At 66.2% G+C, this 45,866-nt stretch carries 48 protein-coding genes; 33 read left to right on the top strand and 15 right to left on the bottom strand.

Going from position 1 to position 45,866, the window contains the following annotated elements:
• Nucleotides 1-359: 359 nt before the first annotated feature.
• Nucleotides 360-950, top strand: a complete 591-nt coding sequence (locus GPA27_RS19800; protein WP_246261279.1) for a tetratricopeptide repeat protein — start codon at nt 360-362, stop codon at nt 948-950.
• Between the two features lie 22 nt (nt 951-972).
• Here the strand turns inward: GPA27_RS19800 and GPA27_RS19795 are convergent, their stop codons facing one another.
• Complete coding sequence (locus GPA27_RS19795; RefSeq protein WP_246261278.1) at nt 973-2,463, bottom strand: aminotransferase-like domain-containing protein; 1,491 nt, start codon at nt 2,461-2,463, stop codon at nt 973-975.
• Nucleotides 2,464-2,672: 209 nt separating this feature from the next.
• Here GPA27_RS19795 and GPA27_RS19790 point away from each other — a divergent pair, with 209 nt between their 5' ends.
• The 5 genes from GPA27_RS19790 (at nt 2,673) to GPA27_RS19770 (ending at nt 5,628) form a co-directional block, all read left to right on the top strand.
• Nucleotides 2,673-2,999: a DUF2917 domain-containing protein gene (locus GPA27_RS19790; RefSeq protein ID WP_169142204.1), complete on the top strand. Its 327-nt coding sequence runs from the start codon at nt 2,673-2,675 to the stop codon at nt 2,997-2,999.
• Between the two features lie 178 nt (nt 3,000-3,177).
• Nucleotides 3,178-3,609 carry a GNAT family N-acetyltransferase gene (locus GPA27_RS19785; protein WP_211165120.1) on the top strand — a complete coding sequence of 144 codons (432 nt, stop codon included), beginning with the start codon at nt 3,178-3,180 and terminating at the stop codon, nt 3,607-3,609.
• Nucleotides 3,610-3,678: 69 nt separating this feature from the next.
• Nucleotides 3,679-4,137 carry a hypothetical protein gene (locus GPA27_RS19780; RefSeq protein WP_169142203.1) on the top strand — a complete coding sequence of 153 codons (459 nt, stop codon included), beginning with the start codon at nt 3,679-3,681 and terminating at the stop codon, nt 4,135-4,137.
• Nucleotides 4,121-4,708, top strand: coding sequence for an ankyrin repeat domain-containing protein (locus tag GPA27_RS19775; protein WP_169142202.1), 588 nt, complete (start codon nt 4,121-4,123; stop codon nt 4,706-4,708). The genes GPA27_RS19780 and GPA27_RS19775 overlap by 17 nt, the downstream gene beginning before the upstream one ends.
• An 11-nt stretch (nt 4,709-4,719) precedes the next feature.
• Nucleotides 4,720-5,628, top strand: coding sequence for a LysR family transcriptional regulator (locus tag GPA27_RS19770; protein WP_169142201.1), 909 nt, complete (start codon nt 4,720-4,722; stop codon nt 5,626-5,628).
• A 17-nt stretch (nt 5,629-5,645) separates the two neighbouring features.
• Here GPA27_RS19770 and GPA27_RS19765 read toward each other — a convergent pair whose 3' ends face one another.
• Complete coding sequence (locus tag GPA27_RS19765; RefSeq protein ID WP_169142200.1) at nt 5,646-6,566, bottom strand: general secretion pathway protein GspB; 921 nt, start codon at nt 6,564-6,566, stop codon at nt 5,646-5,648.
• 1 nt (nt 6,567) lies between these two features.
• Nucleotides 6,568-8,250, bottom strand: a complete 1,683-nt coding sequence (locus GPA27_RS19760) for an ExeA family protein (protein ID WP_169142199.1) — start codon at nt 8,248-8,250, stop codon at nt 6,568-6,570.
• Between the two features lie 251 nt (nt 8,251-8,501).
• Here GPA27_RS19760 and GPA27_RS19755 point away from each other — a divergent pair, with 251 nt between their 5' ends.
• The 11 genes from GPA27_RS19755 (at nt 8,502) to GPA27_RS19705 (ending at nt 18,504) form a co-directional block, all read left to right on the top strand.
• Entirely contained in the window at nt 8,502-8,993 is a 492-nt protein-coding gene (locus GPA27_RS19755; RefSeq protein ID WP_169142198.1) for a hypothetical protein, read from the top strand.
• A gap of 77 nt (nt 8,994-9,070) precedes the next feature.
• Entirely contained in the window at nt 9,071-9,460 is a 390-nt protein-coding gene (locus GPA27_RS19750; protein ID WP_169142197.1) for a VOC family protein, read from the top strand.
• A 32-nt stretch (nt 9,461-9,492) separates the two neighbouring features.
• Nucleotides 9,493-9,957, top strand: coding sequence for an SRPBCC family protein (locus GPA27_RS19745; protein ID WP_169142196.1), 465 nt, complete (start codon nt 9,493-9,495; stop codon nt 9,955-9,957).
• A 112-nt stretch (nt 9,958-10,069) separates the two neighbouring features.
• Nucleotides 10,070-10,447 carry a hypothetical protein gene (locus GPA27_RS19740; protein WP_211165119.1) on the top strand — a complete coding sequence of 126 codons (378 nt, stop codon included), beginning with the start codon at nt 10,070-10,072 and terminating at the stop codon, nt 10,445-10,447.
• Nucleotides 10,448-10,576: 129 nt separating this feature from the next.
• A complete protein-coding gene (locus tag GPA27_RS19735) occupies nt 10,577-12,127 on the top strand; it encodes an SIR2 family NAD-dependent protein deacylase (protein WP_246261277.1) in 1,551 nt (516 codons plus the stop codon).
• Nucleotides 12,124-15,648, top strand: coding sequence for a WD40 repeat domain-containing protein (locus GPA27_RS19730; RefSeq protein ID WP_169142195.1), 3,525 nt, complete (start codon nt 12,124-12,126; stop codon nt 15,646-15,648). The genes GPA27_RS19735 and GPA27_RS19730 overlap by 4 nt, the downstream gene beginning before the upstream one ends.
• A gap of 57 nt (nt 15,649-15,705) precedes the next feature.
• The gene (locus GPA27_RS19725) at nt 15,706-16,188 is read left to right on the top strand and encodes a GNAT family N-acetyltransferase (protein WP_169142194.1); all 483 of its coding nucleotides are present in this window, start codon (nt 15,706-15,708) and stop codon (nt 16,186-16,188) included.
• Nucleotides 16,189-16,388: 200 nt separating this feature from the next.
• Complete coding sequence (locus GPA27_RS19720) at nt 16,389-16,952, top strand: hemerythrin domain-containing protein (protein ID WP_169142193.1); 564 nt, start codon at nt 16,389-16,391, stop codon at nt 16,950-16,952.
• A 67-nt stretch (nt 16,953-17,019) separates the two neighbouring features.
• Nucleotides 17,020-17,658 carry a glutathione S-transferase gene (locus GPA27_RS19715; protein WP_169142192.1) on the top strand — a complete coding sequence of 213 codons (639 nt, stop codon included), beginning with the start codon at nt 17,020-17,022 and terminating at the stop codon, nt 17,656-17,658.
• A 21-nt stretch (nt 17,659-17,679) separates the two neighbouring features.
• Nucleotides 17,680-18,117 (top strand): DUF3592 domain-containing protein, encoded by a 438-nt coding sequence (locus GPA27_RS19710; protein ID WP_169142191.1) that lies wholly within the window; start codon nt 17,680-17,682, stop codon nt 18,115-18,117.
• Between the two features lie 39 nt (nt 18,118-18,156).
• Nucleotides 18,157-18,504, top strand: coding sequence for a GFA family protein (locus GPA27_RS19705; protein WP_169142190.1), 348 nt, complete (start codon nt 18,157-18,159; stop codon nt 18,502-18,504).
• A 42-nt stretch (nt 18,505-18,546) separates the two neighbouring features.
• Here the strand turns inward: GPA27_RS19705 and GPA27_RS19700 are convergent, their stop codons facing one another.
• Nucleotides 18,547-19,893, bottom strand: a complete 1,347-nt coding sequence (locus GPA27_RS19700) for a sigma-54 interaction domain-containing protein (protein ID WP_169142189.1) — start codon at nt 19,891-19,893, stop codon at nt 18,547-18,549.
• Nucleotides 19,894-20,088: 195 nt separating this feature from the next.
• Here GPA27_RS19700 and GPA27_RS19695 point away from each other — a divergent pair, with 195 nt between their 5' ends.
• Genes GPA27_RS19695 through GPA27_RS19680 form a run of 4 tightly spaced genes read left to right on the top strand, consistent with a single transcriptional unit; the run spans nt 20,089 to nt 23,351 of the window.
• On the top strand, nt 20,089-20,619 hold the full coding sequence (locus GPA27_RS19695; RefSeq protein ID WP_169142188.1) for a cupredoxin domain-containing protein: 531 nt from the start codon (nt 20,089-20,091) through the stop codon (nt 20,617-20,619).
• A gap of 8 nt (nt 20,620-20,627) precedes the next feature.
• A complete protein-coding gene (locus tag GPA27_RS19690; RefSeq protein ID WP_169142187.1) occupies nt 20,628-22,121 on the top strand; it encodes a cbb3-type cytochrome c oxidase subunit I in 1,494 nt (497 codons plus the stop codon).
• 10 nt (nt 22,122-22,131) lie between these two features.
• On the top strand, nt 22,132-22,746 hold the full coding sequence (locus GPA27_RS19685) for an SCO family protein (protein WP_169142186.1): 615 nt from the start codon (nt 22,132-22,134) through the stop codon (nt 22,744-22,746).
• Nucleotides 22,743-23,351 carry a hypothetical protein gene (locus tag GPA27_RS19680; protein ID WP_256223044.1) on the top strand — a complete coding sequence of 203 codons (609 nt, stop codon included), beginning with the start codon at nt 22,743-22,745 and terminating at the stop codon, nt 23,349-23,351. The genes GPA27_RS19685 and GPA27_RS19680 overlap by 4 nt, the downstream gene beginning before the upstream one ends.
• 49 nt (nt 23,352-23,400) lie before the next feature.
• Here the strand turns inward: GPA27_RS19680 and GPA27_RS19675 are convergent, their stop codons facing one another.
• The 3 genes from GPA27_RS19675 to GPA27_RS19665 all read right to left on the bottom strand — a co-directional run bounded on the left by GPA27_RS19675 (nt 23,401) and on the right by GPA27_RS19665 (nt 26,418).
• Nucleotides 23,401-23,934 carry an ureidoglycolate lyase gene (locus tag GPA27_RS19675; RefSeq protein ID WP_169142185.1) on the bottom strand — a complete coding sequence of 178 codons (534 nt, stop codon included), beginning with the start codon at nt 23,932-23,934 and terminating at the stop codon, nt 23,401-23,403.
• Nucleotides 23,931-24,965 (bottom strand): allantoicase, encoded by a 1,035-nt coding sequence (gene alc / locus GPA27_RS19670; protein ID WP_169142184.1) that lies wholly within the window; start codon nt 24,963-24,965, stop codon nt 23,931-23,933. Before alc (GPA27_RS19670) ends, GPA27_RS19675 begins: the two co-directional genes overlap by 4 nt.
• Nucleotides 24,966-25,044: 79 nt before the next feature.
• Nucleotides 25,045-26,418, bottom strand: a complete 1,374-nt coding sequence (locus GPA27_RS19665; protein ID WP_169142183.1) for a C4-dicarboxylate transporter DctA — start codon at nt 26,416-26,418, stop codon at nt 25,045-25,047.
• A gap of 288 nt (nt 26,419-26,706) precedes the next feature.
• Between GPA27_RS19665 and GPA27_RS19660 the strand changes: the two genes are divergently transcribed.
• Nucleotides 26,707-27,369 (top strand): GntR family transcriptional regulator, encoded by a 663-nt coding sequence (locus GPA27_RS19660; protein WP_211165118.1) that lies wholly within the window; start codon nt 26,707-26,709, stop codon nt 27,367-27,369.
• 12 nt (nt 27,370-27,381) lie between these two features.
• Here GPA27_RS19660 and GPA27_RS19655 read toward each other — a convergent pair whose 3' ends face one another.
• From GPA27_RS19655 to GPA27_RS19620, 8 genes are all read right to left on the bottom strand, one after another.
• Nucleotides 27,382-28,116, bottom strand: a complete 735-nt coding sequence (locus GPA27_RS19655; protein ID WP_169142182.1) for an amino acid ABC transporter ATP-binding protein — start codon at nt 28,114-28,116, stop codon at nt 27,382-27,384.
• Nucleotides 28,103-28,756, bottom strand: coding sequence for an amino acid ABC transporter permease (locus tag GPA27_RS19650; RefSeq protein ID WP_169142181.1), 654 nt, complete (start codon nt 28,754-28,756; stop codon nt 28,103-28,105). Before GPA27_RS19650 ends, GPA27_RS19655 begins: the two co-directional genes overlap by 14 nt.
• Complete coding sequence (locus tag GPA27_RS19645) at nt 28,756-29,424, bottom strand: amino acid ABC transporter permease (protein WP_169142180.1); 669 nt, start codon at nt 29,422-29,424, stop codon at nt 28,756-28,758. The genes GPA27_RS19650 and GPA27_RS19645 overlap by 1 nt, the downstream gene beginning before the upstream one ends.
• A gap of 24 nt (nt 29,425-29,448) precedes the next feature.
• The gene (locus GPA27_RS19640) at nt 29,449-30,267 is read right to left on the bottom strand and encodes a transporter substrate-binding domain-containing protein (RefSeq protein ID WP_211165117.1); all 819 of its coding nucleotides are present in this window, start codon (nt 30,265-30,267) and stop codon (nt 29,449-29,451) included.
• A gap of 23 nt (nt 30,268-30,290) precedes the next feature.
• On the bottom strand, nt 30,291-30,968 hold the full coding sequence (locus GPA27_RS19635; protein ID WP_169142179.1) for a FadR/GntR family transcriptional regulator: 678 nt from the start codon (nt 30,966-30,968) through the stop codon (nt 30,291-30,293).
• Between the two features lie 594 nt (nt 30,969-31,562).
• Nucleotides 31,563-32,066 carry an ureidoglycolate lyase gene (locus tag GPA27_RS19630; protein WP_169142178.1) on the bottom strand — a complete coding sequence of 168 codons (504 nt, stop codon included), beginning with the start codon at nt 32,064-32,066 and terminating at the stop codon, nt 31,563-31,565.
• Nucleotides 32,063-33,097 carry an allantoicase gene (alc, locus tag GPA27_RS19625; protein ID WP_169142177.1) on the bottom strand — a complete coding sequence of 345 codons (1,035 nt, stop codon included), beginning with the start codon at nt 33,095-33,097 and terminating at the stop codon, nt 32,063-32,065. The genes GPA27_RS19630 and alc (GPA27_RS19625) overlap by 4 nt, the downstream gene beginning before the upstream one ends.
• Nucleotides 33,098-33,163: 66 nt before the next feature.
• Nucleotides 33,164-34,648 (bottom strand): NCS1 family nucleobase:cation symporter-1, encoded by a 1,485-nt coding sequence (locus GPA27_RS19620; protein ID WP_169142176.1) that lies wholly within the window; start codon nt 34,646-34,648, stop codon nt 33,164-33,166.
• A 343-nt stretch (nt 34,649-34,991) separates the two neighbouring features.
• Between GPA27_RS19620 and GPA27_RS19615 the strand changes: the two genes are divergently transcribed.
• The 11 genes from GPA27_RS19615 to GPA27_RS19565 all read left to right on the top strand — a co-directional run bounded on the left by GPA27_RS19615 (nt 34,992) and on the right by GPA27_RS19565 (nt 45,766).
• Nucleotides 34,992-35,744: a GntR family transcriptional regulator gene (locus tag GPA27_RS19615; RefSeq protein WP_169142175.1), complete on the top strand. Its 753-nt coding sequence runs from the start codon at nt 34,992-34,994 to the stop codon at nt 35,742-35,744.
• A gap of 35 nt (nt 35,745-35,779) precedes the next feature.
• A complete protein-coding gene (locus GPA27_RS19610; protein WP_169142174.1) occupies nt 35,780-36,511 on the top strand; it encodes an aspartate/glutamate racemase family protein in 732 nt (243 codons plus the stop codon).
• 66 nt (nt 36,512-36,577) lie between these two features.
• A complete protein-coding gene (locus GPA27_RS19605) occupies nt 36,578-37,966 on the top strand; it encodes an NCS1 family transporter (RefSeq protein WP_169142173.1) in 1,389 nt (462 codons plus the stop codon).
• 14 nt (nt 37,967-37,980) lie between these two features.
• A complete protein-coding gene (puuE, locus tag GPA27_RS19600; protein WP_169142172.1) occupies nt 37,981-38,916 on the top strand; it encodes an allantoinase PuuE in 936 nt (311 codons plus the stop codon).
• Nucleotides 38,917-39,051: 135 nt separating this feature from the next.
• A complete protein-coding gene (locus tag GPA27_RS19595; protein WP_169142171.1) occupies nt 39,052-39,693 on the top strand; it encodes a 2OG-Fe(II) oxygenase family protein in 642 nt (213 codons plus the stop codon).
• Nucleotides 39,694-40,016: 323 nt separating this feature from the next.
• A complete protein-coding gene (locus tag GPA27_RS19590) occupies nt 40,017-40,922 on the top strand; it encodes a glutamate/aspartate ABC transporter substrate-binding protein (RefSeq protein WP_269469657.1) in 906 nt (301 codons plus the stop codon).
• 70 nt (nt 40,923-40,992) lie between these two features.
• A complete protein-coding gene (locus GPA27_RS19585; protein WP_169142170.1) occupies nt 40,993-42,078 on the top strand; it encodes a type II asparaginase in 1,086 nt (361 codons plus the stop codon).
• Between the two features lie 151 nt (nt 42,079-42,229).
• Complete coding sequence (locus tag GPA27_RS19580; RefSeq protein ID WP_169142169.1) at nt 42,230-42,967, top strand: amino acid ABC transporter permease; 738 nt, start codon at nt 42,230-42,232, stop codon at nt 42,965-42,967.
• Nucleotide 42,968: 1 nt separating this feature from the next.
• Nucleotides 42,969-43,658: a glutamate/aspartate ABC transporter permease GltK gene (gltK, locus tag GPA27_RS19575; protein ID WP_169142168.1), complete on the top strand. Its 690-nt coding sequence runs from the start codon at nt 42,969-42,971 to the stop codon at nt 43,656-43,658.
• 50 nt (nt 43,659-43,708) lie between these two features.
• Nucleotides 43,709-44,437, top strand: coding sequence for an amino acid ABC transporter ATP-binding protein (locus tag GPA27_RS19570; protein WP_169142167.1), 729 nt, complete (start codon nt 43,709-43,711; stop codon nt 44,435-44,437).
• Nucleotides 44,438-44,482: 45 nt separating this feature from the next.
• The gene (locus GPA27_RS19565; RefSeq protein ID WP_169142166.1) at nt 44,483-45,766 is read left to right on the top strand and encodes a Glu/Leu/Phe/Val family dehydrogenase; all 1,284 of its coding nucleotides are present in this window, start codon (nt 44,483-44,485) and stop codon (nt 45,764-45,766) included.
• Nucleotides 45,767-45,866 lie beyond the last annotated feature (100 nt).

Below are 45,866 nucleotides of genomic sequence, written 5' to 3'. Positions count from 1 at the left end.
GCCAGGGACTGATGTCCCTGGCCGCCCCTTGTTTCGTCCGGCGACCAATTGCCGCAACGTGCCGATCATTCATGGGCGGGACAGCGCATAATCTGGCTGGACGAATCGATGACCGGTCAGACGGACCGCCCGAACTTGCATACTGAGCTTGCGAAGCCAGGATGACACTTCACGCAAACGTCACATGCCCCGCTTGCATGAGCCAGGACTGTCGCAAGTCCGGTTGGCGGTCGGACGTCGAGAGGCAGACGAATCCTGGGCTTCGGCCGTATCGTTGCCGCGCCTGTCACCACCGTTTTTGGGCGCCCCGCGAGTCGTCGGGCCGACGCTTCGGGTTTTCGGCGGGGGCGCTGCCCCTGTTGATCATCGCTATCGGCGTGTTTTGGGCGTTCGGCGAGCCGCGAGTGGACGGAGACGCGGCACATGAGCCCGTCCCGGCGGCAACTGCGATCGATCCCCATACGCTGAGGGCGGCGCAGGAGGGGGATGCCGAGGCCCAGGTCCGTATTGCGAAGGTCCTGCTGTTCGGCGGTGTGCAGGCCGGCGAGCAAGCGACCGAAGCGGTGCGGTGGCTGCAATCGGCGGCGGAGAAGGACCATCCCGCGGCGATGGTGATGCTCGGAAAACTCTACCGTAGCGGCTTCGGTGTGCTGCAGGACTACGGCCAGGCGGTGAAATGGATCCGGACGGCAGCCGAACGGGGCGACCCCGACGGGATGCTCGAGCTGGGTCGGCTGTACCGTGACGGCCTCGGTATTCCGCGGGATCCGGTGCTCGCCTATGTGTGGTTCAATCGTGCGGCCGCGGCGCTGCAGGTCGATGCGGTACGACATCGCGCGGACGTTGCACGCGGCCTGACTCCGGAGCAGTTGAAGGCTGCGCAGGCACAGTCATCGGCATTTGAAGCCAGTCAACGCGACGCCGCGCTGGCGAAGGACAACCGCGAATGACCGCGCCTCGGCTCGGCCAGGGTCATGCGGCGGTGCAGTTGGCAACTTCGGCCTTAGGGGCGTCCGCCCTGCGATCCGCGGCGAACTGAGCCGCCGCGAACGCCCCGAGGCGCCGGATCGCGTCCTCGATGCGCGGCGACCACGGGTTGCCGCAATTCAGGCGCAGGCAGTTGCGGAAGTGGGCGGCGGCGGAGAAGAGTTCTCCGGGCACGATCGCGATGCCGGCCTGCGCCGCGTCCTCGAACAGCGCCATGCCGTCGCCGCCGGCCGGTAGCTCGACCCACAGCACGAAGCCGCCCTGCGGCTGCGAGATGCGCGTTCCCGCCGGAAAGTAACGCAACACCGCCTCCGACATCTGCATGACCTGTTTGTGGAAGGCGCGGCGCAGGAAGCGCAGGTGGCGGTCCGAGGCCGTCGATTCGAGATAGCGTGCGGCAACCGCCTGCGTCACGGGGTTCGTCGCGCCCGAGGTCAGCGTCTTCTGCAACAGCACTTCGGCGTGGTAACGCCCGGCCGCGACGTAGCCGAGACGCAGCGACGGGATCAGCGTCTTCGACATCGACGAGCACAGCATCACGTTGCCGGTGGTATCGAAGGACTTGAGCGGCCACGGGCGCTGCGGGCCGAAGTAGAGTTCGCCGAAGATGTCGTCCTCGATCACCGGGATGCCGCGCTCGGCGGTCAGCGCGGCGAGGCGGCGCTTTTCCTCGTCGGGCATCAGGCTGCACAGGGGATTGTTGAAGTTGGTCACGAGCAGGCACGCGGCGATGCGCCGCTCGCGGCTGGCGATCTCGAGCGCATCGACCGACAGGCCGAGCCGCGGGTGGGTCGGGATCTCCAGCGCCTTCAGTCCCAGCTGCTCCAGCAACTGCAACATCAGGTAGTAGGACGGTGATTCGACCGCGACCGTATCGCCCGGCTTCGTGACCGCGCGCAGGCACAACAGCAGGGCCTCGGTGCAGGAATTGGTGACAACGATCTCGTCGGCCGCGAGCGCCTGGCCCCAGGTCAACGAATGTCGCACGAGTTGGCGCACTAGCTCGGGGTGGTTGAGCATGGAGTGGCTCGCCGCATCGAGGAGGTGCTCGGCACGCCGCCCGATCTGCCCGTACAGCCGCTGCAGCGGCGCGATCGGCAGCAGTTCGGGGGCGGGGAGGGCGGCGCCGAGCGGCACCATGTCGGGGCGGCTGTTCAGTGTGACTACGCGCATCAGCCGGCTGCTGATGGCGACCGCCACCGGGCGGCTGCGGCGCGGCCGCGCTTGCGGTTCGAGCTGGGTGTTGTGGCAGGCGGCGGGCGGCCGCACGAAGAAGCCGGACTGCGGCCGCGCCTCGATCTGGCCGCGCTCCTCCAGCTGCCGCAGCGCCTGCACGACGGTCGAAATCGACAGCTTCTTCTCCCGCGCCATCGTGCGCACGGAGGGCAGCCGATCGCCCGGGCGCAGGATGCGCTCCGCGATCATGCCGGCCAGCTCGTCGGCGAGCTGTTCATAGCGCAGCGTGCGTTGGTCCATGTCCATCCCGTCCCGGCAAACCGTCGCTTTGCATTGTCTCGCCGGCCGTCCGCGACCGAAAGGCACAGTTGCCCCCATTTCCGACCAGTACACTTCAAAAAAACTGCTGACTGTATCGATGTCAATTTCGTTTCCGTGTGTCTGTACTGAATTGGTCGCGATTCCTAGACTGGCATTGCGCGATCAATGACGATTTCAGGAGAGCGATCATGCGGATGTTATCGAGCAGCGGAACGATCCAACTGGACGAATGGAGTCCGCTCGCCTTGCGCGACGCGAGCGGGCTGCGTGTCGAATGCACCCACGGCCGGATCTGGGTGACGGTCGAAGGGCAGGCGGGCGATTTCTTCCTCGTCGCGGGCGAGGGGATGCGCGTCTTCAGCAAGGGCTTGGTGCTGATCGAGGGGGTGCCGCGTGGCAACGTGCGCCTCGTCGCTGATGCGCCGTGGCCGATTCGCTGGGCGGGCCGCCTGCTGCGCCGTCTGTACCGTCCGCGTGCGCTACGCGGTACGGGCGCCGCCGGGGCAGCGATCTGACCGAGGGGGCGGACGCGGGCGTAGAATTTCCCGCCTGAAGCTGACCATCGAACCCCTCACGCCGGAACGCTGGTCCGACTTCGAGACCGTGTTCAATGCCAGGGGCTGTTCCGTCGCCCGCGGCTGCTGGTGCATGTACTACCGCCTCAGCGGTCCGCGCGGTCCCGAAGTGGATGGCATGAAGAGGGCGCAGGCCTGGCATGCCCGCTTCCGGGCGGTGGTGGCCGAGGGGCCGCCGCCGGGCCTGATCGCGTATCGCGACGGGGCGCCCGTCGGCTGGGTGTCGCTCGGCCCGCGCGAGGACTTCGCGCGGCTCGGGCGTTCGCCGGTGATGAAGGCCGTCGATGAGCAGCCCGTGTGGTCGATCGTGTGCTTCGTCGTGCCGTCGCAATACCGCGGCCAGGGCGTGGCGCGTGGGCTGCTGGAGGGGGCGATCGCCTACGCTGCGCAGTGCGGCGCACGCGTGCTGGAGGCCTATCCGGTGGATCAGTCGGAGCGGTCCCGCGACGATGCGATGTGGTTCGGCGCCAAGTCGATGTATGACGCCGCCGGGTTCGAGGAAGTGGCCCGCCGCAAGCCGCACCGGCCCGTTGTCCGCCGCATCCTGTAGAGTGGCTGACATAGCAGGCGCGGTGGGGAATGCACACCGCGTCGCACCCAACCCACATACTCCGTCCCGATGCCCGAATACCTCTGGACTGACCGCCACTTCGACGAGATGTCATGGCATGACTGCAATGTCCATGGGCTGCGTGTCGTCGAGGGGGAATACGGCGCCGGCGAACTGATCCTCGACCTGGACTACATCGTCGAGTGGCTCTGCGAGGCGCAGGGGTGCAGCTTTCGTATCGTTCCCGCCACGTTGCGCTTTCTTGAAGTCACGAACCTGCGGCTGGCGCTCGACTACGCAAGCCCGGGCGCGGCGATGGGGCCGTTTTCGATCCATGCCATCGAGCGCCGCGACGAGCCGCGGGAGCGCTATGTGGCGCAGGTGTGGAACATCGCGATCAACTGGCCCAAGGGCGAGATCGCATTCGAGGCGAAGGGCTTCGAGCAGCGTGCGACAGGGGCGCCGGTGGTGAGCGCGGCCCAATGCCTGCGCCCGGACGAGCGGGGGAACCATGGCCAGGCAGGATGACGAGCGCTGCGCCGAATACCGGCAGTTCGCAAAGATCGACGCGGCCTTCCGCTGCGGCGATCTCGCCGCCCTGCGGGCCGCGGTCGATGACCCGGCGGATGTGCCGAACGGACCGATGCCGCTCACGGTCGGCTCCTGCCTAGAGTACGCGATCTACCACAGCCCGCTGGTGTTCATCCGTGCGCTGCTGGAGATCGGCGCGGATCCGAATGCGCCGGACGATGGCGGCTTTCCGTCGCTGATCGCGGCGCTGTCGTGCACGAATCCGCATCCCGGCGTGCCCGGACGCAAGGACGTGGCGGAGATCGTCGAGCTGCTGCTCGCCTTCGGCGCGGATCCCGACCAGCGCGGCATCAACGACTACACCGCGCTGCACATGGCGGTGGGCGAACGCAATTTCGCTGTGCTGGAACGTCTGCTCGAGGCGGGGGCGGACCCGACGCTGCGCACGCGCATCGACGACTACGAGACCCCGCGCGAGATGGCCGAGCATGCCGGGCTCGTACAATTCGCCGAACGGCTCGCTGAGCACGAGCGGCGGCGCCGGTTCCCGAACCGTTCGCACGACTGACCGGACCCCCGATGGACCGCTACACCGAAATCCGCAGCTTCGTCCTCGTCGCCGAAAAGGGCAGCTTCGCCGCCGCCGCGCTGGTCGAAGGCGTGACGCCGGTCGTCATGGGCCGCCGCCTCGACGGCCTCGAGAAGCGTCTCGGGGTGCGCCTGATGCACCGCTCGACGCGCGGCCTCACGCTCACCGACCTCGGCGAGCAGTTCCTCGAGCAGTGCCGCCACCTGATCCACGAGTTCGACGAGGCCGAGACCAGCGTCAGCGCCGGGCGCGACACCGTGCGCGGACACCTCGTCGTGTCCGCCCCCGCGGCCTTCGGCCGCCGCCACGTCGCCGCCCATGCGCCGGCCTTCAAGGCGCGCTATCCCGAGCTCAAGCTGTCGTTCAACCTCACCGACAGCGTCGTCGATCTGGTGCGCGAGGGCTACGACATGGGCATCCGCATCGGCGAGGTCACCGATCCGAACTATGTCGCCGTCCGCCTCTTCCCCAACCGGCGCGTCGTCTGCGGCACGCCGGACTATTTTGCGCGGCACGGCGAGCCGCGTGTGCTGGAGGATCTGGCGCACCACAATTGCCTCGCGTTCAACCTGCAAGGCGGGCAACAGCGCGGCTGGAGCTTCGTGCGCGACGGCAAACTGGTCGCGGTGCGCGTCGATGGCGACCTCGACTGCAACGACGGCGAGCTCCTGTATAGCTGGGTCAGGCAGGGGCTCGGAATCGGCTGGCGTTCGACCTGGGAGATCCAGGCCGAGCTCAAGCGCGGCGAACTCGTGACCGTGCTCGACGAGTTCGCTGCGCCCACCTACGACATCCAGGCCGTGTATCCGCAGCAGCGCTACCTGCCGGCCAAGGTGCGGCACTTCATTGAATACCTGAAGGGCATCTACAACACGGCGGGCTACTGGGAGCGCGGCTAGCTCTAGGCCATCCGCGCCTATTGCTGGGCGCGGAAGCGGTAGCCCTGGAAGTCGAGCACCACGCCGTCCTTCTCGGCGCTGGTGAGCGTCACGCCCGGCACGACTTCCTCGCCTTCCTGCACCAGCCGGTCGTTGATCACGACCATGCGCTTGCCCGAGTCCGGCGCTGCCGCGAAGCCGGAAATGTCGAGGCGCGGCAGGCTGCCGCGTACCGCGGGCGGCAGTTCGTGGATGCTCAGGATGCGTCCGTCCGATCGTTTGCGGTTGGCTGCCGGTGCAGGTGCTGCAGGACTTGCGGTGGCGATGCGTGTGGCGGCGGGAGCGGGAGACGGTGAGGGGGGCGCAGACTCGGCCGACCTCCGCGAACCGGACTCGCTGCGGCGGACCGGTGCGACGTCGGCGGCCAGCGTTTGGATTTCGGGTTCCGGCGGTTCGCGGCGTGCTCTGGATACGGGTGCAGCGGTTTTCGTCGCTTCGGGGGCCGCCGCCGATGGGCGCACAGGGGCGAGGGGCGCGAGTGTCGGTTGTGAGGCGGGTGCGGCAGCGGCAAGCGGAGCAGGCTGCGGCGCCACCGCCTGCGGCGCTGCAGGTTCAGCGAGGGCGGTGGGGGCGGTGGCGGACTGGCTCGGGCCCGCCGGCACCTCCTGTATTGCCTGCGGCGGGGGGGGCGGTTGCGGTATGGGTTGTGCCCCCACGGTCTGCTGCGGCGTTTCCGCAGCCTTTGCGACGGGCGCCGGCGCTGCCTGCCACGGGCGCCACCAGCCGAGAATGGCCGCCGCGAGTGCGAGCGCGAAACCTGCTGCGAGGTAGGGCGGGCGGGGCGTGGCCGTGTGAGCCGTCGCGCTCGGCGTGGTCTCGGGAAGGGTGTTGAGGTCCGGCACCTTGCCGCGATGGCGCGCGTGCTCGGATTTCTGCAGGGCTTCGAGGATGTAGGACATGCTATGGGGCCTGCTTCGTCAGGACGGGCGTGCCGGGGTCGGCCAGGGCCGCGAGGCGCACGATGGTCAGCGGGCCGACCACCCCGTCTTCGGGCAGCCCGGTGCTGCGCTGGAAGGCGCGCATGCGCTCCTCGATCCGGGCGGTGTAGGTGCCGGCCGGCGCTTCGGGCTCCGCGAGGCCCTCCCAGCGCCCGAGCTGGCGCACCACCCACGCCACGTCGGCGCCGCGCATGCCGGTGCCGACGGTGCGGTGCCATCCGGACGGCATCCGCCACAGCAGCGTGTAGTGGCCGTGCCATTGCTGCCGCAGGCTGTCGAGCGCTACCTCGCGCGTGTCGCCGGCGAACGAGATGCGGGCGCGTTCGCCGTCGATCGCAAGCAGCGTCGCGAGGAAGTTCGGGCCGTCGGGTTGGCGCAGTTCGACGATGGCCGGCGCGTTCATTGCCCGCAGCTCGTCCAGCCCGCCGTCGCGCCGCAGGCAGCCGAAATCGCGGTGCGCGGCAAGGCGGCAGGCGTCGTCGATGCCCACCAGCCGTGCGTCCAGCCCCCACAGCGCGAACAGGCTATGTACGGCCATCACCTCGTGCAGCCAGTGTTCCTCGGGCCTGGGCCAGGCGATCGGCGCCGGGGGCGGTTCCGCCGCAGTGGCGACAGGCGGCGCGCCAGCCTCGGTGCTCGCGGCGTCGTCCGCCTTGCGGTCCGGAGCAGGGGGCGCAGCAGGTTCCGCGGACGTCGCGGGGGCCGCTGCGACGGGTGTTGCCGTTCCGATTGAGGGATCCGAAAGGCCGTAATGCCAGGCCGCGGCCGCGCCGCCCGCGAGGGCGATGCCGAGAACCGAGGCCAGCGCGATCCGCCGTGCCGCGAATGCCTGCGGCACGGAGCCCAGCACTTCGCCCGCCGCCTTGTCGAGCGTGCTGCGCCCGACGCTCGTCTTGCCTTCGACGTAGGCGCCGAGCAGCGCTCGGTCGCAGATCACGTTGATGAGCCGCGGCGTGCCGCCGCTCAGGCGGAACAGGCGGTCGATCACCGCGTCCGGAAACAGCCGCTGCTGCCCACCGGCGACCGCCAGGCGGTGATTCACGTACGCGCCTACTTCCTGTCGCGACAGCGGTTCCAGGTGATAGCGCGCGACGATGCGTTGCGCGAGCTGCCGCAGTTCCGGCTGCGCGAGACGTTCGCGCAGCTCCGGCTGGCCCAGCAGGATGATCTGCAGCAGCTTGCGCTCGTGGGTCTCGAGGTTGGTGAGCAGGCGCAGCTGTTCCAGGACCTCGTTCGACAGGTTCTGCGCCTCGTCGACGATCAGCACCGTCTTGCGCCCGCGCGCGTTGGCGTCGAGCAGATGGCGGTTGATGCGATCCACCAGCACCTTGATCGAGCGCTCGCCCGCGGCGACCGGCACATGCAGCTCGTCGCACAGCGTCGCGAGCAACTCCACGGTGTCGAGCTTGGGGTTCAGGATGAAGGCGATGTCGCAGCCGTCCGGCACCTGCTCGAGCAGGCAGCGGCAGATCGTCGTCTTGCCCGTGCCGACCTCGCCGGTCAGCAGCACGAAGCCGCCATCGACGCGCAGCCCGTACAACAGGTGCGCGAGCGCTTCGCGATGACGTTCACTCATGAAGAGGTAGCGCGGATCGGGCGCGATCGAGAAGGGCGCCGCGGAAAACCCGAAATACTCGTTGTACATGCGTGCGTCTCGTCTCCGCCGGAGCCGCCGGGCGTCGTTACAGGGAATCCGGAGTGCGCGTCGTGGGGCGCTGCGCTAGTGTCACACTATCAGGGCTCCGGGCGCAAACGATCGGCCCGTGTCCGTGCTTGCTCGCGTGCAGTGTTTAACGGCGAAAGGCGCCTGTCATGTCTGCCGGAACACAAGCTGCGACCGATTGGGCGCGTCAGTGGTCAAACAAACGTGATTCCCTTGTCTGCAAGGAGACGACAATGGGCAAGATCTGGTTTGTGCCGGGACTGGCGCTGATCGCTGTCCTAGGCGGATGCGCGGGTACGGAAGGGGGGCGGGAAACGAAGGGGGCGGCCGCGGAGATCCTGCAAGTGCCGCTGACCGCAACGCGGTACAACACGGGACGCGTCGGGAACGCGATGCTCGTCTCGCGCGGCGGCGAGACGACGGTCACGCTGCAGCTGAGTAACGTGCCAAGCTACGCTTCCCGCCCGATCCATCTCTACACATACATCCACGGGGGGCGCTGCGAGGCCATGAGCGAGCGTCCCGCCTACGAGCTGAATGATCACGTGCTTGCGAGTCCTCTCGGGCGGCCGGGTGCGATTGCCGCCTATCGCGGACCGGTCACGCTCACCAACGTCGCCCCGGTATCGCTGCAGAAACTGCGCGACACCCCTCACGCGATCAATGTCCTCACGGCCCCGGCGGACGGTAACCGGAGCATCTCTTGCGGGAACATTGCGGGCTGAGTGCCGTCGCATATCGGACGGACGTGCGGCGCGGGGTCCGTCCCGATTGAGGCATCTCATGGAGGCGGAAGCGTAGGATGACGATACGACTCGATCACTTCATCGTGCCGTGCCGCAACAAGGCGGCATCGGCCAGACTGTTGGGAGATCTGCTCGGGGTGCCTTGGGCGGAAGCGGGTATCGGGCCGTTCGCGCCGGTGTACCTGAACGACGGCTTGACCCTGGATTTCTTCGAGACGGACGAGACCTTTCCCGTGCACCACTACTGTTTCCGTGTGAGCGAGGAGGAGTTCGGTGCCATCCTCGGACGGATCCGGGCTGCGGGAATCGCTTTCCGCAGTACGGTGCGCGGTCCCGTGGATTGGCAGGTGGGCGCGGACTACGGCAATGTCTATTGGAACGAGCCGGATGGGCATCAGTGGGAGATGCTGACGGTGAGTTACGCCCGTCCGTCATTGTCTGCATAGGGATCGGTCGTGGCGACGACAGGAGGACGAGCATGAGCGAAGAACCCGCACGCACTACCGAATCCACGGCCGACCGCGCGTTCGTGCATTCGCGCCTGATCGACGCGCCGCGCGAGCGCGTCTTCCGGGCCTTCAGCGATCCTGCGCACCTCGCGCGCTGGTGGGGGCCGAAAGGCTTCAGCAATACTTTCGAGGAATTTGATTTCCGGTCCGGCGGCAGGTGGCGCTTCATCATGCACGGACCGGATGGCAGAAACTACCCGAACGAAAGCGTGTTCATCGACGTCGTCGCGCCGGAGCGGATCGTGGTCGAGCATGTCGTCGGTCATCATTTCGAGCTGACGATCACGCTGACGGCGCAGGGCGAACGGACGCTGGTCGGCTGGCGCCAGGTATTCGATACGGCGGCGGAGAAGCAGCGCATTGCCAACTTCGTGACCGAGGCGAACGAACAGAACCTCGATCGCCTCGCCGCCGAAATGCTGAACGTCGTTTGAGTCGTGTATCGGGCATGCCGAATGAGCGCGGCTTGATGCAAAATTGCTGCCGCGCTGCGGTGGACGGTTCCGCCCGTCGTGCGCGACTATCGTTCAACTCACCGCGAGTCTTATGGCCATCACCCGCATTCACCTTGCCGCGGCGACCGCCGTGGCCTTCTCCGCCATCGTGCTTGGCGGTACCGTGATCCGTATCGCCCTGTCGGGCGACGCCTTCATGCTGCGCTTCAGCTTCTCGCAGCCCCTGACGTGGATCATGGGGCTGATCGGCATCCTGGTCGCATGGGGGCTGCTGAAACACTATCGCTGGGCGTGGTGGCTCGGCATGGGGGCGGCCGCCTACCAGCTCTACCGCGTCGGGAGCGTGCTCGTCGAGCACTTCAGCTTCTCGCGCCCGCCGGCCTTCTGGCCGCTGCTGGTCGCCGTGCTGATGCTGACCTTCCTCGTGCTGGCCTTCCCGTCGCACGTGCGGGCGTCCTGCAGCCGCTGACCTGCGGTCGTGCTTCGCCACGGCAACTCCAACGGCATCGTGACAGGAGAATGTGCTGCGCCGGCAAACCTGATGGTATGAGCTATATTTCCCGGGATAGTACAAACGTATTTCGGGGAGGGCGCGCACATGCTGCATCTCCGTTTTTTCCTGTCCTCACCGGGAGATGTCGCCGACGAGCGCACCTTCGCGCAGCAGGTCATCGAGCAGGAACTGCCGAAAGACCCGCTGCTGCGCGGCCAGATCACATGCGAGGCGATGCGCTGGGACGATCCGGCTGCGCCCGTGTCGATGCCCGCCACCCTCAGCCCGCAGGATGCGGTCAATCGCGGCCTGGCGAAGCCATCGGAATGCGACGCCGTCATCGTCATCCTGTGGTCGCGGCTCGGCACGCGGCTGCCGGATACCTGCACCCGGCCCGACGGCAGCCCGTATCTTTCCGGCACCGAATGGGAGTACGAGGATGCGCTGGCGGCCAAACCGCCGCCTTTCATCCTCGTCTATCACCGCAAGGGCAAGCCCGATTTCGGTGATCCGAACGATCCCGATTTCGACGAGCGGGTGCAGCAGTTCCGCCGGGTAAAGACGTTCTTCGACCGGTTCCGCAACCCGGATGGATCGTTGAAGGGGGGCTACGCCGAATACGACACCCCGCAGGAATTTCGCGATCGCCTGCGACTCGACCTGCGGGCGTTCATCGAACATCAACTCGCCGCAGGGAAAACGGATGCGCGGGCGCCCCGGATCAAGGCGCCGCCGCCGTACGGGCGCATCGTCAAGGCGCTGAATTCGGGCATGGTCGTGCCGATCATCGGCAACGGCATCAGCCACTCCGGGCGTCCGCCCGATGTCCGCTGGAATCCGCAGGAGCTCAGGTTCCTGCCCAGCGGTGCGGAGCTTTCGCTCTTTCTCGCGGACGATACCGAGTTCCCGTCGGAGAAGGAGCGCGATCAACTCGCCGAAGTCGCGTCGTACTACGAGGCCTTCCACACGCGCGACGCGCTGCATGAGCGCCTGCGCCAGATCCTTGCGCCGCAGGCAGTCGCCGGGGTCGCCATTCCTTCGCTGTACGGATTCCTGGCGGAAGTGTCGCGGCCGCTGCTGATCATCACGAGCAACTACGACACCCAGATCGAGCAGGCTTTCCGCGCCGCCCAGCGGCCCTATGACCTGGTCGTCTATTCCGAATTGAAGGATCTCGGCAATGCCGTCCTGTGGTGGCCGCATGGGGCCGCGCAGCCGCAGACGCCGGCGCCCAACGAGCTCTATATCGATCTCGACACGACCACCGTGATCTTCAAGATGCACGGGTCGATCCTGCCCGAGACGTCCGAATGGGACAGCTTCGTGATCACCGAATCGGACTACGTGGAGTTGCTGTCGCGCATCGCCAGCAAGTCCGCGATTCCGGCACTGTTCGCCACGCATTGCCGCGACCGCAACCTGCTGTTTCTCGGTTACAGCCTGCGTGACTGGAGCTTCCGCACGATCCTGCAGAGCCTCAATCGTTTCTTCGCCAAGCGGGCGGCCGCGGCAGGGGACGACGAGATCCAGTCCTGGGCCATCGACGACCAGTTCTCGGAACTCGAGCTCAAGTTCTGGCAGAAGCGCGGGGTGTACCCCTATGAGGTGACGATAGACGAGTTTGTCCGCACCCTGCGTTCGAGGATGACGCCGTGAGTGCGGACAGCGACGAACGGGTGCGCTGCCCCTACGTGGGCTTGCAGCCGTTCGAGGAGCGCGACCACGAATTCTTTTTCGGACGCGAGCGCGACCAGCACATCATCATCTCCAACCTGCTGTCCTCGCCGCTGACGATCCTTTACGGCGCCAGCGGCGTCGGCAAGAGTTCGGTGTTGTTGGCGGGGGTGATTCCGCAGTTGCGTCGCGAACGGCCGAAAACCCCCGTGGTCGTGTTCCGCAACTGGGTGGACCGCGACTTCCAGCTTGCTCTGACGCGTGCGTGCATCGACGCCGTGTGGGCGCAGCATGCGGACCAGCCGAAGCCGGCGGAGTCGCTGCCCTTCGACGAAGTCCTGCGGGCCTGCGGCGAGGCGGCCCACGGCCCCGTCCTGGTGCTCTTCGACCAGTTCGAGGAGTACTTCCTCTACCACCCCAAGTCCACCGACCCGAACTCCTTCGAAGCGCAGTTCGCCCGTGCGGTGAATCGCGATGACGTCGATGTCGGCTTTCTCATCGCCTTGCGCGACGACAGCCTCTCCAAGCTCGACCGCTTCCAGGAACGCATTCACAACCTGATGAGCAACCGCCTGCGGCTGAATCATCTCGACACTGCCGGGGCCGCCGTCGCCATCCGCAAGCCGCTCGAGGTGTGGAACGCCAGGCAGGCGCCGGGGCAGCCGCGCGTCGACATCGAGGACGGGTTGATCGACGAGCTGCTGCGCCAGGTGCGCATCGGCGAGGTGTCGGCGGGTCGCCACGGCGGCAGCGGCGGTAGGCAGGCGGACGATGGCTACATCGAGGCGCCTTTCCTCCAGCTCGTGATGGTCCGGCTGTGGGAGGAGGAGCGCGAAGCGCATTCGTACACCCTGCGGCGAGCCACGCTGGACCGCCTGAAAGGCGCGAACGAGATCGTCCGCACGCACCTGGACAATGCGATGGCCCGACTGGACGAGACCAGTCAGGCGGTGTGCGCCACCTTCTTCGATCGCCTCGTCACCCCGACCGGCAGCAAGGTCGCCTGCAGCGCGGCCGACCTCACCAGCTGGGCGGGCGAGCTGGCACCCAAGGTGCCCGAGGTCCTGGGGTCGCTCTCCGATGCGCGAAACCGCATCCTGCGCACCGTTGCCGTGCCCGACCGTCCGGACGCGACGCGCTACGAGGTGTTCCACGACGTGCTTGCGCCGGCGATTCTCGACTGGCGCCGGCGCTACGTTGCCGACCAGGGGCGAGCCGCCGAGGTCAGGCAGGCGCGCGAGCAGGCCGCGAAGCGCGCGCTGCGCCAATGGCTGTTCGCGTTGGGCGTGATGGCCGGCGCTGCAGTCACCGGCTGGATCTACGCGTCGTGGGAGGAGCGGCGCTCCGGGGCGAACCAGAAGGCGGCCGAATCGATCTCCATCGCGCCCTTCGATGCGGGGCGCGCACTCGATCTCGCCCTCGAAGCGGTCGAAGCGACGGCACCATTCGGCCTGTCGCCGACCTTCGCGGCGCGGATCGGGCTGGCGCCGACGGCTGTGGCCGAGGATGCCTTGCGTCAGGCGATCCAGGCCTCCCGCCTGGTGTGGACCTTGCCGGTGAGCAAGAAATGGGTGTCGGACCTGGCGTTCAGCCCCGACGGGCGCCGGCTGGCCACGGCGGACCAGGACAAGACGGTCAAGCTGTGGAACATTGCCGAAGGGCGCCCGCGAGAACCCCTGACGTCGTTCGCTCACGACAAGTGGGTCCGCAATGTCGCCTTCCTGCCCGCGGGCGACCGGCTCGTGACCTCGGCCGAGGACAAGGCCTACCTCTGGGCGGTCGATGCGCCGCAGACACCGCTCCGCACATTCGAGCACGGAAGCCCGATCTACAGCGCCTTCGCCGTCAGCCAGGATGGCAGGCGCCTTGCGACGGGCGGTGCCGGTGACAAGGAACACAAGGGGCGTGTGATCAAGGTGTGGGAGCTTGATGACTCCGCGACCGAAACGGTGCCGCTCACCACCCTCGATGTCGGTGGCGCGTGGGTCATGGGGCTCGCCTTCAGCCCGGACGGCTGTTGCCTGGCGACGGCTTGCGTGGAGCGGGGCGAGGGGGACCGAACCGCCGCCGGCATGTGGAGCCTGACAACCGGCGCCGAGATCCTGCGGCTGCCGCTCACCGAGGCGAGCGATGCCGTGGCGTTCACGCACGGCGGAAAATCCCTGGTCACCGCCAGCCGCGACGCGTGGGTGCGCGTGTGGCAGCCTGCCGGCGAGACGCTCGACGAGCTGCTCGCCCGGGTGGGCGAATCGAACCCGCCGCCCGGTGCCGAACTTTCACTGCATCCGGACTGGAGCATGCGCATCCTTGCCGGTCACGGCGACCGGGTACGGGATGTGGCCGCGAGCCCGGAGGGCAGGTACCTCGCAAGTTCCGCGGGCGACTCCACGGCCAGGATCTGGGACAGCGAAACCGGCGAAAACCTGCTGACGCTGGTCGGCCATACGTCCTTTGTCGAGGCGGTCAAGTTCACTCCGGACGGCCGCCATGTGGCCACTGCGAGTCGCGACGGAACGGTAAAGTTCTGGAACATCGAGGGCCACTTCAAGACCGTCACCAGCCTCGCATTCAGCGCCGATGGACGCCAGCTCGTCACGGGCAGCGGCGACCGCACGGCAAGGATCTGGGATCTGTCCGGCGGTTCGCCGGTCCTGCGCCACATGCTGCGTGGGCATACCGGTCAGGTGTTCCGTGTCGCTTTTGCTCCAGGAGGCGCGCAGGTCGCGACCGCCGGGCTGGACAACACGGTCAGGCTTTGGGACGTGGCGAGTGGCGCCCAGACGGCCATCCTGCAAAAGCACAAGGATCAGTTGCGGGGGCTGGCGTTCAGCCCCGACGGCAAGCGGCTCGCGAGTTCGGGCGCCGATGGCTACGCGTGGCTGTACGAACTCGATGACAGCGGTTATCGCGCCGTATCGGTATCGCATGGCGGCAAGAGCATCATCCAGGCCTCGTCCGTCGCTTTCCATCCGGGCAAGGAACAGTGGGCGACCAGTGGCTTCGATGGCAAGCTCCAGTTGTGGGACTTCGCTGCGCGGAATGTCGGCACGATCGAGCTTCCGGAGGCGGCGCGCAAGCTCGGGACGCGCTTCGCCGAGTTCGCCTTCAGCCCCGATGGCGCCCATGTCGCCGCGCTCGTGCAGCGCCGTGTGTACCTGTGGCCGGTCAGCGCCTTCGGGCAGCCAAATGCCGAGCCCGTCGCCACCTTCACCATCGACGGCGTTCGTTACTGTGCCGCAATCGCATACAGCCATGACGGCAGGCAGCTTGCCGTCGCGTGCAACGATGCCGGGGTGAGGGTCTTCGACATGGACAAGCTCGAACTCGTGAAGACCATCACCGTGCACAAGAACGACGTGCGCGACCTCGCCTTCAGCCCGGACGGGACCCGACTGGCGACGGCGAGCAGCGACAGGACCTTCAACGTGTCGCCCCTTGCCTTCGAGGAATTGTACGCAGCGGCGCAGCGTCTCCAGCGCGAGACCCGGGGTGGCGAGGACTAGCCACGCGAATCCGCTCCGGACAGGGTTGTCCGGAGGTCATGCATGAGAGGAAAAGGAATGATCGAGATTGCCCCTTACTCGCCGGCGCATGCCGACGGTGTCGTCGATGTGATCCTGCCCATCCAGCAATCCGAATTCGGTATCCCGATCACGCTGGAAGGGCAACCCGATCTGCGCAACATCCCCGGCTTCTATCAACAGGGGCGCGGCAATTTCTGGGTTGCGCTGGACGACGGCCTGCCCGTCGGGACCATCGGCTTGCTCGATATCGGCGCGAACCAGGCGGCATTGCGCAAGATGTTCGTGAAGGCCTCGCACCGCGGCGGGGGGCATGGCGTCGCGCGGCACCTGCTTGAAACCCTGCTGGAGTGGTGCCGGACATGCGATGTGCATGACGTGTTTCTCGGCACGACGGCGAAGTTTCTTGCAGCGCATCGCTTCTACGAGAAAAGTGGCTTCCGCGAAATCGCCCGAGCTGACCTGCCGGCGAGTTTTCCCGTGATGGCGGTCGATTCGAAGTTCTATTGCCGGGCGCCCTGATCGCAAGGCAGCCGCACTCGCGGCGCGGGCGTGGAAGCCTATTCCCATGTTTCCTTCATGGTAGAACCTGCCATGAAGGCCGTGTATGCTTTTTGGATCGATCGGCGGCTCGAATCCCTTATCCGTAGAAGGACTGGTCCAGCCCCAGGAATCCGGCCGCGCTCGAGTTGGCGAATGACCGTTGTTTCACTGAGGGAAACATGTTCCTACTCGACAAGCTGTTCGGCAGGATCAAGGGGGCGGCGCCGGCCGCGGTGGCAGCGGGCGACTCATCCGGATTAGCGCCGGTCCGTGCGCCCGCCGCTCCGGCGACGGGAGCCGCAGCGCCGGGTACGCAGATCCGGCACGATCAGGCCCTGATCGCCACACTCATGCAGGATCACGTGGCTTTGTTGGATATTCATTCGGCCATTACTGCGGCCCTCGACGGCGGGCGGCTCGATGTCGTGCAGAGGCGGCTGGAGGAGTTCAGAATCGCGCTCATGGATCACCTGCTCAAGGAAAACGTCCGGCTCTACGTCTATCTGGAGCATTTCCTGCGGCCGGACGCGGTCAGTCACCAGCTGATGCGCGAGTTTCGACATGAAATGGACGGAATCGGACGCGTCGTCGTCGATTTCCTGGACAAGTACAAGGAGCTGGGCCGTCACTCGGAACTCGCCGGGGCATTCCGGAAGGATCTCGCTGCGATCGGGCAGGCCCTGGTGAGCCGGATCCGGCGGGAGGAAGATATCCTCTATCCAATGTACCTTCCCGCGGCGTGAGGCGGGCCCGGAGCGTCGTCGGTCCCTCGCATCCGCCTGATTCGATTCGTACACTCGAGGAGTGACAATGAAGCTGATCGGCATGCTCGACTCGCCCTACGTCCGCCGCGTGGCGGTTTCCATGCAGCTTCTCGGGCTGCGCTTCGAACACCAGTCGCTGTCGGTGTTCCGCAATTTCCCCGAATTCCAGACGATCAATCCCGTCGTGAAGGCGCCGACCTTCATCTGCGACGACGGCGAGGTGCTGATGGACTCGACGCTGATCCTGGAATATGCCGAAGCGCTCGCCCGGCCGGGTCGCAGCCTGATGCCCACGTCCGTGGCGGAGCTTCAGCGCGCGCTGCGCGTGATCGGGCTGGCGCTGGCGGCGTGCGAGAAGAGCGTGCAGATCATCTACGAGCGTGGACAGCGTCCGCCCGAGAAAAGGCACGAACCGTGGGTCGAGCGCGTGACGGGACAGCTGCTTGCCGCCTTTGGCGCATTGGAGCAGGAGGTGAAGCGGCGACCTCTGGCGGCGACGAGCGAAACGATCGACCAGGCGGGCGTGACGACGGCGATCGCGTGGCACTTCGCGCAGCAGACGCTTCCCGAGGTGGTCCCGGCAGCGAACCATCCGAACCTGATGGCGCTTTCGGCCAAGGCCGAAGCCCTACCGGAATTTCTCGCCGCGCAGTACGGGGCGGGTACCTATCGGCACACAGGCTAAGGGCGGGGGTGGAGGCCGACCGTGTCCGACGAGTTCTTCCTCGGTGTCGTCTTGCCGGTGATCTTCCTGCTCGCGGGGACGGGGCTGCTGACCATTGCCGCACGCCAGGGGGCTCGTACGCGGGCGTTTCTGGAAACGGCCAGGGAGGCCCCCGGGGAGGTTGTCGCGCTGGAGGAGGAGCCCGCGATGGAAGCGGGAGATCCGCGCACGTATCGGCCGGTCGTTTCCTTCACGGCGGGTAGCGGGGCGCAGATGCGCTTCAGCGCGCTGGCCCATTCGAATCCGCCTGCGTACGCACTTGGCGCGTCGGTCCGTGTCCTTTACGATCCCGGGCGGCCCCATGAGGCGCGAATCAGATCCTTCCGCGAACTGTGGATGGCGCCGCTGCTCCTGGGTGCCCTGGGCGGTGTTTTCTCCGTGCTGGGGGCGGCCATATTGCTGGGCTACATTCCCTTATGAGTTTCCGTCGGAGCCGATTCCGATGAAAGGAGCAAGGTGATGATCTACAAGGGGAGCTGCCATTGCGGACAGGTGGCCTTCGAGGTCGAAGGCGAACTTACCCAGGTGATGGACTGCAACTGCTCGATATGCACGCGCAAGGGGGCGTTGATGTGGTTCGTTCCCCGCGACAAGCTGCGCCTGCTGACGCCGGAGGACAAGCTCAGCACCTACACCTTCAACACGCACACGATCAAGCATCGCTTCTGCCCGACCTGTGGCATCCACCCGTTCGGCGAAGGGACGGATCCGCAGGGCAACCGCATGGCGGCGATCAACGTGCGTTGCCTGGAGGGCGTGAAGCTCGCGTCCTTGCCTGTGAAGCACTTCGACGGGCGTTCGCGATAGGCGCTCCTGCCTGCCGGGCCAGGGCGCCCGTTGCCGATCGGCTCAGGCGCGGTTGAGCCGCTTCCACAAGGTCGTACGCGACATACCGAGGCGACGGGCGGCCTCGGCCTTGTTTCCGCCGCACGCGTCGAGCATGCGATTGATCTGCGCGTGCTCCTCGTCCGGCGTCAGTGGTGTCGCATAGTAGCGCGTCAGCGGCAAGGGCGGGTGCGCGGCAGGGGGCGATCCGGCCCGCGCCGCCACGTCGGGCAACAGGTGCCGCGGCAGGATCGTCGCGCCATCCGAGTTTACGACCGCATATTCCAGCGCGTTGAAGAGTTGCCGTACATTCCCGGGCCAGGCGTAGGCCTCCATCGCCACGATTGCCTCCGGCGACAGTCGCAGCTCGGGCCGGTGGTAGCGTCCGCTCAGCTCGCCGAGCAACTGGCTCGCGAGCAGTGCGATGTCCTCCCGGCGCTCTCGTAACGCCGGCACGTGCAGCGGCAGGACGTGCAGACGGTAATAAAGATCCTCACGAAACTCGCCGCGGGCGACCATCGCAGCCAGATCGCGGTGCGTCGCCGCGATGACGCGTACATCCACCTTGCGCGGATGATTTTCCCCCACACGCACGATCTCCCGTTCCTGCAGCACGCGCAGCAGCCGGGTCTGCGTCGCGGGAGAAATCTCGCCGATTTCGTCGAGCAGCAGCGTGCCGCCGTTGGCCGCTTCGAAACGGCCGATGCGCGCGCCGGTGGCGCCGGAAAACGAACCTTTCGCGTGACCGAAGAGTTCGGATTCCTGCAGGTTCTCCGGCAGCGAAGCGCAATGCACGGCCACGTACGGGCCTTTTGCGCGCGGCGAATTGTCGTGCAGCGCGCGGGCGACCAGTTCCTTGCCGACGCCGCTTTCGCCGGTGATCAACACGTTCGCTTCGCTTGCCGCGACGCGTAGCGCCTTCTGGTAGAAGTCCTGCATCGCACGGCTGCGGCCGGTGAGCCCGCCGAGCTGCCAGCGGTCGCGCACCTCGGCTTCCAGTTCCAGCTCGCGCGAGCGGTCGCGCAGGATGATCGCGCAGTACAGCCCGGATTCGTTCGGCGGCAACAGCATCGCCCACATGCGCAGCGGGATGTCGATGCCTGCCGGCGAGCGGATCACGATGTCCTGGATTTTGTCGTCCTCGCCCTTCGCCGGGGTCAGCGAACATTGTCCGCGTGCTTCGCAGGCGCGGGCGCACTCCGTTCCCGGGAACAAGGTCGGGCACAGTGCATCGACCACGCGCGGATTGTCGCGCCCGATCATCCGCGCGGCGGCGCTATTTATCTCGAGCACGCGGCGCGTGGCATCCAGAAACAGCACGCCTTCTTCGAGGCTGTCGAGAAACACCCTCAAGGTCGCCAGACTCGGCATCGAAATCCTCCTTCCGTTCAGTCTGAACGTTCAACGTGAACGTTCAGTTGTGCTGGCGACCACATTTCAACAGCGATCGCGGCCACGAAAAATGATTGGGATCAATCGTTTGCAGAAGGTGGCACGGTGCTGGCTAAGTGAATGCACGGGGGACGTTCCGTCCCGAAAACGATCGCATGACAGGGAGAATTCACCGTGCAACCAATCGCTTGGCAAATATCGCTAGTGCTGATGACGCTCGTCGCCTTCGGCTTTGCCTTTGTCGCCATCAATTCCGGCCGGCGCCAGGAAGACTACGCACCGCTGCAGAAGAGCGCCTATCGCCTGCGTACGCGGCTGTTCTGGGGGCTGGTGCTGGTATTCGGACCGGCCATGATCTACACGCTGCTGGATCTGCCGTACGACGCGGCACGCGCACGCACCGGTTCGGGGGCGGTGCAGGTCGTCGACGCGACCGGTTACCAGTGGCGCTGGGAACTGAGCCGGGATCACGTCGCCGCGGGCCAGCCGGTCGAGTTTCGCGTGACCAGCGCGGACGTCAATCACGGTTTCGGCATCTACGACGCCAATCTGCATCTGGTCGCGCAGACGCAGGCGATGCCGGGCTACACGAACACGCTGCGCCACACCTTCACCGAGGCCGGAACCTACAAGGTCCTGTGCATGGAGTACTGCGGCGTCGCCCACCACAACATGATGACCGAGATCAGGGTCGTCGCTCAGTAACGGAGGACATGAACGTGGCGACCTACACCTACGAACACACCCCGGACCACGGGGCAAAGGCCGGCGTGCTGGCCTATCTCGCGACCTCCGCCGCAGTGCTGCTGCTGATGATGGTCTTCGGCCTGCTGATGCGGCTGGAGCAGGCGCAGTGGATCTCGATCGGCGCGGACCGCTTCTACGAACTGATGACGCTGCACGGCGCCGGCATGGTCGGCATCGCCGCGATCGCCGGCGCGTCGGTGATGTGGCACTTCCTGCGCCAGTACGTCGACCTGTCGTCGCGCATCTTCATCGCCAACCTCGTGCTGTTCCTTGCCGGCGTCGTGATGATCCTCGGCAGCGTGCTGATCGGACACTTCCATGGCGCGTGGACCTTCCTGTTCCCGCTGCCGGGCAAGTCGATGGGCATGTGGAGCCCGGGCGCCGCGGCACTCTTCATGGGCGGGCTGCTCGTCATCGGCGTGGGATTCCTGCTGCTGCATCTGGACATCGCCCGCGCGATCGTCGCGCGCTACGGCAACTTCGCCCGCGCGCTCGGCTGGCCGCAGCTTTTCGGCCACGACGACGGCAAGGCGCCGCCGCCGACGGTCGTCGCCAGCGCGATGGTCACGATCGTCAATGTCATCGGTCTGGTCGTCGGCGCGAGCATCCTGACGATGATGCTGGTGAACCTCTACGTGCCGGGATTCGACATCGATCCGCTGCTGGCGAAGGGCATGATCTACTTCTTCGGCCACATCTTCATCAACGCGACGATCTACATGGCGGTGATTGCGGTCTACGAAATCCTCCCGCGCTACACGCAGCGGCCGTGGAAGTCGAACAAGGTGTTCCTCGCGTCGTGGACCGCCTCGACGCTGATGGTGATGTTCATCTTTCCGCACCACCTGCTGATGGATTTCGCGTTTCCAAAATGGATGCTCGTCATGGGCCACGTGATCGGCTACCTCAACACCGTGCCTATCCTGGTCGTCACCGGCTACGGGGCGCTGATGATCGTGTATCGCTCGGGCATCCGCTGGGACATGGCGTCGAAGCTGCTTTTCCTGTCTCTGTTCGGCTGGGCCGCGGGCGCGATGCCGGCCTTCATCGACGGCACCATCACCGTGAACTATGTGATGCACAATACGCTGTGGGTGCCGGGCCATTTTCACACCTACTTGCTGCTCGGCATGGTGACGATGGTGTTCGGCTTCATGTACTACCTCGGCAAGCCCGACCACGAGGCCGACGATCGGCTGCTCGATCGCATCGCGTTCTGGCTCTTCACCTCGTCGGTGCTCGGCTTCACGCTGAGCTTCCTGTATTCCGGCAAGGAAAGCGTCGCCCGCCGCTACGCTGCCCATCTCCCCGAATGGGTGCCGTACGACCGCATCGGGGCGGTGTTCGCGATGCTGGTGATCGCCTCGTCGCTGCTGTTCATCGTCCGCTTCTTCTCCCGCATCGGACTGGCGCGGCACGACTACCAGCGCGCTCCGGTCGCGCGCGCTGCCACCGCATGAGTCCCGGCACATGACTAGCGTCGCGCACAGCGTCGCCGTCACGGCGCTGGTGACCGTCCTCGGTAGCGGCGCCTTCTGGTGGGGCACCGACGGCTTCACCGCATTCACCGCGGAGACCGCGCGGCGGGCAGACGTATTGCGCGCGCCGCGCCCCTTGCCCGCGGCCGTCCTCGAAGACCAGGACGGCCGCGTCTTCGGCATCGACGACTACCGCGGACGCCTGCTCGCGGTCGAGTTCATCTACACCCGCTGCACCACGATCTGCAACAGCCTAGGCATGGCGTTCCGGCAGATTCGCGACCGCGTGCCGGCCGATGCCCTTGGGCGCGATGTCGCGTTGCTGAGCATCAGCTTCGACCCTGAGCGCGACGACCCCGCGAGTCTCAAGGCTTACGGCATCGCCCACGGCGCCGACGGCGAGCACTGGCGGCTCGCGCGGGTGCGCGATGCGGCGCAGCTGCGGGCGTTGCTGGAGGCGTTCGGTGTCGTCGTCATCGCCGACCGCTTCGGCGGCTTCGAGCACAACGCCGCGATCCACCTCGTCGGCCGCGACGGCCGGCTCGTCGAGATCAGCGATCTCGATGTGCCGCTGCAATTTGCCGCGAAGCTCGAGGAGGCACTGTGACAGCCATTGCTCCCGATCGCGCCCGCATCCGCTTCTGCGCTCTCGGCGCGCTGTACCTGTTGCTCGCGGCCCCGCCCGTACGGAGCTGGCTCGAAGCGACGATGAGTGGCCACATGCTGGTGCAGATTCCGCTTCTCGCCGCGATCGGCTTCGCTGCCTGTCGCCTGCTCGTGGCGCACCACCAGGAGCGGCTCCTCGCCATCGCCGGCGGCCCGATACCGCTTGTCGTGGTGGCGCTCTTCGCGTCGAGTTGGTGGATGCTGCCGCGTGCGCTCGACGACGCGCTCGCGCATCCGCTCGTCGAGGTGGCGAAGTTCGTCAGTCTCCCGGCGCTCGTCGGCGTGCCGCTGGCGCTCGCGTGGCGCCGGCTCGGTATCATCGGCCGCGGATTCGTGTGGACCAACTTCATCAGCATGCTGGCCGTGCTCGGGTGGCTTTACCTCGCCGCGCCGCAGCGATTGTGCAACAGCTACCTCGTCGATCAGCAGGAAAGCGCCGGATGGCTCATGGTCAAGCTTGCTCTGCTGCTGTTTGCGGCGTGGCTTGGCCACCTGTTCGTTGGTGGTCCCCCCGTGGGGAATCCGCGCGCCGTCCACGGGCCGTGACAGCGTGTTCCTGCCACGGCCCGGCGTCGCTACGGGCCGGGCGCACCGCCTAGCGGGGGGGCTCGATCAGGACGACTTCGTCGAGGGTGATCTCGTCGCAGTTGTGGCCGTTGCCCGCGCGGTCGATGACGACGAAGTCGCACACCGCATCCAGCGCGAGCAGCGGGTGATGCCACACGCCGCGGGCGTAATTGATGCCTTGGTCTCCGCGCGCGAGGAATACCCGCAGGTCCTCCGCCGCTGGCGGATCGCCTGCCGGCGCGACGACGACGAGGTAGGGACGCCCCGACATCGGCACGAAGGCCTGGCTGCCGAGCGGGTGGCGTTCCATCATCTCGACCGGAAACGGCAGCGTGCGTGGTTCGCCGCGGAAGATCGACACGATGGCGTGCCCGTCCGGGCCCGGGTCGATCTTCGCGAGATCGTGGTAGCGCATCGTGTTGCCGCCGTTGATCGCGAAGCGCCGCACGTCGTCGCGTGCCGCGATGACGTCGCCGAAGGGGGCGAACGCTTCCGGGGTCAGCGCTTCGGCGACGACGTGCCGCGGTTCCGGCACGTCCGCCCGCAAGGGCAGGGCGTTCATCGCGACACCTTGCCCCACAGGCGCAGACGCGAGACGCCGCCATCAGGGATGATGTTGAGGCGCACGTGGGTGACGGGGCCGAGCTTGGCGATCTGCTCGGAGAAGCTGTGGATGGCATCCATCGACAGCTTCTGCTCGGGCAGCAGTACCGGCCAGAACATGCTCTGGGTGATGACGGACTGGTCGGTGCCACCCTCGACGAAGGCGGCCTGGATGGAGCAGCGGTCGGGGTAGTTGCCCTTGAAGTGGGCGGTGTCGACTTCGATCTTCTCGATCATGCCGGCGGCGCCGAGCTGCAGGATGCACCAGTCGGAGCCGGGCTCGCGGCGGCGGCGGGTTTCCCAGCCGTCGCCCATGTTGATGCCGCGCCCGGGCAGGATCAGGTTCGAGGCGGTGCCGAAGTGGGCGTCGTTCCACGCGACCGGGCGACCGCCGTTTTCCAGCGCGACCAGATCGACGAGCTCGTCGCCGCGTCCTTCGAACACGCCGACCGGCTGGCCATACACGCGCAGCCGCGCGATGCCGCCGTCGGGGTAGATGTTCACGCGCAGGTGGGTGAAGGCAGCGTCGGAGTTCGCGCGCAGCAGGTGGTGGCTGTTGCCGGAGAGCGAGGTCGAGGGGAGGATCTCGACCCACTTCGCGTCCTTGAGCGCGGCGACGTCGTCGCTGTCCGCGACGGTCGCCTCGATCGACACGGCGGGCGCGTAGTTGCCGGTGAAGTGGCTGGTGTCGACGTCGAAGCCGCGGATCGTGCCCTTGCGGCCAAGCTTGACGAGGCACCAGTCGTGACCGGTGGTGCGCTTGCGGCGGGTCTCCCAGCCGTCCATCCACTTGCCGTTGTCGTCGTATTTGCCGGGGACGAACTGCGCGGGCTCGGGGTTCAACATGCGCGAGACTTCGGCGAAGAAGTCGTCGGAGGCATACAGCGCCTTGGCGCCAATCCTCGGGTTGGCGAGATCGACCGAACGCAGCGCCCAGTCGGGCAGGACGGCGGGTTCGGCGATGCGGATGCTGCCGGTGTTGTGACTCATGGTGTCTTCCTTGTCGGGGATGGTGGATATAGTGCCCGCAGCGTTGGCCGCCGCGGGTGCCGTTCTGTTTGCGAGCCCGTCAGGCGCTGCGGGCGCCGGCGGCGAGCGGGTCGATGGGGAGGGCTTCCGCGGCGAGCGGGCCGGGGACCGTCGCTTGCGGCGCGGGCGTGCCGGCCAGGGCGTTCAGGTCGATCACGATTTCGCGGTCGAGCACCTTGTTCGCGCGCTGGCGGTCGATGTCCTTCTCCCACACGCCGACGACGACGGTCGCGACGCAGTTGCCGATCATGTTGGTGAGCGCGCGCGCCATGCCCATGAACCAGTCGACCGACAGCACCAGCACGAGTCCGATGGCGGGAATCGCGGGGATCGCCGAGAGCGTCGCGGCGAGGATCACGATTGCCGAACCCGGCACGCCGTGGGCGCCTTTCGATGTGACCAGCGAGATCGCGAGGATCGTCAGCAGGTCGACCGTCGATAGCGGCGTGTTGGTGGCCTGGGCGATGAACACCGCGGCGAGCGTCAGGTAGATCGAGAAGCCGTCGAGGTTGAAGGAGTAGCCGGTCGGGATCACGAGGCCGACGGTGGAGTCCTTGATGCCCATGAGCTCGAGCTTGCGCATCACCTGCGGCAGCACGGAGTCGGACGACGCGGTGCCGAGCACGACCAGCAGTTCCTCGCGCAGGTAGCGCAGCAGCTTGAAGATGTTGAAGCCGGCCAGGCGCAGGATGAAGCCGAGCACGCCAACGACGAAGATCGCGCAGGTGACGTAGAAGAGGGCGACCAGCATGCCGAGCTGCTTGAGCGAGCCGATGCCGTACTTGCCGACGGTGAAGGCGATGGCGCCGAGCACGCCGAGCGGGGCGAGCTTGACGATGAAGCCGATCAGCTTGAAGAACACGTGCGCGAGGCTGTCGATCGCGGCGGTGACGGGCTTGCCGCGTTCGCCGAGGGCCGCGACCGCGCAACCGAACAGGATCGCGATCAACAACACCTGCAGGATGTCACCCTTGGCGAAGGCGTCGAAGAAGGTCGCCGGGATGACCTTCATCAGGAAGTCGACGGTGCTCGTCGCCTGATGCACGCGCTCGGTGAGGCCGCTCATCGCCGAGGCGTCGAGCGATTTCGGGTCTACGTTCATGCCGACACCGGGCTGCAGCACGTAGGCGAGCAGGATGCCGAGCGCAAGCGCGAAGGTCGTGACGATCTCGAAGTAGACGACCGCCTTGACGCCGACCCGGCCGACCTTCTTCAGGTCGCCGGTGCTGCAGATGCCGTGGACGACGACGCAGAAGACGAGGGGGGCGATGATCATCTTGATCAGCTTGATGAAACCGTCTCCGAGCGGCTTGAGCTTGACCGAGAACTCCGGCCATACGAAGCCGACGACGACGCCAAGGATCAGGGCGATGACCACCTGGCCGAACAGGGTCTTGTGAAAACGTTTATGCATGGTTCACCTCGCGAACCGGATGAAGAAGGCTGCCTATCGCAACCGCTCGTGTGCCGTGTCGTCTCGGACCTTTGGTGTGGAACTCCGGGGCTTCGGCCATCCGTCGAACGGTCACGGGATCGATGTGTCCGCCGCAGATGCTTTCTCAAATGTGTACTGACATGTTAGTTAGCGTGTCACTTATTAGTCAATAAAAATTTCTTTATGGATGTGGCTCACATGCCACCCGACATTTGCCCTGTCGCGGCACGGGTGTACCATTTCGGCAATCTTGGAGAGGGCAGACGTATGAACATGCCGGACGGTGAAGGTTTGCTGCTTGCCGAAAGGGCCTTCAACGCGCTGAAGGCGATGCTGACCGGCGGCCAGCTGCGCGCCGGCCAGTTCGTTTCGATGCCCGACCTCGCGCGCATGGTCGATCTGCCGCTCGCCCCCGTGCGCGAGGCAGTGAAGCGTGCCGAGTCGGCGGGGCTGCTGAGTGTGCTGCCCAAGCGCGGCGTCGCGGTGATGGAAGCGACGCCGGATCTCGTCCGCGAATACTTCGACCTGCGCCTGATCTTCGACCAGGAAGGCGCGCGCCGCGTGGTGCGGCAGGGGGAGGGCAAGCGCCTCGCCGAGCTGCGCGAGATCCACATCCGTCTCCTCGATGCCGCGCGAACCGGCATCACTGCGTCGCTGCAACGCGAGGCGATGGCGGTCGACTGGTCGCTGCATTCGACGCTGTCGGGCGCCCTCGGCAACGCGACCGTGCGCGAGATCTACGCCCAGAACCGCGACCGCATCTCGGTGATGCAGCACTCGCGTCCGCTGCTGCCGGACCGCATCGTGCCGGCGATGGAGGAGCACGTCGCGATCATCGATGCGATCATCGGCGGTGACGAACAGGCGGCGGCCGAGGCGGTGCGCCGGCATTTCGAACAGACCTTGCGCTGGTGGGGCATCTTCGCCTGAGGGTGTGGCGCCTCACGCCGACTGCACCGCGCCGATGAAGTTTGCAAGCTCGGGCGTCTGCGGCTCGGCGAACACCGTCTTCGGGTCGCCGCTTTCGTGGATGCGGCCGTGGTGCATGAAGATCAGCTTGTTGCCGACCTCGCGCGCGAAGCGCATCTCGTGCGTGACCATGATCAGCGTCATGCCCTCGGTGGCGAGCTGACGCACGACGGCGAGGACTTCGCTGACGAGTTCGGGGTCGAGCGCGGACGTGATCTCGTCGCACAGCAGCACCTTGGGCCGCATCGCCAGCGCGCGGGCGATCGCGACGCGCTGCTGCTGGCCGCCGGAGAGCTGGTCGGGGTAGCTGTCGAACTTGTCCGATAGACCCACCTTCAGCAGCACCTCCTTCGCGATGTCCTCGGCCTCGGCCTTCGCCGTGCCCTTCACGACCGTCGGCGCGAGCATCACGTTCTGGCCGGCGGTGAGATGCGGGAAGAGGTTGAACTGCTGGAACACCATGCCGACCTTCTGGCGCAGCGCCCGCAGGTCACCGCGGCCGTCGTGCAGCGCGGTGCCGTCGACGACGAGCTCGCCCTTGTCGATGGTCTCGAGGCCGTTGACGGTGCGCAACAGCGTGCTCTTGCCCGAGCCGCTGCGGCCGATCAGCGCGACGACGTCGCCACTCGCCACTTCGAGGTCGATGCCCTTGAGGACGTGGTTGGTGCCGAAATGCTTGTGCAGACCGGCGATTTTAACGAGCGACATGGAATTTCCTCTCCAGGCTTTTCGCGTACAGCGAGAGCGGGTAACACAGCGCGAAGTAGCCGGCAGCCACCAGCCCGAACACCAGGAAGGGCTCGAAGGTGGCGTTGGCGAGCATCGAGCCGGTCTTCGTGAGTTCGGCGAAGCCGATGATCGAGGTCACCGCGGTGCCCTTGACCACCTGCACCGAGAATCCGACGGTGGGCGCGATCGCGATGCGCAGCGCCTGCGGCAGGATCACGTGGCGCATCTGTTGCGGGTAGGTCAGCGCCAGCGTGGCGGAAGCCTCCCACTGTCCCTTCGGCACCGCCTCGACGCAGCCGCGCCAGATCTCGGCGAGGTAGGCGCTGGTGAAGAGCGTCAGCCCTGCCGCGGCGGCGAGCCAGGGCGAGACGTCGATGCCGGCGAGCGACAGGCCGAAGAACACGATGAAGAGCTGCATCAGCAGCGGCGTGCCCTGGAAGACTTCGATGTAGGCCTTGGTCGCCGCCTGCAGGACACGGTTGCTGGCGATACGCGCGAACAGGATCGCAAGCCCGACGATGCCGCCGAGCACGAAGGCGATCAGCGACAGCGCGAGCGTCCATTTGCCCGCGTCGAGCAGGTTGCGGACGATGTCCCAGGTCGAGAACTGGACGAACATCAGCGGGCCCTCCCGACGACATAGTGCTGGCCGAGTTGCACCAGCAGCTGGCGGATCGCGAGCGCCATTACGAAGTACATCCCGGTCGTGACGAAGTAGGTCTCGAAGGCGCGGAAGTTGCGCGACTGAATGAAGTTCGCGGCGAAGGTCAGCTCTTCCGTGGCGATCTGCGAGCACACCGCCGAGCCGAGCATCACGATGATCACCTGGCTCGTCAGCGCCGGCCACACCTTCGCGAGCGCCGGGCGCAACACGACGTGGCGGAAGATCTGCGGACGCGTCATCGCGAGCGATTCGGCCGCTTCGATCTGGCCGCGCGGCGTCGCCTGGATACCGGCGCGAATGATCTCGGTGGAGTAGGCGCCGAGGTTCACGACCATCGCGAGCACGGCCGCCTGCCACTCGCTCATCCGCACGCCGAGCGCCGGGAGGCCGAAGAAGATGAAGAAAAGCTGCACGAGGAAGGGCGTGTTGCGGATTACCTCCACGTACAGGCCGAACATCCGGTCGAAGGGGCGCAGCTTCCAGGCGCGGCACACCGCCCCGGTGACGCCGAGCCCGATGCCGAGCACCGCGCCCACCGCGGTGAGCGCCAGCGTGAAGCCGGCGCCCGCGAGCAGCAGGTCGGTGTGCTCGAACACCGGCGCGAAGTCGAATCGATAGGCCATGGTCGGTCCCTTGTTGAAGCGACCTTACAGGTCCTTCGGCAGCGGTGCGTGCAGCCAGCGCTGGGCGATGTCGTTGAGCGAGCCGTCCTTCTTGGCCTTGGCGATGATCGCGTTGACCTTGGTCGCGAGCGCGGCCTCGCCCTTGGCAACGCCGACGTAGCAGGGAGAGTTCTTGATCAGGAACTTGGAGCCCAGGCGGCGCAGCTTGGTCATGTCGTTGACGGCCGCGGCGACGACGTTGCCGGTGGCGACGAATTGCACCTGGCCGGTGAGGTAGGCGGAGATCGTGGCGTTGTTGTCCTCGAAGCGCTTGATCGTCGCGGTGGCGGGGGTGATCTTCGTGAGCTCGAGATCCTCGACCGAGCCGCGCGTGACGCCGATGGTCTTGCCGGCGAGTTCCTCGGCCTTGGTGAGCTTGACGTCCTCGGGGCCGAACACGCCGTTGAAGAAGGGCGCGTAGGCGTCGGAGAAGTCGATCACCTTTTCCCGGTCGGGGTTCTTGCCGAGGCTGGAGATCACGAGGTCGGCCTTGCCGGTGGTGAGGTAGGGGATGCGGTTGGTGCTCGTCACCGGGATCAGTTCGATCTTCACGCCGAGTTCCTTGGCGATCAGGCTCGCCATGTCGATGTCGTAACCTCGCGGCTTGAGGTCGGTGCCGACGCTGCCGAAGGGCGGGAAGTCCTGCGGCACGGCGACGCGCAGGGTGCCGGCCTTCTGGATGTCGGTGAGCACGTCGGCGCGGGCATCGGACAGGCCGAGGCCGGCGGAGACGGCGATGCCGGCGGCGAGGACGCAGAGGCTGCGGAGGAAAGGGCGGCGGGTGGCGGTGTGGGCGGACATCATGGGTCAATCTCCTGGGGGCGGTTTCAGAGGGCGGGGAAGTTGATGCCGGCGCGTCGCGCGGCGGCGGAAAGGTGGGCGCGCATGGCGGCCTCGGCGGCGGGGGCGTCGCCGGCGAGAATGGCGTCGATGATGTGGCGGTGTTCGTCGGCCGGTTCCCAGATGCCCGAGGGGTTGGAGAAGGGCAGGCGCAGGCTGTGGCCGATCTGGTCGCGGAACTGCGCGGCGACGCTGGCGAGACCGGCGTTGCCGGAGAGTTCGGCGAGGCACAGGTGGAACTGGAGGTCCCAGTCGGAGGCCATCACGAGGTCGCAGACCTTGAGCGCGTCTTCCATGCCGCGCTGAATGGCTTCGAGCCGCTCGCGACCCGTGGCGTCGATGCGGCGGGCGGCGAGGGCGGTCCACGCCGGTTCGAGGACGGCGCGGAATTCGAACAGCGCCTGCGGGGTCATCGACGCGGTGCCGCGCGGCAGATGAGCGGGATCGGGCTGCTTGCCGGCCGTGACGAAGACGCCCTTGCTCGGCTGGCTGCGCACGAGTCCGAGCGCTTCGAGCGTGGAGATGGCTTCGCGCAGCGATGCGCGGCTGATGGAGAGTTGTTCGGCGAGTTCGCGCTGCGAGGGCAGGGCGGACCCGGCGGGGAATTCACCGTCGATGATGCGGCGCTGGAGCGCCTGGGCGGCAACGTTGGCGATGCTCGGCATGTAAGTTCCTGGGTGCTGTGATCTGACTGGTCAGACCGGTCAGGCCAGGAATTGCATGAAACATGCCACGTAAGATGAGACCGGCGGAAAGGCCCTGTTGACGGGAGTTTCGGCCGATTTTCGGTGAGGAGGGCGCGAGCGCGTCACGCATCATCACAGTGCGTTCACGACGAGGCGGGAACCATGGTGGGGCATGGTGGCGACGCGGTGGGCGGTTCAGTACGTGTTGCTAATCCGCCGGCGCCGCATGAGGTATTCGCTCAGCGGCTGCTGCTTCGCAGCGCGGCGGAGGTGACGCAAGTGCGCGCCCTGCACCGCGCTTCCGCGGTGCGCGCTCAGACAGTCCTCGCCGCGCCGCGAACACCCCATACGTCACCGCCTGCGTTCCGGGCGGTTCAGTTACGGGCGGACCTGCGTGGTGCGAATCACGCAAGTGTAGTGTTTCGAATCTGATTAGCAGTTTCCTTCCCCTTCAAGGGGAAGGACAGGATGGGGATGGGTTGCCGAGGAGCGCCAGTTGGTAATCGTGTTTTGTCAGGGGCGAGTCAGCCCTGTATGGCGGATTAGCCGAAGGCGTAATCCGCCACGTTCTGGCTAGAATTCGATTACGCCGGCTTCATCGAGCGGGATCTCATCGCAGTTCGGCCCTTCCCCCGCTCGGTCGATCACGAGGAAGTCCGATACCCCGTCGAGCGCAAGCAGCGGGTGGTGCCACACGCCGCGCGCGTAATTGACGCCCTGGTCGCCGCGGGCGAGGAAGACGCGCAGGTCTTCGACGCCCGGTGCATCGCCTGCTTCCGCGACCACGACCAGGTAGGGGGCTCCCGACAGCGGCACGAAGGCCTGGCTGCCCAGCGGGTGGCGCTCCATCATCCCGACGGTGAAGGGCAGCGCGCGCGGCTGACCGCGGAAGATCGACACGATCGTGCGGCCGTCCGGGCCGGGATCGATCTGCGCGAGGTTGTGGTAGCGCTCGGTGTTGCCACCGTTGATCGTGAAATGATGGGCCGCGTCGGACGCCTCGATCACGTTGCCGAAGCGGGCGAAGGTCTCGCGCGTCAGCGGCTCGACCTGGAGCCGGATCAGGGTTTCGTTCATTTTTTCACTCTCCCCCACAGACGCAGGCGCGAGACGCCGCCGTCCGGGATGATGTTGAGGCGCACGTGGGTGACGGGGCCGAGCTTGGCGATCTGCTCGGAGAAGCTGTGGATGGCGTCCATCGACAGCTTCTGCTCGGGCAGCAGTACCGGCCAGAACATGCTCTGGGTGATGACGGACTGGTCGGTGCCACCCTCGACGAAGGCGGCCTGGATGGAGCAGCGGTCGGGGTAGTTGCCCTTGAAGTGGGCGGTGTCGACTTCGATCTTCTCGATCGTGCCGGCGGCGCCGAGCTGCAGGATGCACCAGTCGGAGCCGGGCTCGCGGCGGCGGCGGGTTTCCCAGCCGTCGCCCATGTTGATGCCGCGCCCCGGCAGGATCAGGTTCGAGGCGGTGCCGAAGTGGGCGTCGTTCCACGCGACCGGGCGACCGCCGTTTTCCAGCGCGACCAGATCGACGAGCGCATCACCCGTGCCCTCGAACACCCCGACCGGCTGGCCATAGACGCGCAGGCGCGCAATGCCGCCGTCCGGATAGATATTCACACGCAGGTGCGTGTACGCGGCGTCGGAGTTCGCCTGCAGCAGGTGGTGGCTGTTACCCGAGAGCGAGGTCGAGGGCAGGATCTCGGTCCATTTCGCGTCTTTCAGCGCGGCGGTATCGTCGCTGTCGCACACGGTGGCCTCGATCGACACGGCGGGCGCGTAGTTGCCGGTGAAGTGGCTGGTGTCGACGTCGAAGCCGCGGATCGTGCCCTTGCGGCCGAGCCTGACGAAGCACCAGTCGTGGCCGGTGGTGCGCTTTCTGCGGGTTTCCCAGCCGTCCATCCACTTGCCGTTGTCGTCGTACTTGCCGGGGACGAACTGCGCGGGTTCGGGGTTCAACATGCGCGAGACTTCGGCGAAGAAGTCGTCGGAGGCATACAGCGCCTTGGCGCCGATCCTCGGGTTGGCGAGATCGACCGAACGCAGCGCCCAGTCGGGGAGGGCGGCGGGTTCGGCGATGCGGATGCTGCCGGTGTTGTGACTCATCGGTTGGCTCTCTCTGTTGCGGGGGATTGGGCCGCGGGCGGGTCATGCCGCCCGCGGCGCGCTGCGTCAGGAAGCGGACTCGGTGGCGAGGCGAGGCGTGATTTCCAGCTCGGTCTCGTCGGCGCGTGCGCCGTGGGACACGTTCTGGCCCTTCATCGCAAGGTGGTAGAACAGGGCGCCGAGCGCGCAGCCGATGAACCAGTTGAAGTCGGCCAGCACCTTCGTGCCCGACAGCGTGATTGCCACACCGACCAGCACCGCCGGAGCGAGCGCCCACATCGCGCGCTTGTTCACGCCGTTGTCGTACCAGTAGGCACCGCCGGGCCTGTCGCTGTAGAGGTCATCGACGACGATCTTGCGGTTGCGCACCAGGTAGAAGTCGACCAGCAGGATGCCGAACAGCGGGCCGATGAAGGCGGCGAGCATGTCGAGCGTGTAATGGATCACTTCCGGCGAGTTGAACAGGTTCCATGGCGTGATGAAGATCGAGCCGACCGCGGCGATGAAGCCGCCGGTGCGGAAGCTGATGTGCTTCGGCGCGACGTTGGAGAAATCGAAGGCCGGCGACACGAAATTGGCGACGATGTTGATGCCGATCGTGGCCGTGACGAAGGTGAAGGCGCCGAGCACCGCGGCCATCGTGTTGTCGATCTTGCTGACGGTCTCGATCGGGTCGGTGATCATGTGGCCGAACACGGGGATCGTGCCGGAGGTGATGACGACGGTGACGACCGAGAAGGCCAGGAAATTCACCGGCAGGCCCCAGAAGTTGCCGCGCTTCACTTCGTCGAAGGTCTTGCCGTAGCGCGAGAAGTCGCCGAAGTTCAGCATCGGACCGGAGAAGTAGGACACGACCAGCGCGATCGCGGTCAGCATCGGGCCGATGACGCCCCACCCTTCATATTTCACTTCGCCGAGGTTCAGGCTGATGTTGTCGGGGCCGGCCTTCCAGATGATCCAGCCGGCGAGCACGAACATCACCACGTAGACCGCGGGTCCGGCCCAGTCGATGAAACGCTTGATCGCTTCCATGCCGTGCCAGAAGACGATGGCCTGCAGCACCCACATGATCATGAAGCCGAGCCAGCCCAGATACGACAGGCCGGCAAAGCTGCTATGCGCGAGGCTTTCGAGGCCGGGGAAGAAGCGCAGCATGACGATCGTGAGCGCCGACGAGGCGAGGAAGGTCTGGATGCCGTACCACGCGACCGCGATCAGGCCGCGGATGATCGCCGGTACGTTGGCGCCCCATACGCCGAAGGCGAGGCGGCAGGCGACCGGGTAGGGAATGCCGGCTTGCTGGCTGGGCCGGGCGACCCAATTGCACAGGATGTTGACGAGGCAGATACCGATGATCAGCGACACGAGCACCTGCCAGCTTGTGAGACCGAGTGCGAACAAACTGCCGGCAAAAACGTATCCACCGACACTGTGAACATCCGACATCCAGAACGCGAAGATGTTGTACCAGTTCCAGTTCTTGTCCTTCAGAGGACCGAGATCCTCGTTGTACAGGCGGTCGCTGTAACCCGCCGGCAGGTGCTCTGACATGCTTGTCTCCTCATGGCCGCGACCGATGCCGCGACGGCTACCTTTGTGGATTGTGCGGTCCTACAGTGGTCGAGCCCGGAACGTATAATTTCTCTTATGCGCTCATAAACTGTATCCGTAACGTTATAAAAGTGTATCCAATAAATGAAGTCAAGAAGTTTTTTTGACCTCGCGCAAAGTTCCGCGTCGTTATTGGTGTTTTGCAGGTGTAACAAGCTTGGGCGCGATGGAGTGGGTTGGGATGTCTATATGGATACAAAAATATATTGAATTGTGTCCAATGTGATTCTAGACTGGTTTTAACGACGGGCCGGACGCGTCCTGCCCGCACATGGAGACAACGATGGGAAAACGTGCATCAGCCGAACTCGGAGCCGGACGCGCCGACGATGGACTCGGCGGCAACGGTCGTGACGAGGTGATCTACCGCAACTTGTTCGTCGCGATCGTCGAGAACCACCTCGCGCCCGGAACCAAGCTGCCCGAGGACACGCTTGCCGAAACCTATGGCGTGAGCCGCACCAGCATCCGCAAGGTGTTGCAGCGCCTCGCGCACGAGCGTCTGGTGGACGTGCGGCTGAACCGCGGCGCCTCGGTGGCGCAGCCTTCGGTCGGCGAGGCGCGCGACATTTTTTCCGCGCGCCGCATCATCGAATGCGGCGCGATTCCGCAGGTCGTCGCAAAGGCGACATCGCCGGCGCTCGAAGCCCTGCGCGACCTGGTGCGTCGCGAGCATGCGGCTCAGGATCGCGGTGACTGGCGCGAATCGATCTTTCTCTCGGGCGCATTCCACGTCGAACTGATGCGGCTCTCGGGCAACGAGACGCTGACCGACTTTCTGACCCAGCTCGTGTCGCGCTCTTCGCTCGTGATCGCCACCTATGGCTCGCCGCAGACGGCGAGCTGCCGCCATTCCGAGCACGACGACGTGATCGAGATCATTGCGGCGGGCGATGTCGAAGCCGCAACGCGCTGGATGGACCGCCATCTGCGCGACGTCGAACGCAGCGTCGTGCTGGTCGAGGAAGAACCCGAGCCCGCGGACCTGAAGAAGATTCTCGAGGAGGTCGCCCAGCGCCGCCCCAAGCTGCGCTGAGGACGTTCTCCCTTATTACAAACCAGGAGACAGCAATGCTGATACGCGTCATCAACCCCAACACCACCCGCAGCATGACCGAGAAGATCGGTGCTTCGGCGCAGCGCGTCGCCGCCCCCGGCACGCGCATCGTCGCGAGCAACCCGGACAGCGGGCCGGTCTCGATCGAGAGCCATTTCGACGAGGCCATCAGCGCGGTCGGCGTCGCCGACGAAGTGCGCAAGGGCGAGAAGGAGGGGACGGACGCGTACGTGATCGCCTGTTTCGGCGACCCGGGCCTGCTTGCCGCGCGCGAGCTCACCCGCGCGCCGGTGCTGGGCATCGCGGAGGCCGCCTTCCATCTGGCGACCATGATCAGCACGCGCTTCTCCATCGTCACGACGCTCTCGCGCACCGGCATCATCGCCGAGCACCTGCTGCAGTCCTACGGCTTCGCTCACCACTGCCGCCGCGTGCGCGCAGCCGAGATCCCGGTGCTGGATCTCGAGGACGACGGCGCGTGCGCCTTGAACCGCATCGTCGAGGAATGCCTTCGCGCGAAGGCTGAGGACAACATCGGCGCGATCGTGCTGGGCTGCGGCGGCATGGCGGACCTCGCGGACGAGATCCGCGACGCGGTCGGCCTGCCCATCGTCGAAGGCGTGACCGCTGCGGTGAAGCTCGCCGAGACGCTCGCGAGCCTCAAGCTCGGCACCAGCAAGCACGGCGACCTCGCCTTCCCGCCGCCCAAGCGTTTCACCGGGAGATTCGAACATCTGAGTTCGTGAGGCATTCCCAAGGCACGCCGAGACGCCCGTGACGAGGCGTCCGGGCCGCATCGAAGGAGACAGAAAATGGCGGTTGCAGAACAGAAGATCGCCGCGCCCGGCCTGGGCGCCGGTGTTGCGTCGGCGGATGCGGGCGCAGGGGAATACAAACCGGCCGGCGACGAGTCGCTCGCGCCGCAGCAGGTCCGAATCATGGACCGCTGGTCCTACCTGATGGCATGGTTGGGCGGCTGCGTGTCGATCGGCACCTTCGCGATGGGCTCGAGCCTCGTCGGCCAGCTCAACATGCTGCAGGCGGCGGCCGCGATTGCGATCGGCTGCTTCGTCATCGGCATCGCACTCGCGATCAACGGCGATGCCGGCCACAAGTACGGCATTCCCTTCATGGTGCAGGCAAGGAGCGCCTTCGGCTTCGCCGGCACGCGCTTTCCGGGGCTCGTTCGCGCCGTGCCCGCAGTGGTGTGGTTCGGCTTCCAGAGCTGGATCGGCGCCGGGGCGTTGAATGCGGTGTCGGCGACGATGTTCGGTTTCGACAATCTCGTCGTGTGCTTCGTCGCCTTCCAATTCCTGCAGATCGCGCTGTCGATCTACGGCTTCCACGGCATCAAGTGGCTGGAGAACATCGGCAGCGGCTTCATCCTGTTCGCGCTGGTGTATATGTTCTATGCGGTGATCACCAAGTTCGGCGGCCAGATCGACGCGAAGATCACTGGCATCGAGGGCTCCTGGGGCATGCCGTTCTGGGGCGCGACGATGCTCTTCCTGGGCATCTACAGCACGATGATGCTCAACGTCAGTGACTACTCACGTGAGCTGCACAAGGACGTGAAGCCCGCCGTGCTGACCACGATCTACTCGATGAGCATCCTGCCGGCGACCCTGTTCATGGGCCTGATCGGCCTGATGGTCTCCGGTGCAACCGGCACCGCAGACCCGATCAAGGTGTTCTCGAGCGCCGTCGACAACAAACCGCTGCTGGTCGTCACGCTGCTCTTCATCGCCTTCGCGCAGGTCACGACCAACGTGCTCAACAACGTCGTGCCGCCGGCCTACGTGCTGATGGACGTGTTCAAGCTGTCATTCCGCAAGTCCGCGGTGCTCGTCGGCCTGCTCGCCTTCGCGACTTTCCCGTGGGTGCTGGTCAAGGACGAATCGGCCGAAGGCCTGCAGATCTTCGTGCAGACCTACTCGGCCTTCCTCGGCCCGATCTTCGCGATCCTGGTGGTCGATTACTACATCCTGCGCCGTCGCACGCTGAACCTGCAGCACTACTACGACGCCGACGGGCCCTACCGCGGCTTGAACTGGGCGGGCATCGTCGCGACGGCGGTCGGGGCGATCACCGCGTTGAGCTTCCCCGCGGTGTCCTGGTACGCGAGCCTGCCCCCCGCCGGTCTGACGTATTGGCTGCTGATGAACAACTGGGATGCGTGCAAGCGCTTCCGCCACAACTGAGCCAGGTGAACGTTATGAAGATGGATTCGAATTACCCCCGCGACCTCGTCGGCTACGGCCGCAAGCCCCCGTACGCGAACTGGCCCGGCCGCGCGCGCGTCGCCGTGCAGTTCGTGCTGAACTACGAGGAGGGTGGCGAGAACTGCGTGCTGCACGGCGACCCGGGGAGCGAGCAGTTCCTGTCCGAACTCTTCAATCCGCCCGCGATTCCGGACCGTCATCTCTCGATGGAGGGCATCTACGAATACGGTTCGCGCGTCGGTGTGTGGCGCTTCCTGCGCGAATTCGAGCGCCGCGGCCTGCCGCTGACGGTCTTCGGCGTATCGATGGCGCTCGAGCGTCACCCCGAACTCACCGCCGCCTTCCGCGAACTCGGCCACGAGATCGCCTGCCACGGCTGGCGCTGGATCCACTACCAGAACGTCGACGAGGCGACCGAGCGCGAGCACATGCGCATCGGCATGGAGATCATCGAGCGCCTCACCGGCGAACGCGCGCTCGGCTGGTACACCGGCCGCGACTCCCCCAACACGCACCGCCTCGTCGCCGACTACGGCGGCTTCCTGTACGACTCCGACTACTACGGCGACGACCTGCCGTTCTGGATGGAGGTGCGGAAGTCCGACGGCGAGACCGTGCCCCAGCTGATCGTGCCCTATACGCTCGACACCAACGACATGCGCTTCGCGCTGCCGCAGGGCTTCTCGCATGGCGACGAGTTCTTCGAATACCTGCGCGACGCGTTCGACGTGATGTACGCGGAAGGCGACGAACGACCTGCGATGATGTCGATCGGCATGCACTGCCGCCTGCTCGGCCGCCCGGGGCGCTTCCGCGCGCTGCAGCGCTTCCTCGACCACATCGAGAAGCACGACCGCGTGTGGGTATGCCGGCGTGTCGACATCGCGCGGCATTGGCGGGAGCACCACCCCTGCAGCCCGGCGCGGTGAGCACGTGCGTCGTCGCGTGAGGGCGGCCCGCGACGGCCCCCCGGCACGTGATCGGACGGGGAACTTCGGCTCCTCGATGCCTTCACATCAATGTGTCGCCGCCGATGAGCGGTGGCGAATCGGTGAAGTCCAGTCATGGCCCGAGAGATCAACCGCTGGAGCGCGTCGGACGTCATTGCGATGTTCCCGACCCTGGTGTGGAAGGTCCAGCTGAAGCCGGAGCTTCACGCCGCGATGGACGGGACGCTTCTCGCCGCGCTGGACGAGATGCGTCGCACCGCGGCGCCGCTCGCACCCGGCCAGGGCTGGCAGTCCGAGCAGATGCTGCATCGACGGCCGGAGTTTGCCGAGTTGGTCGCGTGCGTCGATGGCCTGGCGAAGAGTGTGACGCGCTTCCTGCGGCTGGGCTACGACGCCGTCGAGATTACCGGCTGCTGGGCCAACGTCCTGGCACCGGGCGCCGCGCATCGCATGCACTCGCACCCGAACAACTTCCTGAGCGGCGTCTATTATGTCCGCGTTCCACCCGACGCGGACTGCATCAACTTCCACGACCCCAGGCCTCAAGCGGCCATCATCCGGCCGCCGGTCGTGGAACTCACCGCCGAGAACACCGACCAGGTCGTGGTGAATGTACGTAGCGGCACCCTGCTGATGTTCCCGTCCTACCTGCAGCACTCCGTGGATGCGAACCAAGGCGCACAGGAGCGCGTGAGCATCAGCTTCAACCTCATGTTCTCGGCCTTTTCGGAGAATGTGAGCAAACCGTTGTGGTAGGGGAGCCGATCCGTCGAATTCGCCTTCCCTTACTGACGGACGGTGCCCGGGATTCCGAACCGCACGAAGCTCCTGGTCGTCATGAGGGGGCTCGTCCCTCGGCCGCGTAGTCGAGGTGTCGTGCAGAGGGGGTGGGCGTTCGGAAATCCGAACGCTCCGAAGGAGCCTGGTTCGGATTTCCGAACGACCCCGCACAACGCGGCTACCGGCACTTCGCGGATTTCAAGGGCTGCACGTCTTGCGCGGCGCAGCAAAAAAGCTGGCACGGCATCTGCAATGGATATGGCCATCGGGATTACTTATCCCGTCATACCAAAGGAGACATGATGCTGCTGCGCAAGCCCCTGAATGCCACCCTCGCCGCCCTGATCACCGGCGCCGTCGCCCTCGTGCCCGCCGTCGCGCAGGCCAACACGCTGCAGAAGATCAAGGAGACGGGGACGATCACGCTCGGCCACCGCGAATCCTCGATCCCCTTTTCCTACTACGACCAGAACCAGCAGGTGGTCGGCTATTCGCAGGAAATGATGCTGAAGGTCGTCGAGGCGATCAAAGCCGAGCTGAAGATGCCGAGTCTGCAGGTGCGCATGATGCCGGTGACCTCGCAGAACCGCATTCCACTGGTGCAGAACGGCACCGTGTCGATCGAGTGCGGCTCGACGACGAACAACAGCGAGCGCGCGAAGCAGGTCGCCTTCTCGAACACGATCTTCATCGTCGGCACGCGCCTGATGACCAAGAAGGAATCGGGCGTACAGGACTTCGAGCAGCTCGCGGGCAAGAACGTCGTGACGACCGCCGGCACGACCTCGGAGCGCCTGCTGCGCAGGATGAACGAGGAGAAGAAGCTCGGCATGAACATCATCAGCGCCAAGGACCACGGCGAGTCCTTCCTGACGCTGGAGACCGGCCGCGCGGTCGCCTTCATGATGGACGACGCGCTGCTCTACGGCGAACTCGCGAAGGCCAAGCGCCCGGCCGACTGGACCATCACCGGTACGCCGCAATCGTATGAAGCCTACGGCTGCATGATGGCCAAGGACGATCCGGCCTTCAAGAAGGTGGTCGATGCCGCGATCGCGAAGACGATGACCTCCGGCGAGGCCGAGGCGATCTACAGCAAGTGGTTCCTCGCGTCGATTCCGCCCAAGAACATCAACCTCGGCTTTCCGATCTCGGATGCGATGAAGAAGCTCTTCAAGGAGCCGAACGACCGTCCCTTCGAGTGATCGCACCGACCCCGACCCCAGCTCAAAAATACAACAGGCCCCATGACGGGGCCGCTTCAGGAGACTCGATATGCAGGTTCGCAACCACAAGGGCTGGATCGCCGGCCGCACGCTGGCGCTGATCGCCGCGCTGGCGCTGTCCAGCAGCACCGCTTTCGCCGATGCCAAGAGCAAAGTCGTCATCCTCGCCACCGGCGGCACGATCGCCGGAGCGGGGGCCACCGCCGCCAACAGCGCGACCTACCAGGCCGCCAAGGTGCCGGTCGACAAGCTCATCGCCGGCGTGCCGGAACTGGCCAACGTCGCCGACGTGCGCGGCGAGCAGGTGTTCCAGATCGCCTCGGAAAGCTTCACCAACGAGCAGCTGATGACCCTGGGCAAGCGCGTCTCGGCGCTGGCGAAGCAGGACGACGTCGACGGCATCGTGATCACGCACGGCACCGATACGCTGGAGGAGACGGCCTTCTTCCTGAACCTCGTCGTGCGCAGCGAGAAACCGGTTGTCGTCGTCGGATCCATGCGCCCGGGTTCGGCGCTGTCGGCCGACGGCATGCTCAACCTGTATGACGCGGTCGCCGTCGCGGCAGCGAAGGACGCGCGCGGCAAGGGTGTGCTGGTGGCGATGAACGACGAGATCCAGAGCGGGCGCGACGTCTCCAAGGCGATCAACATCCGCACCGAGGCCTTCAAGAGCCCGTGGGGCGCGCTGGGCATGGTCGTCGAGGGCAAGAGCTACTGGTTCCGTGCCCCGGTGAAGCGCCACACGACGAGCTCCGAGTTCGACATCGACAAAATCGAGAAGCTCGCTCCGGTCGAGGTCGCCTACGGCTACGGCAACATGAGCGACGCGGCCTACCGCGCCTTCGACAAGGCCGGCGTGAAGGCGGTGATCCACGCCGGCACCGGCAACGGCTCGGTCGCCAAGCACATCGTGCCGGCGCTGCAGGAGCTGCGCGGCAAGGGCGTGCAGGTGATCCGCTCGGCGCGCGTGACCGGCGGCGGTTTCGTGCTGCGCAACGCCGAACAGCCCGACGACAAGTACGACTGGGTCGTCGCCCACGACCTCAACCCGCAGAAGGCGCGCATCCTCGCCGCGGTCGCCCTGACCGCGACGCAGGACAGCAAGGAGCTGCAGCGCATCTTCTGGGAATACTGAACCCGGCCTGAGCCGAACGCCCGGAACCCGCGTTCCGGGCTCCCGCCCCTGAAGCATCCCGTACCGCCGGCGCCACGCGCGCCGGGGGCAGGGGACGGCTGCGTCCAGCGCAGCCGCAGGGGCCTTTTTCTCCGACGTTCTGGAGTCTTGCATGGAATACCAATGGAATTGGGGCGTGTTTCTGCTCCCCAGCGCCGTCAATGACGGCACCTACCTCGACTGGATGATCGCCGGTCTGCAGACGACGCTGTTGCTGTCGCTGTCGGCGTGGGTGATCGCGCTGCTGCTGGGTGCCGTCGTCGGCGTGCTGCGCACCGTGCCGCATCGCGGGCTCTCGGGCGTCGCGACGGCCTACGTCGAGATGTTCCGCAACATCCCGCTGCTGGTGCAGCTCTTCTTCTGGTATTTCGTGCTGCCGGAGCTGCTGCCTGCAGCGGCCGGCGACGCCTTCAAGGCGCTGAACCCGATCGCGCAACAATTCGTTGCGGCGATGGTGTGCCTGGGCTTCTTCACCAGCGCCCGGGTGGCCGAGCAGGTGCGCTCGGGCATCAACGCGCTGCCGCGCGGGCAGAAGAACGCCGGCCTCGCGCTGGGCCTGACGCTGCCGCAGACCTACCGCCACGTGATGCTGCCGATGGCCTTCCGCCTCGTCGTGCCGCCGCTCACGTCCGAATTCCTCAACGTCTTCAAGAACTCGGCGGTGTGCTCGACGATCGGGCTCCTCGAGCTCGCCGCACAGGGTCGCCAACTGGTCGATTACACCGCTCAGCCCTACGAGTCCTTCGTCGCGGTGACGGTGGCCTACCTGATGATCAACGTCGTCGTCATGCTCCTGATGCGCAAGGTGGAAGTCCTCGTGCGCGTCCCCGGTTACCTCGGAGGCAAGTGAAATGTTCGGTTCCTACGAATTCGACTGGTCGTCGATCCCGGTCTCGCTGGGCTTCCTCGGCCAGGGTCTGATGGTGTCGCTGGAGATCACGGCGCTCGCGATCGTTGCCGGCATCGTCTGGGGCACGCTGCTGGCGATGGCGCGGCTGTCGTCGATCAAGCCGCTGGCGTGGGCCGCCGCGGCCTACGTGAACCTCTTTCGCGCGATCCCGCTGGTGATGGTGCTGTTGTGGTTCTTCCTGATCGTGCCGAAGTTCCTCGAGAGCTTCCTCGGTCTGCCGCCGGGTTCCGATGTGCGCCTCGCCTCCGCGATGATCGGCTTCGCGCTGTTCGAGTCGGCCTACTACGCCGAGATCATCCGCGCCGGCATCCAGTCCGTGCCCAAGGGCCAGCTCGCCGCCGCCCACGCGCTCGGCATGAGCTACCCGCAGGCGATGCTGCACGTCGTGCTGCCGCAGGCCTTCCGCAACATGGTGCCGCTGCTGCTGACGCAGGCGATCATCCTGTTCCAGGACACCTCCCTGGTCTATGTGTCGGCGCTCGCCGACTTCTTCGGCGCGGCCTACAAGGTCGGCGACCGCGACGGGCGGCTCGTGGAGCTGGTGCTCTTCGCCGGCGCCGTCTACTTCGTGCTGTGCTTCGCCGCCTCGCAAGCCGTGCGCCACTACCAGAAACGTCTGCAGACCGCCTGAGCCCGCGGCGTCTGCGTTCCCGATACACACCTCAGCGAAAAGGCATCGTCATGATCACCATCGACAAGGTCAGCAAGCATTACGGCAATTTCCAGGTCCTCACCGACTGCTCCACCCACGTGAACAAGGGCGAGGTGGTGGTCGTGTGCGGGCCCTCGGGCTCCGGCAAATCCACCCTCATCAAGTGCGTGAACGGGCTGGAGCCGTTCCAGCAGGGCGACATCCACGTGAACGGCACCTCGGTCGGTGCGCCCAAGACCAATCTCTCGAAACTGCGCGCCCACGTCGGCATGGTGTTCCAGCACTTCGAGCTGTTCCCGCACATGACGATCCGCGACAACCTGAGCCTCGCGCAGATCAAGGTCCTGAAGCGCGACAAGGACGAGGCGGCGGAGAAGGGGCTGTATTTCCTCGACCGCGTCGGTCTCAAGGCGCACGCGCACAAGTTCCCCGGCCAGCTCTCGGGTGGTCAGCAGCAGCGCGTCGCGATCGCCCGCGCGCTCGCGATGGACCCGATCTGCATGCTGTTCGACGAGCCGACCTCGGCGCTCGACCCCGAGATGATCAACGAGGTGCTCGACGTGATGACCGAGCTGGCACAGGAGGGCATGACGATGATGTGCGTCACGCACGAGATGGGCTTCGCCAAGCGCGTCGCGCACCGCGTGATCTTCATGGACCACGGCAAGATCGTCGAGGACGACAGCAAGGAAGCCTTCTTCGCCAACCCGCGCTCGGAGCGCGCGCAGCAGTTCCTCGCGAAGATCCTGCAGCACTGATTTTCCGCAGCACCCACGCCAAAGACCATAAACACCGGAGACAGCATGCATCACGAGAACCTTCCGTCCTACCTGTCCGCCGACCACCTCGGCCCGTGGGAGACCTACCTCAGCCAGATCGAGGCGGTCGCCCCCTATATCGACGCGCCGCTGCGTCCGTGGATCGAGACCCTGCGCCGGCCGAAGCGCATCCTCGTCGTCGACGTGCCGATCCGCCTCGACAACGGCGAGATCGCGCACTACGAGGGCTACCGCGTGCAGCACAACGTGTCGCGCGGCCCCGGCAAGGGCGGCGTGCGCTTCCATCCGGACGTGACGCTCTCGGAAGTGATGGCGCTGTCGGCGTGGATGACGATCAAGAATGCGGTGGTGAACGTGCCCTACGGCGGCGCCAAGGGCGGCATCCGCGTCGACCCCAAGCCGATGTCGCGGGCCGAGCTCGAGCGCCTGACGCGCCGCTACACCAGCGAGATCAACATCCTGCTCGGGCCGGACAAGGACATTCCCGCGCCCGACGTGAACACCAACGAGCAGGTGATGGCGTGGATGATGGACACCTACTCGATGAACCAGGGCCGCACCGCAACCGGTGTCGTCACCGGCAAGCCGATCGCGCTCGGCGGCAGTCTCGGCCGGCATGATGCGACGGGCCGCGGCGTGTTCGTGAGCGCCCGCGCGGCCGCCGAGAAGGTCGGTCTGCCGATCACCGGGGCGCGCATTGCCGTGCAGGGTTTCGGCAACGTCGGCGAGGCCGCGGCCCGCATCTTCCACGACGCCGGGGCGAAGCTCGTCGCGATCCAGGACGTCGCCGCGACCGTGCACAACCCCGCTGGCATCGACCCGTACCAGCTGCGCAAGCATCTCGCCGAGGGTGGCAAACTCACGGACTATCCTGGCGCGACCGAGATCGCCCCGGCGGATTTCTGGGAACTCGACTGCGAGATCCTCGTGCCGGCGGCCGTCGAAGGCCAGATCACGGCCGCGAACGCGCCGCGCATCCGCGCCAGGATGATCGTCGAGGGGGCCAACGGCCCGACGACACCGGAAGCCGACGCGATCCTCCACGACCGCAACGTGCTGGTCGTGCCGGACGTGCTCGCCAACGCGGGCGGCGTGACGGTGAGCTATTTCGAGTGGGTGCAGGACTTCTCCAGCTTCTTCTGGACCGAGGCGGAGATCAACGCCCGTCTCGAGCGCATCATGACCGAGGCCTTCGGTGCCGTGTGGCACATCGCCCAGGAACGCAAGCTCACATTGCGTACCGCAGCCTTCGTCGTCGCTTGCCGGCGCGTGCTCGAAGCGCGTGCGGTGCGGGGCCTGTATCCCTGATACGGCAAGGGTGGGGCGGATGCGTTGAAGCGCCTCCCGCCCCACGCGCGCCGCGATTCATCGAGCGGACTGCACTAGAATCCCCGCACAGCCCCTCGAT

The sequence above is a fragment of the Aromatoleum toluolicum genome, from assembly GCF_012911005.2.
Lineage (GTDB): Bacteria > Pseudomonadota > Gammaproteobacteria > Burkholderiales > Rhodocyclaceae > Aromatoleum > Aromatoleum toluolicum.
The sequence above is the reverse complement of the archived record's forward strand: the minus strand, read 5'-3'. Positions and strand labels throughout refer to the sequence as shown.

Bases quoted from the DNA above. Each gene is read 5' to 3' on its own strand.
- GPA27_RS19795 (WP_246261278.1), bottom strand. From the start codon at position 2,463: ATGGACCAACGCACGCTGCGCTATGAACAGCTCGCCGACGAGCTGGCC.
- GPA27_RS19790 (WP_169142204.1), top strand. From the start codon at position 2,673: ATGCGGATGTTATCGAGCAGCGGAACGATCCAACTGGACGAATGGAGT.
- GPA27_RS19785 (WP_211165120.1), top strand. From the start codon at position 3,178: ATGAAGAGGGCGCAGGCCTGGCATGCCCGCTTCCGGGCGGTGGTGGCC.
- GPA27_RS19780 (WP_169142203.1), top strand. From the start codon at position 3,679: ATGCCCGAATACCTCTGGACTGACCGCCACTTCGACGAGATGTCATGG.
- GPA27_RS19775 (WP_169142202.1), top strand. From the start codon at position 4,121: ATGGCCAGGCAGGATGACGAGCGCTGCGCCGAATACCGGCAGTTCGCA.
- GPA27_RS19770 (WP_169142201.1), top strand. From the start codon at position 4,720: ATGGACCGCTACACCGAAATCCGCAGCTTCGTCCTCGTCGCCGAAAAG.
- GPA27_RS19765 (WP_169142200.1), bottom strand. From the start codon at position 6,566: ATGTCCTACATCCTCGAAGCCCTGCAGAAATCCGAGCACGCGCGCCAT.
- GPA27_RS19760 (WP_169142199.1), bottom strand. From the start codon at position 8,250: ATGTACAACGAGTATTTCGGGTTTTCCGCGGCGCCCTTCTCGATCGCG.
- GPA27_RS19755 (WP_169142198.1), top strand. From the start codon at position 8,502: ATGGGCAAGATCTGGTTTGTGCCGGGACTGGCGCTGATCGCTGTCCTA.
- GPA27_RS19750 (WP_169142197.1), top strand. From the start codon at position 9,071: ATGACGATACGACTCGATCACTTCATCGTGCCGTGCCGCAACAAGGCG.
- GPA27_RS19745 (WP_169142196.1), top strand. From the start codon at position 9,493: ATGAGCGAAGAACCCGCACGCACTACCGAATCCACGGCCGACCGCGCG.
- GPA27_RS19740 (WP_211165119.1), top strand. From the start codon at position 10,070: ATGGCCATCACCCGCATTCACCTTGCCGCGGCGACCGCCGTGGCCTTC.
- GPA27_RS19735 (WP_246261277.1), top strand. From the start codon at position 10,577: ATGCTGCATCTCCGTTTTTTCCTGTCCTCACCGGGAGATGTCGCCGAC.
- GPA27_RS19725 (WP_169142194.1), top strand. From the start codon at position 15,706: ATGATCGAGATTGCCCCTTACTCGCCGGCGCATGCCGACGGTGTCGTC.
- GPA27_RS19720 (WP_169142193.1), top strand. From the start codon at position 16,389: ATGTTCCTACTCGACAAGCTGTTCGGCAGGATCAAGGGGGCGGCGCCG.
- GPA27_RS19715 (WP_169142192.1), top strand. From the start codon at position 17,020: ATGAAGCTGATCGGCATGCTCGACTCGCCCTACGTCCGCCGCGTGGCG.
- GPA27_RS19705 (WP_169142190.1), top strand. From the start codon at position 18,157: ATGATCTACAAGGGGAGCTGCCATTGCGGACAGGTGGCCTTCGAGGTC.
- GPA27_RS19700 (WP_169142189.1), bottom strand. From the start codon at position 19,893: ATGCCGAGTCTGGCGACCTTGAGGGTGTTTCTCGACAGCCTCGAAGAA.
- GPA27_RS19690 (WP_169142187.1), top strand. From the start codon at position 20,628: ATGAACGTGGCGACCTACACCTACGAACACACCCCGGACCACGGGGCA.
- GPA27_RS19685 (WP_169142186.1), top strand. From the start codon at position 22,132: ATGACTAGCGTCGCGCACAGCGTCGCCGTCACGGCGCTGGTGACCGTC.
- GPA27_RS19675 (WP_169142185.1), bottom strand. From the start codon at position 23,934: ATGAACGCCCTGCCCTTGCGGGCGGACGTGCCGGAACCGCGGCACGTC.
- alc (WP_169142184.1), bottom strand. From the start codon at position 24,965: ATGAGTCACAACACCGGCAGCATCCGCATCGCCGAACCCGCCGTCCTG.
- GPA27_RS19665 (WP_169142183.1), bottom strand. From the start codon at position 26,418: ATGCATAAACGTTTTCACAAGACCCTGTTCGGCCAGGTGGTCATCGCC.
- GPA27_RS19660 (WP_211165118.1), top strand. From the start codon at position 26,707: ATGAACATGCCGGACGGTGAAGGTTTGCTGCTTGCCGAAAGGGCCTTC.
- GPA27_RS19655 (WP_169142182.1), bottom strand. From the start codon at position 28,116: ATGTCGCTCGTTAAAATCGCCGGTCTGCACAAGCATTTCGGCACCAAC.
- GPA27_RS19650 (WP_169142181.1), bottom strand. From the start codon at position 28,756: ATGTTCGTCCAGTTCTCGACCTGGGACATCGTCCGCAACCTGCTCGAC.
- GPA27_RS19645 (WP_169142180.1), bottom strand. From the start codon at position 29,424: ATGGCCTATCGATTCGACTTCGCGCCGGTGTTCGAGCACACCGACCTG.
- GPA27_RS19640 (WP_211165117.1), bottom strand. From the start codon at position 30,267: ATGATGTCCGCCCACACCGCCACCCGCCGCCCTTTCCTCCGCAGCCTC.
- GPA27_RS19635 (WP_169142179.1), bottom strand. From the start codon at position 30,968: ATGCCGAGCATCGCCAACGTTGCCGCCCAGGCGCTCCAGCGCCGCATC.
- GPA27_RS19630 (WP_169142178.1), bottom strand. From the start codon at position 32,066: ATGAACGAAACCCTGATCCGGCTCCAGGTCGAGCCGCTGACGCGCGAG.
- alc (WP_169142177.1), bottom strand. From the start codon at position 33,097: ATGAGTCACAACACCGGCAGCATCCGCATCGCCGAACCCGCCGCCCTC.
- GPA27_RS19620 (WP_169142176.1), bottom strand. From the start codon at position 34,648: ATGTCAGAGCACCTGCCGGCGGGTTACAGCGACCGCCTGTACAACGAG.
- GPA27_RS19615 (WP_169142175.1), top strand. From the start codon at position 34,992: ATGGGAAAACGTGCATCAGCCGAACTCGGAGCCGGACGCGCCGACGAT.
- GPA27_RS19610 (WP_169142174.1), top strand. From the start codon at position 35,780: ATGCTGATACGCGTCATCAACCCCAACACCACCCGCAGCATGACCGAG.
- GPA27_RS19605 (WP_169142173.1), top strand. From the start codon at position 36,578: ATGGCGGTTGCAGAACAGAAGATCGCCGCGCCCGGCCTGGGCGCCGGT.
- puuE (WP_169142172.1), top strand. From the start codon at position 37,981: ATGAAGATGGATTCGAATTACCCCCGCGACCTCGTCGGCTACGGCCGC.
- GPA27_RS19595 (WP_169142171.1), top strand. From the start codon at position 39,052: ATGGCCCGAGAGATCAACCGCTGGAGCGCGTCGGACGTCATTGCGATG.
- GPA27_RS19590 (WP_269469657.1), top strand. From the start codon at position 40,017: ATGATGCTGCTGCGCAAGCCCCTGAATGCCACCCTCGCCGCCCTGATC.
- GPA27_RS19585 (WP_169142170.1), top strand. From the start codon at position 40,993: ATGCAGGTTCGCAACCACAAGGGCTGGATCGCCGGCCGCACGCTGGCG.
- GPA27_RS19580 (WP_169142169.1), top strand. From the start codon at position 42,230: ATGGAATACCAATGGAATTGGGGCGTGTTTCTGCTCCCCAGCGCCGTC.
- gltK (WP_169142168.1), top strand. From the start codon at position 42,969: ATGTTCGGTTCCTACGAATTCGACTGGTCGTCGATCCCGGTCTCGCTG.
- GPA27_RS19570 (WP_169142167.1), top strand. From the start codon at position 43,709: ATGATCACCATCGACAAGGTCAGCAAGCATTACGGCAATTTCCAGGTC.
- GPA27_RS19565 (WP_169142166.1), top strand. From the start codon at position 44,483: ATGCATCACGAGAACCTTCCGTCCTACCTGTCCGCCGACCACCTCGGC.